Annotated in this window: 56 protein-coding genes (2 of these 56 only partly in view); 36 read left to right on the plus strand and 20 right to left on the minus strand. The window is 39.8% G+C overall.

Annotation, left to right across the window (positions count from 1 at the left end):
- On the plus strand, positions 1–797 hold the 3' portion of the coding sequence (locus BFS30_RS09460) for a SprT-like domain-containing protein (protein WP_069379061.1). 655 nt of this gene lie to the left of the window's left edge; the window shows 797 of its 1,452 coding nt (coding positions 656–1,452); its start codon lies beyond the left edge, outside the window; it ends in the stop codon at positions 795–797.
- A gap of 4 nt (positions 798–801) precedes the next feature.
- Positions 802–1,323, plus strand: a complete 522-nt coding sequence (locus BFS30_RS09465; protein ID WP_069379062.1) for a hypothetical protein — start codon at positions 802–804, stop codon at positions 1,321–1,323.
- Positions 1,324–1,540: 217 nt separating this feature from the next.
- On the opposite strand, the gene BFS30_RS09470 is transcribed toward BFS30_RS09465, so the two are convergent.
- The 3 genes from BFS30_RS09470 to BFS30_RS09485 form a co-directional block, all read right to left on the minus strand.
- Entirely contained in the window at positions 1,541–2,338 is a 798-nt protein-coding gene (locus tag BFS30_RS09470; protein ID WP_069379063.1) for a hypothetical protein, read from the minus strand.
- A gap of 634 nt (positions 2,339–2,972) precedes the next feature.
- Positions 2,973–3,443 carry a hypothetical protein gene (locus BFS30_RS09480; protein ID WP_069379065.1) on the minus strand — a complete coding sequence of 157 codons (471 nt, stop codon included), beginning with the start codon at positions 3,441–3,443 and terminating at the stop codon, positions 2,973–2,975.
- Between the two features lie 10 nt (positions 3,444–3,453).
- Positions 3,454–5,007, minus strand: a complete 1,554-nt coding sequence (locus BFS30_RS09485; RefSeq protein WP_069379066.1) for a hypothetical protein — start codon at positions 5,005–5,007, stop codon at positions 3,454–3,456.
- Between the two features lie 158 nt (positions 5,008–5,165).
- On the opposite strand from BFS30_RS09485, the gene BFS30_RS09490 reads away from it, so the two are divergent.
- Complete coding sequence (locus tag BFS30_RS09490; RefSeq protein ID WP_069379067.1) at positions 5,166–5,447, plus strand: hypothetical protein; 282 nt, start codon at positions 5,166–5,168, stop codon at positions 5,445–5,447.
- Between the two features lie 783 nt (positions 5,448–6,230).
- Here the strand turns inward: BFS30_RS09490 and BFS30_RS09495 are convergent.
- On the minus strand, positions 6,231–7,628 hold the full coding sequence (locus BFS30_RS09495; protein WP_069379068.1) for a hypothetical protein: 1,398 nt from the start codon (positions 7,626–7,628) through the stop codon (positions 6,231–6,233).
- A 210-nt stretch (positions 7,629–7,838) separates the two neighbouring features.
- Here BFS30_RS09495 and BFS30_RS09500 point away from each other — a divergent pair, with 210 nt between their 5' ends.
- From BFS30_RS09500 to BFS30_RS09515, 4 genes are all read left to right on the plus strand, one after another.
- Entirely contained in the window at positions 7,839–9,023 is a 1,185-nt protein-coding gene (locus BFS30_RS09500; RefSeq protein ID WP_069379069.1) for a YaaC family protein, read from the plus strand.
- Between the two features lie 517 nt (positions 9,024–9,540).
- Positions 9,541–10,641, plus strand: coding sequence for an ABC-three component system protein (locus BFS30_RS09505; protein WP_083252003.1), 1,101 nt, complete (start codon positions 9,541–9,543; stop codon positions 10,639–10,641).
- Positions 10,638–11,123 (plus strand): ABC-three component system middle component 2, encoded by a 486-nt coding sequence (locus BFS30_RS09510; RefSeq protein WP_069379070.1) that lies wholly within the window; start codon positions 10,638–10,640, stop codon positions 11,121–11,123. The genes BFS30_RS09505 and BFS30_RS09510 overlap by 4 nt, the downstream gene beginning before the upstream one ends.
- A complete protein-coding gene (locus tag BFS30_RS09515; protein ID WP_069379071.1) occupies positions 11,116–12,957 on the plus strand; it encodes a hypothetical protein in 1,842 nt (613 codons plus the stop codon). The genes BFS30_RS09510 and BFS30_RS09515 overlap by 8 nt, the downstream gene beginning before the upstream one ends.
- A gap of 44 nt (positions 12,958–13,001) precedes the next feature.
- Here the strand turns inward: BFS30_RS09515 and BFS30_RS09520 are convergent, their stop codons facing one another.
- Both BFS30_RS09520 and BFS30_RS09525 read right to left on the minus strand, forming a co-directional pair.
- Positions 13,002–13,385, minus strand: coding sequence for a hypothetical protein (locus BFS30_RS09520; protein ID WP_069379072.1), 384 nt, complete (start codon positions 13,383–13,385; stop codon positions 13,002–13,004).
- Positions 13,382–13,717, minus strand: a complete 336-nt coding sequence (locus BFS30_RS09525; RefSeq protein WP_069379073.1) for a hypothetical protein — start codon at positions 13,715–13,717, stop codon at positions 13,382–13,384. Before BFS30_RS09525 ends, BFS30_RS09520 begins: the two co-directional genes overlap by 4 nt.
- 44 nt (positions 13,718–13,761) lie before the next feature.
- On the opposite strand from BFS30_RS09525, the gene BFS30_RS09530 reads away from it, so the two are divergent.
- From BFS30_RS09530 to BFS30_RS28025, 3 genes are all read left to right on the plus strand, one after another.
- A complete protein-coding gene (locus BFS30_RS09530; RefSeq protein ID WP_069379074.1) occupies positions 13,762–14,190 on the plus strand; it encodes a hypothetical protein in 429 nt (142 codons plus the stop codon).
- Positions 14,191–14,278: 88 nt separating this feature from the next.
- Positions 14,279–17,146, plus strand: coding sequence for a hypothetical protein (locus BFS30_RS09535; RefSeq protein WP_069379075.1), 2,868 nt, complete (start codon positions 14,279–14,281; stop codon positions 17,144–17,146).
- Positions 17,147–17,338: 192 nt separating this feature from the next.
- Positions 17,339–17,674, plus strand: coding sequence for a hypothetical protein (locus BFS30_RS28025; protein ID WP_208603048.1), 336 nt, complete (start codon positions 17,339–17,341; stop codon positions 17,672–17,674).
- Between the two features lie 624 nt (positions 17,675–18,298).
- On the opposite strand, the gene BFS30_RS09545 is transcribed toward BFS30_RS28025, so the two are convergent.
- On the minus strand, positions 18,299–19,303 hold the full coding sequence (locus BFS30_RS09545; protein ID WP_069379077.1) for a helix-turn-helix domain-containing protein: 1,005 nt from the start codon (positions 19,301–19,303) through the stop codon (positions 18,299–18,301).
- Positions 19,304–19,384: 81 nt separating this feature from the next.
- Here BFS30_RS09545 and BFS30_RS09550 point away from each other — a divergent pair, with 81 nt between their 5' ends.
- Positions 19,385–20,128 (plus strand): AbiV family abortive infection protein, encoded by a 744-nt coding sequence (locus BFS30_RS09550; RefSeq protein WP_069379078.1) that lies wholly within the window; start codon positions 19,385–19,387, stop codon positions 20,126–20,128.
- A gap of 258 nt (positions 20,129–20,386) precedes the next feature.
- Here BFS30_RS09550 and BFS30_RS09555 read toward each other — a convergent pair whose 3' ends face one another.
- The 3 genes from BFS30_RS09555 to BFS30_RS09565 are packed head-to-tail and all read right to left on the minus strand — an operon-like array spanning position 20,387 to position 22,038.
- Positions 20,387–21,115, minus strand: a complete 729-nt coding sequence (locus BFS30_RS09555; RefSeq protein ID WP_069379079.1) for a hypothetical protein — start codon at positions 21,113–21,115, stop codon at positions 20,387–20,389.
- A 56-nt stretch (positions 21,116–21,171) separates the two neighbouring features.
- On the minus strand, positions 21,172–21,558 hold the full coding sequence (locus tag BFS30_RS09560; protein WP_069379080.1) for a hypothetical protein: 387 nt from the start codon (positions 21,556–21,558) through the stop codon (positions 21,172–21,174).
- Positions 21,559–21,561: 3 nt separating this feature from the next.
- A complete protein-coding gene (locus tag BFS30_RS09565; protein WP_069379081.1) occupies positions 21,562–22,038 on the minus strand; it encodes a hypothetical protein in 477 nt (158 codons plus the stop codon).
- A gap of 1,115 nt (positions 22,039–23,153) precedes the next feature.
- On the opposite strand from BFS30_RS09565, the gene BFS30_RS09570 reads away from it, so the two are divergent.
- Entirely contained in the window at positions 23,154–24,143 is a 990-nt protein-coding gene (locus BFS30_RS09570) for a DUF5677 domain-containing protein (protein ID WP_069379082.1), read from the plus strand.
- A 39-nt stretch (positions 24,144–24,182) separates the two neighbouring features.
- On the opposite strand, the gene BFS30_RS27725 is transcribed toward BFS30_RS09570, so the two are convergent.
- A complete protein-coding gene (locus BFS30_RS27725; RefSeq protein ID WP_157262896.1) occupies positions 24,183–24,332 on the minus strand; it encodes a hypothetical protein in 150 nt (49 codons plus the stop codon).
- 43 nt (positions 24,333–24,375) lie between these two features.
- On the opposite strand from BFS30_RS27725, the gene BFS30_RS09575 reads away from it, so the two are divergent.
- From BFS30_RS09575 to BFS30_RS09630, 12 genes are all read left to right on the plus strand, one after another.
- Positions 24,376–24,840, plus strand: a complete 465-nt coding sequence (locus BFS30_RS09575) for a helix-turn-helix domain-containing protein (RefSeq protein WP_069379083.1) — start codon at positions 24,376–24,378, stop codon at positions 24,838–24,840.
- A gap of 252 nt (positions 24,841–25,092) precedes the next feature.
- On the plus strand, positions 25,093–26,577 hold the full coding sequence (locus tag BFS30_RS09580) for a hypothetical protein (RefSeq protein ID WP_069379084.1): 1,485 nt from the start codon (positions 25,093–25,095) through the stop codon (positions 26,575–26,577).
- Positions 26,578–26,723: 146 nt separating this feature from the next.
- Positions 26,724–27,365, plus strand: a complete 642-nt coding sequence (locus BFS30_RS09585) for a DUF6266 family protein (protein WP_069379085.1) — start codon at positions 26,724–26,726, stop codon at positions 27,363–27,365.
- Positions 27,366–27,385: 20 nt separating this feature from the next.
- A complete protein-coding gene (locus BFS30_RS09590; protein WP_069379086.1) occupies positions 27,386–27,643 on the plus strand; it encodes a hypothetical protein in 258 nt (85 codons plus the stop codon).
- Between the two features lie 21 nt (positions 27,644–27,664).
- Positions 27,665–28,552, plus strand: coding sequence for a hypothetical protein (locus tag BFS30_RS09595; protein WP_069379087.1), 888 nt, complete (start codon positions 27,665–27,667; stop codon positions 28,550–28,552).
- Positions 28,553–28,686: 134 nt separating this feature from the next.
- On the plus strand, positions 28,687–30,234 hold the full coding sequence (locus BFS30_RS09600; protein ID WP_069379088.1) for a polymorphic toxin-type HINT domain-containing protein: 1,548 nt from the start codon (positions 28,687–28,689) through the stop codon (positions 30,232–30,234).
- A 1-nt stretch (position 30,235) separates the two neighbouring features.
- The gene (locus tag BFS30_RS09605) at positions 30,236–30,925 is read left to right on the plus strand and encodes a hypothetical protein (RefSeq protein ID WP_069379089.1); all 690 of its coding nucleotides are present in this window, start codon (positions 30,236–30,238) and stop codon (positions 30,923–30,925) included.
- A 219-nt stretch (positions 30,926–31,144) separates the two neighbouring features.
- Positions 31,145–31,792 carry a DUF6266 family protein gene (locus BFS30_RS09610; RefSeq protein WP_069379090.1) on the plus strand — a complete coding sequence of 216 codons (648 nt, stop codon included), beginning with the start codon at positions 31,145–31,147 and terminating at the stop codon, positions 31,790–31,792.
- Positions 31,793–31,838: 46 nt separating this feature from the next.
- On the plus strand, positions 31,839–32,831 hold the full coding sequence (locus tag BFS30_RS09615) for a PDDEXK nuclease domain-containing protein (protein ID WP_069379091.1): 993 nt from the start codon (positions 31,839–31,841) through the stop codon (positions 32,829–32,831).
- A gap of 15 nt (positions 32,832–32,846) precedes the next feature.
- Entirely contained in the window at positions 32,847–33,593 is a 747-nt protein-coding gene (locus BFS30_RS09620) for a metallophosphoesterase (protein ID WP_069379092.1), read from the plus strand.
- Positions 33,594–33,725: 132 nt separating this feature from the next.
- Positions 33,726–34,610: an Rpn family recombination-promoting nuclease/putative transposase gene (locus BFS30_RS09625; protein WP_069379093.1), complete on the plus strand. Its 885-nt coding sequence runs from the start codon at positions 33,726–33,728 to the stop codon at positions 34,608–34,610.
- 19 nt (positions 34,611–34,629) lie between these two features.
- Positions 34,630–35,454 carry a hypothetical protein gene (locus tag BFS30_RS09630; protein ID WP_069379094.1) on the plus strand — a complete coding sequence of 275 codons (825 nt, stop codon included), beginning with the start codon at positions 34,630–34,632 and terminating at the stop codon, positions 35,452–35,454.
- A gap of 39 nt (positions 35,455–35,493) precedes the next feature.
- On the opposite strand, the gene BFS30_RS09635 is transcribed toward BFS30_RS09630, so the two are convergent.
- Complete coding sequence (locus tag BFS30_RS09635; protein ID WP_069379095.1) at positions 35,494–36,846, minus strand: hypothetical protein; 1,353 nt, start codon at positions 36,844–36,846, stop codon at positions 35,494–35,496.
- A gap of 155 nt (positions 36,847–37,001) precedes the next feature.
- Between BFS30_RS09635 and BFS30_RS09640 the strand changes: the two genes are divergently transcribed.
- Positions 37,002–37,304 carry a hypothetical protein gene (locus BFS30_RS09640; RefSeq protein WP_069379096.1) on the plus strand — a complete coding sequence of 101 codons (303 nt, stop codon included), beginning with the start codon at positions 37,002–37,004 and terminating at the stop codon, positions 37,302–37,304.
- Between the two features lie 39 nt (positions 37,305–37,343).
- On the opposite strand, the gene BFS30_RS09645 is transcribed toward BFS30_RS09640, so the two are convergent.
- Positions 37,344–38,084 (minus strand): DNA-formamidopyrimidine glycosylase family protein, encoded by a 741-nt coding sequence (locus tag BFS30_RS09645; protein WP_069382368.1) that lies wholly within the window; start codon positions 38,082–38,084, stop codon positions 37,344–37,346.
- 205 nt (positions 38,085–38,289) lie between these two features.
- Between BFS30_RS09645 and BFS30_RS09650 the strand changes: the two genes are divergently transcribed.
- Positions 38,290–38,850, plus strand: a complete 561-nt coding sequence (locus tag BFS30_RS09650) for a ferritin-like domain-containing protein (RefSeq protein WP_069379097.1) — start codon at positions 38,290–38,292, stop codon at positions 38,848–38,850.
- A gap of 87 nt (positions 38,851–38,937) precedes the next feature.
- Positions 38,938–41,079: a catalase HPII gene (gene katE, locus BFS30_RS09655; protein ID WP_069379098.1), complete on the plus strand. Its 2,142-nt coding sequence runs from the start codon at positions 38,938–38,940 to the stop codon at positions 41,077–41,079.
- Positions 41,080–41,182: 103 nt separating this feature from the next.
- Here katE and BFS30_RS09660 read toward each other — a convergent pair whose 3' ends face one another.
- Both BFS30_RS09660 and BFS30_RS09665 read right to left on the minus strand, forming a co-directional pair.
- A complete protein-coding gene (locus BFS30_RS09660) occupies positions 41,183–41,641 on the minus strand; it encodes a ferritin-like domain-containing protein (RefSeq protein ID WP_069379099.1) in 459 nt (152 codons plus the stop codon).
- A 95-nt stretch (positions 41,642–41,736) separates the two neighbouring features.
- Positions 41,737–42,216, minus strand: a complete 480-nt coding sequence (locus tag BFS30_RS09665) for an ankyrin repeat domain-containing protein (RefSeq protein WP_069379100.1) — start codon at positions 42,214–42,216, stop codon at positions 41,737–41,739.
- Between the two features lie 167 nt (positions 42,217–42,383).
- On the opposite strand from BFS30_RS09665, the gene BFS30_RS09670 reads away from it, so the two are divergent.
- From BFS30_RS09670 to BFS30_RS09680, 3 genes are read left to right on the plus strand one after another with little or no spacing between them, the layout of a single operon-like run.
- Complete coding sequence (locus tag BFS30_RS09670; RefSeq protein WP_069379101.1) at positions 42,384–42,836, plus strand: carboxymuconolactone decarboxylase family protein; 453 nt, start codon at positions 42,384–42,386, stop codon at positions 42,834–42,836.
- A gap of 47 nt (positions 42,837–42,883) precedes the next feature.
- Entirely contained in the window at positions 42,884–43,234 is a 351-nt protein-coding gene (locus BFS30_RS09675; RefSeq protein WP_069379102.1) for a YciI family protein, read from the plus strand.
- A 10-nt stretch (positions 43,235–43,244) separates the two neighbouring features.
- A complete protein-coding gene (locus BFS30_RS09680) occupies positions 43,245–44,477 on the plus strand; it encodes an RNA polymerase sigma factor (RefSeq protein WP_069379103.1) in 1,233 nt (410 codons plus the stop codon).
- A gap of 50 nt (positions 44,478–44,527) precedes the next feature.
- Here BFS30_RS09680 and BFS30_RS09685 read toward each other — a convergent pair whose 3' ends face one another.
- Positions 44,528–45,283 (minus strand): SDR family oxidoreductase, encoded by a 756-nt coding sequence (locus tag BFS30_RS09685; RefSeq protein WP_069379104.1) that lies wholly within the window; start codon positions 45,281–45,283, stop codon positions 44,528–44,530.
- Positions 45,284–45,458: 175 nt separating this feature from the next.
- Between BFS30_RS09685 and BFS30_RS09690 the strand changes: the two genes are divergently transcribed.
- Positions 45,459–46,037, plus strand: a complete 579-nt coding sequence (locus tag BFS30_RS09690) for a TetR/AcrR family transcriptional regulator (protein WP_069379105.1) — start codon at positions 45,459–45,461, stop codon at positions 46,035–46,037.
- 73 nt (positions 46,038–46,110) lie between these two features.
- Positions 46,111–46,950 (plus strand): SDR family NAD(P)-dependent oxidoreductase, encoded by an 840-nt coding sequence (locus tag BFS30_RS09695; protein ID WP_069379106.1) that lies wholly within the window; start codon positions 46,111–46,113, stop codon positions 46,948–46,950.
- A 75-nt stretch (positions 46,951–47,025) separates the two neighbouring features.
- Here BFS30_RS09695 and BFS30_RS09700 read toward each other — a convergent pair whose 3' ends face one another.
- Both BFS30_RS09700 and BFS30_RS09705 read right to left on the minus strand, forming a co-directional pair.
- Positions 47,026–47,469, minus strand: coding sequence for a GNAT family N-acetyltransferase (locus tag BFS30_RS09700; protein WP_069379107.1), 444 nt, complete (start codon positions 47,467–47,469; stop codon positions 47,026–47,028).
- Positions 47,470–47,551: 82 nt separating this feature from the next.
- The gene (locus BFS30_RS09705) at positions 47,552–49,015 is read right to left on the minus strand and encodes a PLP-dependent aminotransferase family protein (RefSeq protein ID WP_069379108.1); all 1,464 of its coding nucleotides are present in this window, start codon (positions 49,013–49,015) and stop codon (positions 47,552–47,554) included.
- 76 nt (positions 49,016–49,091) lie between these two features.
- Here BFS30_RS09705 and BFS30_RS09710 point away from each other — a divergent pair, with 76 nt between their 5' ends.
- Positions 49,092–49,733, plus strand: coding sequence for an FMN-dependent NADH-azoreductase (locus BFS30_RS09710; RefSeq protein ID WP_069379109.1), 642 nt, complete (start codon positions 49,092–49,094; stop codon positions 49,731–49,733).
- A 64-nt stretch (positions 49,734–49,797) separates the two neighbouring features.
- Here BFS30_RS09710 and BFS30_RS09715 read toward each other — a convergent pair whose 3' ends face one another.
- Positions 49,798–50,232 carry a carboxymuconolactone decarboxylase family protein gene (locus BFS30_RS09715; RefSeq protein ID WP_069379110.1) on the minus strand — a complete coding sequence of 145 codons (435 nt, stop codon included), beginning with the start codon at positions 50,230–50,232 and terminating at the stop codon, positions 49,798–49,800.
- Positions 50,233–50,431: 199 nt separating this feature from the next.
- Between BFS30_RS09715 and BFS30_RS09720 the strand changes: the two genes are divergently transcribed.
- The 3 genes from BFS30_RS09720 (at position 50,432) to BFS30_RS09730 (ending at position 57,397) form a co-directional block, all read left to right on the plus strand.
- Positions 50,432–52,852: a mechanosensitive ion channel family protein gene (locus BFS30_RS09720; protein ID WP_237028732.1), complete on the plus strand. Its 2,421-nt coding sequence runs from the start codon at positions 50,432–50,434 to the stop codon at positions 52,850–52,852.
- Between the two features lie 123 nt (positions 52,853–52,975).
- Positions 52,976–56,065 (plus strand): DUF6493 family protein, encoded by a 3,090-nt coding sequence (locus BFS30_RS09725; RefSeq protein ID WP_069379112.1) that lies wholly within the window; start codon positions 52,976–52,978, stop codon positions 56,063–56,065.
- A 6-nt stretch (positions 56,066–56,071) separates the two neighbouring features.
- Positions 56,072–57,397 (plus strand): SWIM zinc finger family protein, encoded by a 1,326-nt coding sequence (locus BFS30_RS09730; RefSeq protein ID WP_069379113.1) that lies wholly within the window; start codon positions 56,072–56,074, stop codon positions 57,395–57,397.
- A 72-nt stretch (positions 57,398–57,469) separates the two neighbouring features.
- Here BFS30_RS09730 and BFS30_RS09735 read toward each other — a convergent pair whose 3' ends face one another.
- On the minus strand, positions 57,470–57,671 hold the final stretch of the coding sequence (locus BFS30_RS09735; protein WP_069379114.1) for an MBL fold metallo-hydrolase. Its footprint extends 764 nt past the window's final position; only the last 202 of its 966 coding nucleotides appear in the window; the start codon falls outside the window, past its right edge; its stop codon occupies positions 57,470–57,472.

The following is a 57,671-nucleotide window of genomic DNA, read 5'->3' on the forward strand; positions in this document are numbered from 1 at the left end:
AAATGAGGAACTGTACCTTTGTTTCAGATTGGGCAGGATCCTGTAGTGGCTCAATAATAGTTCTATTCAGTCCAACGTGTAATTGGCCGCAAAGTATTTGTGGTACTAGTTTTTCCCTTACAGATTCTAGTGAGATCACTGTCTGTGAAGATATATGGTTTCCAGATCCACCAACTGATCCAGGTTCAGGAGGAGGTGGTACCGGCGGTACTTCAACTGGCTATGAAGTGATAATTAATGTTACAGACCCTTGTATTCTAGAGGGAGTTCGTACTTCTATTAATGCTAGAAATACAATTAGGGAGATGCTTAATGCAACATTTACTGGTTCCGATTTTGAAAGCCGAGATGTTTCTTTTTATGATGTAACTACACTTCCAAATAACATAATGGGAACAACCCATCCTGAGAATACCATGGTGTTTACCATTAATTTGAATAAAAATGTGTTGCCTGATCGATCTAAAGAATATATTGTGTCGACTGTATATCATGAGATATTACATGCATATTTGATGACAAAGTATCCAATTGGAACAGATGGGAAATTCATAATGAGTGATGATCATGCCCAGATGGCCGATGAGTATATTGCATTATTAACAGGCGCTTTAAAGGTTGCATTTCCCCAAATTGGTCTAAAGGATGCATGGGCATTATCATGGGGAGGATTGGAAGCAACACCTTACTATAATAAAAAGCTAAGTGCAGCCGAAAGAACGGAGATAGAAAAAATTAATAGTCAGCATAGGAAAACAGCTCCTGTGGCTGAAAGGAAAGGAACTTATTGTAATTAAGATTATGAAACTATATTTTATAACATTTGCATTGCTAACATTCAGTTGTGTCTTGTCTAAAGCGCAAGAAATACCTGAAATTCGCGTCGAACCGAATGCCCAACCTCTAGACATCCGTATTCCTATAGCTAAAGCTATCGCACATAACTTTAATAGCGATCTTTTGCATAAAACACCAAAAGACTTGCCTTATTTTATCTCTATAGCGTTAGCTTTTGATGAAGAAGGAAAGATAGATACCGTCTTTTTCTCTAAGAACATTTCTAAACGCACATTAGAGACAATTAAGCCAAATACAGATTTAATTAGAAAAATTAAAGAAATTGGCATTGTCTATAAGAACTATAAGTCTAAAATTGTTCTTTTCCCAATTCTGTTTAATAGAATGGATGATAAGGGAATAAATTATGATAGTGGATTTTTAAATGATTATGTGAATTTATGGCCAGACTTCGGTCAGGAAGAAAAAAGGCCATTGGTACTTTTAAAGCCTTACATAAATGCCTATCATGAATCGCATAAATAGCTTATCAAACAGATCTCTGTCGAATTGCAATAAATCCATTTCTAATTATTAACTGTTTCTTATTGTTTATAATCCAGCTTTATTTTTGAGCAGGTCTTTATCAACGCTATATTTGTGTATTAAACGATCAATCGTGTTTTCAGCAAAGAGAAATGTGCTCTCATCATTTGTTGATTCATCGTAATTTCTTAATATGCTGACTTTATTTTTTATTTGCTCATAACTCAATACTTGGGTTTTGAATATCTTCAACAAGATGAAAATCTTGAAATAAACAATCAGCATCCTCCAAATCGGACAACAGAACAAATTCCATAAAAAATATTTCAAAGGTATCGACTATGGTAATTGCATCTTTATCGTCGTACCAAAGTACTGCTCTGGCAAAAATTGAATGTTCATAATCCTTAAAATTAATGAGATCTTTTTTTAAAAACTCCCATTCTTCTTCGTTGAGAGTATCTAGAATTTCATAAATTAAGCCATTACCAAAGTGGTGCCAATAATCACCATCTATGTCTTTATTCTGCCCGATTATTTTTTTAATTTGATGAATTTTTTCGTCTACGGATATTAAATATGATGTGGGTTTGATACCTAAAATCGGATCTTCATGTGTACGTCTTTTATAAGTGAAATAATAGCCGAGTACTAACCCGAAAATAATCATAATAATGGCAATGCCTCCGTCTATTATTTCATGCTGCACACCATAAATTTTTATGCCAGGAATTGTGATCAGCAAGCCCATCAGCATAGCTATTATCCATATGCTGCAAATTACTTTAACTGTTTTTACCTTATACTTTGGAGCAATGATTTGAGCCAGAATAACAGAAAGAAATGAAGTGATTAATGGGCTTAACGCATGTTGGTACTTTTCCACAGATGATTCACTCACAATGTAAGACAGAGTAGTCTCAACAATTAATGAAACTAGTAATCCAGTTCCAATGCAAATAGGCAACAAAACTATCCAACGCAGCCAGTAAAAGAATAAGCCTCTCGTGATCATTTATAAGGTGATATTAACTATTGGTAGTTTTTGTGTAAGTATGAATGCCAAGATAGCAATTTATCTCAACCTCACTTTGATTAGATGTAAGTCAATTTTGGTCTTGAAAAAGATTCTCCTTTGTTTACCTTTATTACGTGATTAATACTTGCAGCTTTCCATTTAAAGTATGGATGACCAGCGTCTTTATTGGCCCTTTTCTTCTGATCTTTAACTCTACCGTTTCTGAGGTAATTGGTTATATCTTCTCTCTTGATTTTGCGCTATTTTATCCTATGGCAGTGTTAGTTGGATGGGTCTTTTCTGTTCCATGTTTTCTTTTTCTCTGGCTATGTTATGCACTCCTGTTAAAAACGAACCAACCTATATGGTTTATTAAGGGAGTACTGATATCGGTAAGTTTCCTTTGTTGTATTACTGTGTTTATTTTTATGTCTTTACCGGATCTGAGGAATTTTTGGAGTAGAGGCAACATCATACTTATTAGTGCATATGCATTACCTCTGATTGTCGGAATATTATGTTATAAGATAAAGGAGATCCAAGGTCGGAAAATCTAATGTGTCCAGGGTTGATTCAGATTAGCTATTTTTGTTGTCTTTTAATTATTTGATAGGTCACTTTCTAAGACAGCCTAATTTGACGGCTTTATAGTTTCTATAGTAATAGTTTTACCTCTTGGCTTCCGTGACTGTAGTAAATATGTTTTCATGACTTTGAACTTATCTTCACTAGGTTCAATGAAGTAAAAATCAGTTTTATCTATTTTATCTTTTCCATATTCAAAGGCAATGTCTATGAGCTGAACAAGTGTAATTTTTTTTAGACGTTGAAAGTCAATTGTTGAAATATGCCTTGTGTCTCCATCTTTATGTGGTCGAGAAAAAAACACAGGATTCATTTCCCAGGGGTAACAGCGACATTGAAGGACATAAACCTTCTTTCCAGCTTCCTCACTAATTTCAAACATCCTGTCGTTAATTGGAACAGATGTTGTATCTAAAAGGTAGTATACAGTATCCTTCTGCTTTTTTTCTTTCTGTGCGGTTGCATTTTTAGCATTAAATAATACAAAAAAAAGCAAACAAATTACGGTCAATTTCATAGTATTTAGTTTAATTACAACCTGTTTGTGGCATTTTTAAGATTGAAGTCAGGTGTTCTTTGTGATATTGCTCCAATTCCTTAGTAGTAATGCCATACTTCGCTTTAATATCTTCATAAGATGCGGTAATATAGTTAATATAAGTTTGAGGAGTTCCAGGTTCTACGGTCTTTAATCCATACATCATGGCCATAGCCGCATCTCTGATGGTATATGGTCTGGATTGAGTTTTTGTCCAGTCATATAAAATAAGGACAGCTTGATCGAAATAAGAGTCGAGCATCACACTATGATGTGAATAATTGCTTGGTAGCTGATTAATAAGATAGTATCCGACAAGGGATGTCATCCAATTACCGTAATCATTAGGTGATTGTATTGATTCAGCAATATTGTGGTTAATGTAAGCATGTATCGTTTCATGAATTGTTGTTGCGGCTATTAAAAGTGGCGAACTATTTTGTAACATTTTTTCATTGAAAGTGACAGTAGATGAATAACCTAATCCGGATTGCAAGTCTGGACCAGTTTCACCTAGCATATATACTCCACCAGCACTCGTTGTGCCCCAAGCGAGGGTATTAGATGTCTTATAGGTAATTGTTGGCCTGTTGCCGTTTAGAAAAGGTTGCACAAATGTTGACATAGATGCGGAGTTAACAATAGGTTGGAGAATTAATTTATCAGTGCATGGAAATTTCTTTTTTACGGAATCTGTTGTTATTTCCAAAACAGTAGTACTTCCTGAGCCGGTACCACCTCCCGTAGGGTTTGGTGGCGTATATTCTCCATCTGCTCCACCACCACCACCATACTCACAGTTATTGATATATTCCCGGCCAACCACATATTGTTGGCAGTTCATGTACCCGTCAACACCAGCACAAGAGGTACCATAAATAATCCGGTATTCAGGGGTGCAATAAGCTGCAGGTCGGTAGGCAAGTTTACCATCATTCTTCTGATTTAAACGGTTCTCATCCGATCTGATACGCATCATCGATTTGTATTCTGTTTCGTTGCTCACAGAAATTCTCTGCAATACAGCTCCGTTACGATAAGTCCATCCATTAGCCATTTTGCCTGTGGGGTTAAAGTAAATGATGTTCCCGGTAAAGTCTGAGGTTTCTTTATATCCTAAGGATTTCACATTATTTTGTGTTCCTGAATTGTTAATGGACATATAGCATCCGTTTACCAGCAAGCTCGTTTGTTTATCTTCAAAAATCAGAAAGCGTATATCAGTTCTTGAGTATATTTCTTCAGCCTTATTCTGATTAGTATCTGCATAACCAATAAAAACTTTTTCCGGATTGTTCATACTTACTTCGTATACGATCTGGCCTTTCACTTCTTTAATTTGAACTTTGTCCCAATTGGGAGTTAAGGTATTAAAGGGGTTCTGTTTACTTTCGGACACATTCGTATTGTACCAATCACGAAGTTTTTGCCGAATCTCACTATTTAGTGTATCCGAACCCGGTTCTTTTTTGCAGGAATAAAAGTAGGTCGTTAACGTAATAATTGTGAAAAGAAGGTATATCTTAGTTTTGAGTGGACTCATAGAGCGTAAATTTTTATGTAAACAATACTGAATAAAAGTATTTAATAATTATATATGATCCTAATTATTAATTCGATTGATTTATTAAATGTTGTATTTTCATTTTTGTAAATAAATCAGTCATGACATATTCCCTGGTTTGACTGATCCTTTTAATATTGATTTTACTGACACCATTTTCAATTGCAAACAAAAAAAGATTTGATCATGGAAAATTGGTTGTTGAACTTGGTACAAGGCGTCAGTGGATCAATGCTATTATTGCATCTGAATTCAAACCCGATGTAATTGCTTCATTGGTTAATTTACTCTCACGATCTCTTCCTAAAATGTATAAGAGTATTTATGCTGGCGAAGCATCTCCTGTATATAAATCTTTAGCGGGGGTTGAAATACGTAATGCACTGCCAACTACTTTTCTGGCTATTAGATTTAAGTGAAAACATTGTGTTTCTATATCTAGAGTTATGTAGGGTCGAGGCGCATCTTGTCGACCCTTTATGACCATTGTGAAGCTATCGTACACTTCGAGAAGTTAGTTGCCAATCGCGTTAAAGGACATTATAGGAGCAAGAAAGATCGGATGTAAGGCATGCATAACTGCTAGTCTGCAAACCAAGTATTTTTGGATATAATCAAGTGACCATCAAAGAGCAGTACAAGAATTATAAAGCATGCAAATGGATGAAAGAGCATAAGTGTATGGGAAGAGGTTTAGATTAAATTTTAGTTATGGATGGAAAAGTTTGTTAGGGTTTAATAATATAGAATTTGCTAATAAACCTTAATTTATTTTCAGTTTATGTATTTTACTTAAAAATATTATTGTTATATTCATCTTACTTTGTGAATATCTGTTTTACTGAGGATTCTGCGTAGAATAGTGGCAGATGTTTATATATCTATTGCCGGTCATGCTTGTAAGCTTTTAGATGATGATAAGGTAGGTTGAGGAGGGATGTGAACCAACTGATTGGGATAGTTTCTACAGAAAATATCAAGCCTATCCCTGTAATCAGGATAAGTGGTGACTGTTAATGTTTCTATATCCATTTGTTGAAATTACGATTTTAATTTGTATTCGGACTCATGTTTGCTAATAGTATTAGTGTTTGTTTGAGATATTGATATTTAATTGCACTCTTTGTTAGGAAGGATATGCTTTTGAAAAATCTTATCTGATTTGCTCACTTGGAGATATACTTAACTCTAATTTGAAGAATTTATATCTGCTGATTGCCATCATGTTCATCACCAAACTTCATGGTAGGCCCCTGGGCAGTCGACATTGCTTGCGCGAGCGAGGATGGCAACACATTGTCAAAAACAATTTTACTGATTATGCCACCAGAGACAATTCCTTCTTTTCCATGCCCCAGTTCGATTCCAATCGCCCTGCCATTAATAACAACGATTTCTAATTTTTTTCCATTGGAGTTCACTTTCCCCGTTTCACGTTTAGACAGCCAGCGTGTTTTTACTCCATTGTCGTTGAAAACTTGAATGAGTTTATCCATATCTATTCCGATAATGATTTTGGCCTGCCCCGTCATTAGCTTTATGACGAAATCTTTAGGAAGAGGTTTGGCGAACAACGTTTCAGAAAGGCTTTCTGTTATTGCCATTAAATCGACAACAATATAATTCTCGGCGGCCCGCTCTAAAATACCCGGTATAGTACCTGCTGCCATAAGCAAACCCACTTCACCGTGGTACATTCCAATGTGCAAACACCTATCCAATACTGTATAGCTCCAGTTTTTGGTTTTCAGTTCCTCCAACATCGGTATAAAAATGCCATCGTAAAATTCCATATCGACAACAGGCGTTCTTACGGTCATCCTGCCGCCGGTTTTAGGGTCAATTCCCTCGTCTGTGTTGACAATTTCTACCGCCTGTAATGCCCTGAGGTCCTGCTTTAACATACGCTTAATTTGATCCATTTCGTGGTCAGTAAAGTCCGGTTGAAAACCTTCGCAAACTGGAGGACCGTTTTCCAGGCTCGTATCTATAAATTTCCTGAGCTTAGCATTTACTTCCCCTTCCTTCAACTCAGAAATATAATATCCCTTCTCCCGATCAATAACAAATATGTCACCGATCTGTATGTAACTTGTCAGATCAGAAATCAATGCAAATGTTCCTGGTTTTTTATTGAGCTCGTTGACTACTTTTATTACATGCTCAATATTTGAATTTTCCAAATGTTTACTGCCCTTTTCGCCAATATTTAAGCGCCTAGCTACATCCACTTGCTGTCCTAACATTTGTACGACCATCCCGTCAGCAATGTGGGAAAGGTTATGGAGTCTGCGAATGATGACCTTCTCCTTGTTTTGTAATTCCTTAGTTTTAGTCTTATCCACGCCAGAACGTGATTGTTTTATATGCTCCTTATTCTGCCTATATAGAAGCTGGTAAGACATCACTTCTTCTACCAACCTGTTCTGAGCCAATTTAAAACCATCATGGCATTTTTCCATGAAAAAATCCATTTCGTCCTTTGACCATTCCTTTCCGGGTCGGCTCTTCTGGGCGTCGGGTAAAGATTCTATCCCGTAATAAAAAGCCAGATCAGCAATCTCTGTAAGTTTTATTCCAAATTCTTCCGTAGTTTCCATCCAGTGTAAATTCGGTATTTAAATGTGGTTTTTCAAAGTTTGTAAATTCTACTTTTTCGCTCACCCAATTCTTTACTAATATAGATCAAATTTCATTTCGTATTTACTATCGTTCGCGCGATCTAACAGTCATATACCAAAAAGAAAAGTCTGTTTCAACTGCTTATTCCAATGGATATCGTAATTTTAAATTTAAGATAACAATTCACAATGGCAAAAGACAATGAACGCTTCCGGGCAGAGAACCCCGATGAGATTGTATTTCTCCGGCTCAACAGACTCAAGAGCACGCGGCTTTGCGAGAACTTGTTGTGGGATAAGCTTAATGATACGCCCAATCCTTCAATTACCGATGAAGTGATTGAAAAAAAAGCTATTGGTTTGGCTTCGGTCATTGAAAGTGCCCTAGGTTATTGGCAATCACCATCTCAATCGCTTAATTCAAAGATTCTGTCCAGATATTATTTCATGCTCCAACTCACCATCGCGGAACAGGTGGCGTGTGTCAGAAATACGGATGGACTGCGGGAGATACAAAAACATACAGAGAATGGTCATGGCTTAAAAACGTTTTGGATTCCTGACGGTAAATTACCTGATGATCTACTGATCTATGCGACTCAGGCGGGACATTTCAACTCCTATGGGAAATTCCTTGGTTGGGATATGAAAAAGTGCAGCCAAGATAAAGGGATCAGAAAACCAGCAGATATTACTCCTGAAGTCAGAGCAAAAATGCTGAGCCTTTCCGAGCTATTCAGGACAATACCCGAATTAAGAACTGTAATCGAAGAATACTTGAATAAACCCCCTTTATCGATTCACGTTGGACACTCCCAGTCAAATATGATCACCGACTCAAAATTTAACGAAGAATTTATTAAAACCAACCATCGGCTGCCTAGTTTAGAGGATTCGCGCAAAGGTGTAAAGACAACAGATGTTGGAATTTACTCTGAATCGCCGAACATAGACATTCCTTATCTTGAAACACTAGGGATGCCGCTGACTAATTTCAGGACTTACCGGGAGCTAGGGTCGAACAGCGATACGATAATAGGTTCTATATCGCATCCCGGAGAAACGATATGGTGGGACCTTTTCCCAACGTACTCCTCACGTTATGTTCCTGTCAGCTATGTTAAATCAATCTGGGGGGAAGGATATCATTCTGTGGCCGTCAATTACATGCTGCTTTACGCTCTGAGCATTGTAGTTCGTTACATGCCTGACATTTGGTACCGCATCACAAACGGTGAGGACAACCACATCGGATCACTTATTGACTACTACATTTCAGTAATGGACCACGTGCTTCCTCTTCAAATGCTGGAACACATCCAGGGAACAAAGCTAAGCATCCACAGTCAAGGAAGTTGGATGGGAGAAATCTAAATTTCCTCAATTCGACCTCTTTGTGTAGTTCGCTTCCTTAAAATTCCCTAACTCTGGAGGTTAATTTACAGATATACCTTTGAAGCAATGAAAGAATAGGAGTTTTTTAACTCGGTAATGACTCTTTAAAAATAACACAATGGGTATCCTGTGGTCACCATTGTAGCCAGTGATGCTGCTTCTGAACTTGCAACGAGCACGAAATCGGACCTAAGCGCTGGTGGATCAAATATTGCCATGATCAAAGATATCGATTTCGTCTGTCATTGCACTTCTGTTAAAAGTTCAGTAGGTTGCCTGGGGTAGACTTGAAATGCTAGTATAAAACTGAATGCCTGCAGCACTGCTTGTCACTAAATTAGCTATACCCATACATGAAAGCGTTAATGATTTTTATTGCGATGTTTGCTGGGCATTGATAAGTCAATAAACATCCCGTCCGGAAAAATTAACGGAAATTTTAGCTAATAGGAAAATTTTGGGTATAATTATAAACTAAACTAACGCGATCAAAACAGTGGAGGATGTAATTGAAATCAAAAAGCCAGTCGGAATCGGAAAGCGATCAAACTATGACATCTTAACTGATCAGCCGGTTGTTGCCATCGACAAACTAAAAACCGTAGGTGAGGATGAGTTCGAAGACATCGTCCGGGAATGGGTTTGGGGCTACCTGATCAAAAATAACCTTTCCGGATATATCGACTGTAAAAAATGTGCAGGCGCAGGTGACCTGGGAAGGGACATCATTGCTGTACTTTCGAAGGATGGTCCGAAATGGGATAACTACCAGTGCAAGCATTACGGGAGTAAAATCATGCCTTCCCAAATTTGGGGAGAAATAGGCAAGTTTCTTTATCATGCATTTAAAAAGCGCTTCACTATGCCGGAAACCTATTATTTCGTTTCTGGATTAGGTCCTGGGCCTGACCTCATCAATTACGTGGAGAATCCAGAGAAATTCAAAAGCGAATTGATCGCAAACTGGGACAAATACTGTTCAACAAAGATGATCAAGGGACAGGCCATTCCATTGGATGCTGGACTCAAATCATATGTTGAGGCCATCGATTTTAAGCTCTTTGAGTTTATTGACCCGCAACAATTGATCGAAGAGCATGCAAAGACCCGATACCACTACTCCCGTTTCGGAGGCACTATGCCTGACAGGGTGTTTTCTGCAGGGGTACCGCCAGAAGTCAAGGACAATGAAATCACTTATGTCAATGAACTTCTGGAGGCTTACACCGATCATAAACAATCCAGCATCACATTAGACAACATTAAGACGGACGGCACCTACGGCGCGCATTTTGACAGGCAGCGTCAGAGCTTTTACCTGGCAGATTCGTTAAATGAATTCTCTAAGGATGCTTTCCCGGAATATACCGACCATTTTGACAGCATTAAAACTGAGATACATTCTGGTGTAGTTGATGTATGTGAAAGCCCCCATCCCGACGGATATACCCGGGTAAAAATGGTTACCCAGGAAGCCAAGAAATTACAGTTGACCAGTAACCCGCTGATCAAATTTATGAAGCTGGATGACCGTGAAGGTATTTGCCATCATCTGATCAGCGATAGAAAGTTAAGCTGGAAAGGGACCAAACCATGAGTAAAATATATAGCTCCGATGTTGAAATCAGCCTGAGGCTGATGGCAATATTACAATATTACCCCGATTCTTCTGTCAGCATCGAAAGGCTGGTCGCCTACGACTACCTGACCCTGCATGGCAATGATGTATTTCCGGAACTGGAAAGTCTTCATCCGAAATCGCCGAACAGTTCCAACGAATTCCTGATCAAAAGGGAATTGTTCAAAAGGGGACTTCATCTGTTGATCAGTAAAGAGCTGATCGGCGTAAACATCAGTAAAACAGGGATTAGTTACCAGGGCGGCCCGCTTACCGCTAAATTTTGCAAAAAGCTCAACTCTGCCTATTCTGAAAAATTATACCAGGCAGTACGGTCTGTGATCAACACGTGCGCAGTTTATTCCGATCAGGAGCTGGAGGACAGGATCAAAAGCAAGCTGTTGACACAGGACACTATCTTTAAAAATGAGTCGGTATTTTTAAATTACAGCAATGGATAATCAGGGCTTTTATATTAAACAAATCAGCTACAAAGGTCCAATGGGATCGGACGCTACCTTGAATTTTGAGAAGGGGCTGAATATAGTCGCAGGTGCTTCGGATACCGGGAAGTCGTTCATTTTGGAAACTATTGATTACATGATGGGAGCCGGGAAACGCCTCGAAGGGCTCGATGAACTCGAAAAATTCGACACCCTGTACATGGAGATCAGGACTTTTGAATCCGATGTTGCCTATACGATAAAACGGGATTTGGAAGGGGGCCTATTTTACATCAAAATGGGCTCGATAACGCAAAATGGTGACGAAGTAAAATATGCCCCCAAATCGTCAAACACGAATGATCAAAACATTTCCTCGTTCCTGCTTGGCTTAATCGGTCTTAATTCCATCCAGCTGACCAGTTCGGATGCTACCAAGAAAACCCGAAAGCTCAGTTTTCGCGATGTGGCACATATTACGCTGATTAACGAGGTGAAAATGTTTACCAAAGATTCCCCGCTGCTCAGCGGAAATCCTACGACAAAAACAGCTGAGAGGTCATTCTTTGAATACCTGATCTCCCAGACAGACAGCTCGCAAGTCATCAAGGTGGAGAAAGAGGAAATCCGCAAGACCAGGTTAAATGCACAGTTAGAATATGTTAAAGCAAGGCTAAAAGGAGATAGAGAACGCTTGGTGGCAGTCGAAAGTAGTCTGGAACATTCTCAATCCTTAAACGTTGAAGATCTCGCTTCTATCAACGAGAAATATACCGCCTATTTTAGAGAACTGGAAGGAAATAAATTGGCCAAAAAAAAAGCAATTGATGAAAAGACAGAAATTGAGTCTGAACTATTGTACAATAAACAGTTGCTGGACAGGTTCAGTCTGCTGCTGAACCATTACGATGCAGATATGGAACGACTTGAATTCATTGACGAAGGCAATAACCTGTTTAGCCTGCTCAAGTATGTAGCCTGCCCGGTATGCGGAACCGACATCGAAGAGCAGCATTATAAATGTATCCAGAATAGCGAACTGCAGTCCGAGACGTTAAATGAAGCGATTGAAAGCGAATATCAGAAGATCCGTGAAAAGACATTGGATTTGAAACAGACGGTTCAGGAAATTGAAGGAAGGAACCGGGTTTATCAGAAAGATCTGGATACAACAAATGACCTCATTACTGACCTGGACCAGCGGATCGATCAGGAAATCATGCCAGTGATCTCAGGACTGAAAAGCAAGATCGAGTCGATTGTTGGACAGGAATTGCTGATCAAGGAAAAGGCGCGTTTGGAAGCGGATATAGATGCTCTGACAATCGATCAGAAAGAACTGGAAGAAGAAAAAAAGAAAAAAAGGATAAAAGAAGCGACTGAACCCTTGAACCAAACCAGACTAGGAAAATTAGAAACAGAGGTGAAAGACCTGCTTCAAGCCTGGAAGTTTGACGATGTCAAAAATGTCATTTACGATCCGGCTAAATCAGATATCAAGATCGATGGAAAGAACAGAGGCAGCTATGGTAAAGGTTACAGGGCTGTCGGCCATACTGCTTTTATCATCGGCCTGATGCAATTTCTAAGAAAAAATGACAGTAAATTCTCTAAACTACTTGTACTGGATTCTCCTCTTACCGCCTACAAAAAGCAGGACCAGCCTCCATCTGATGAGCAGCAAATTACAAAGGAACTTGAAAGCGAATTTTTCAGAAGTCTGGTTGATATCTCAAAATCCTGTCAGATCATTATCCTGGAAAACAAGGAACCACCTGCTGATGTGATCGCGAAATCGACTTACTTACATTTCTCGAAGAACAAAGAAATTGGAAGGGCTGGTCTTTTATAATTTTTGAAAGAAAATTTAGGTACATTTCATAATGTGCCTAGACTTCAAACTACAATTGGTTCATGGCTTTTAGCCATTTTAACCCGTATTCGCTCATTAGCAATTTCGATCAATAGGTTGTCCAATTCACGGTTGTTCATTTCGATGCCTTCGGAATTTAGATTTCCTTTTAACTGAAGGCATTTGAAAGCAAAGACAGCATACTCCTGGTCATATGGGACTATTTTGACCATTTTTTTAAATTCTGGTGAAGCTATACTATTAAATTGCCTCATGGCGTCCTTGGCTCTGGAGTCATAGATAAAGAAAAGTTCAGGATGATGGAAATGCAGGTATTTGGAGGCGAAAGACCGTTTCTTCAGATACCGATCTCCACTTTCCAGGCTGCCGATGATTTCCACCAGGTAACTGTGTATAGCCAGGGTCATCTCAAATATACCGGGCTCATCAAGCGTTTGCCATTGAGTACTTCCAATTTCCGGTCGAGTTCAGAATCCTGGAACAGCGGCACAATGGCATTGAAATAAAAGTCATCACCGGAATGCTGGTTTTTAACTTTGATCCGTTCCAGAGCAGCGGCATAGATCCTGCCGATCATCAACGCTTTGGCAACGATCTCCTGAGGATCGGTATGTTTAGGGTGATCTTTACATAGTTTGTACAAGATGTCGTTGCTGAGCTGCCAATGGTTTTTTGTTTTGCACTTCATGAGTGCAGCCTCGAGTTGTTCGTCGGTCAGTTTGCTGAGTTTTTGCGTCATGGTGTGGAAAATATAAGTATTTTAATCGGGAGAAAATAAAGGTCATGGCTGAATTTGATTTGAAGAAATTTTATACAAGCAAGCGGGAATATTTAAATCCAAGAACTGGTAAGCTGCGAAAAGGATTTGTCAGGATCAGTTTTCAGGAGTTTTCGGACTGGGTTGCTGCAGCTGGTTCACCGGAACGCTGTCATTATTGCGGAACTTCTTCCGGGCAATGTGCAAAGTTGTTTGAACTGCAGGATGGGGGAAACAGGTACCAGGCGACGCGCGGAGGTAGGCGTGGACGTCGGTTGGAACTGGACCGCAGGGATGCTTCAAAAGCATATGACGAGCTGGACAACCTGGTCTGGTGCTGTTACTGGTGCAACAATGCCAAATCCAATTTCTTTACCGAAGATGAGTTCATGCCGGTGGCAAAAGCGATCGGTCAGGCTTTGAGCCTGATCTGTGAACAAGGGAACCCTAAGTGATTTGTTTTCATTCTTTCCCCTTGTCTTAGCTGACTCTTGGCATTTGAAGGAATTAAAACTTAAATTGGAGGCCTAAACCGGATAGAATATGGCCATTTTTTCAGCAGCATTTTTAAAGCAATATTTGAAGGATTTTGATGCTGGAAAAGTCGTAGACTTTTATGGGAGAAAAGAAGCATTGCGCCGCTGGATTGATTCCATAGAATCTGGCCGTATTGATGAAGAAAAGGAGATCGCCATCAAAAGCAGTTTTGTCAATGACTTCTTCGGGAAGGTTTTGGGCTATTCGTATGGGAATTCAAATAACTGGCTGCTGCAGCAGGAACAGAAGTCTTTCACCGATGGCAGCCGCTGTGACGCGGCGTTCGGGTATTTTGGAATGGAGGCTGGCAAGATCGGAGCCGATGTGAAAATGGTCGCAGAGTTTAAAGGGAGTACTGCCGATCTGGATGCGGTTCAAAAGGAACGTATCGTGAAAATATCTGCTGTTGACCAGGCTTTTTTGTATGCTGCCAAAACTCCGGGAAACTGTCATTGGGTCGTGGTCTGTAACGTCAGGGAGATCAGGTTTTACCATTACAGTTCGCAGGCTGTATTTCAGTCTTACCAATTGGCTGACCTGTTATCAGATGACCGGCTTTTGGAGATGATCTTTCTTTTTCAGGCCGAAAGTATTCTGACCCGGGATGGCTCGGCCAGAACAGACAAACTGTATGAGCTTTCCAAAAAGCAGGAGACTGCGGTTCAGATCAATCCTACTGTCCATATTGTGGATGAACTTTATACGGTCATGAAAAAATTCGATGGACTGGCTTGCGTCGACCCCGTATACCTTGCGAACCTATACCCGTTTAATGTGCTCGGTCAACGGGTCTGGCATTATGAGCGCGGTGTTCTGCATACCACTAATCCGGCGATATTTCAGCTGCTATCCGGTTTGGTGGTTCTGGAAGAGCAAGTAGTGCTTTCTAAAGCGCTCCAGCAGCAGCTTTCAGATGCACAGGTCATCGATCCTTTAAGAAAAGTTGAGTTTGTATTTAAAAGGCTGAACCAGGCTATTATCTATTACCTGACCGCAGTTGAAGACCTTGATCAGGTGCGAAAGAAAATGAAGGGCACGATCGGCTTCAGCCTGAACCATAGCACGGGCTATTCCAAAGATTACGGTATCATCAGGTCAATAAATGTGTCAAAAGAAGTTACCTGCGACTGTGTAAGCTGCCTGTACCGGGAGCTGGATTTTAAAGCGATAATTAGCAAGCTTAATCATACCCCTGCGGAACAAAAAGACCTGGAATATGCTTTCGGGAAGTACTTGTTGGGTGTTTCCAGTAACAACGAAATGTATTTCGAGCTGGAAGCTTTGGAAACAAAATACAAAGGGCTCGACGCTCATATTGCGCAATACCTGATTGTTAAGATGAATCTGAAAAATACCGCGGGCAAATATTTCACCGACGCCCGTCAGGGACCTGCCATTAAAAGCCGTTTGGATAACCTGGATTTGGATGCGGTTGTTGCTTATGAAGTTGACCTGTTTGCTGGTGCGGACCTGCGCAGGTACCTGGTGCAAATGAAGGACGGGGTGCTGATCGAACGGATCAGGCATGAAGTAACTTACAGTATGGAGCGGACAAAGGAGATTATGGAAATCAACCTGAGAGGAGATGTAATCCATGCTTTTGACCAGGTGAAATCTTTGGATACCTATCGATGGATGTTATACAGGTTTACCCAGGCGGATTATATAATGACTGAGCATTTGTCAATTGTCCGTTCGATCTACAGTGAAATTTTCCAGGGGTATATTTATAGTTTTCTCACTCCTGGAGTTGGCATGGAAAGTTTTGATGAGCATATGCTCATTGACGCTGTTCTGCATGTCCCTTACACCACACTTGCTAAAATGCTGGAGAACATTCCGGAATTGAGGGTTGACGTTGACACGCGGAAGGTAATGCTGGGCAAAGTTTCTAAAATGCTGCGAAGTCATGTGAAAAAAGGCTTTGGCAAGGTATGGGAAGATCCGGATATGAAGGCATTGATGCTGGACTTCACAGCAGCGATGGCGCACTATGATGTGTTTGCTGCAGCTTTTCTCGTTGTAGGTAAGATGGGTTGTTCCGATGCAGACATCCGAGCAATTACCAGGGATGTGCTTGATTTTTTAATTGCCGATCCTGATTATTACGATCAGCATATGGAAGGACTTGCGGCACTGATCGAAAAGCACTGCAATGCATTCACAGCGGCCGGATTTCTGGAGATATTGGAAGAAATTATCCCTAAGCTTAGCACCCATAACCATAAATACGATACGGTATATAACGGAATCTGCATCTCCTGGTGCAAACATTTTCCGGATGAAAAGATCAGCAATGAAAAACTGATCCGTCAGGCTGTGGTCAACCATATGGGGGGGAGTAATCCCGATTACCTTAGGCTGGCGAATTTGTGGTTTATCACTTCTCCGGATTTGCAGGGTTTGATCATTGCTGAGTTCGACCGGTTCCTGAGTGTAAATTTTAATGGATCTTTGTATGAGCGGTTACTGCACGACCAGTTGCTTCGGGTTGATCACAAAGACTTTTTTGCGGATTACGTCAAAAATCAGGTTGCGCACAATACGCCGGGCGGAAATTTTCATTCTGATGGGAAGGTGTTAATGAACCCATCGATCTATAACTTGGCGATAGTTGTCCACCGTTTTGATGTGCCTTTAGATCATCCTGCTTTTTTAGCTCTAAAGGGACTGAGCCCTTTTCAGAAATGGATGATTGATCCCTTGAATTTTGATTATGGTAATTTTGATGTTGCTTGGCTTAACCAGGCCACTAGTCCTGTGTTTCTAAAGAGGCTCAAAGGCAAGCAGGAAGTCATATCTGCAGTTGAGAAACTGCTCCAGAAGGATTATGATCCCAAGCTAGCCGAACGTTATTTCAAATACCTCGTATAGGTCAGTGCTAAAAAGCGCTGACCATTTAGTGTCATAACATCCGGTATCACTTTGGATTTGTAGAGTTGAGCGGCGATATGTCGAACTTTTATGAGCATTGTGAAGCTGTGGTCAATTTTGAAAAGGCGATTAATCGTAAAGTTGATGGACAGTATAGAAAGAAGAAACAATAGAAATTAAATACTAAGCGCAATGCGGAGAATAGTAGATTTTATATCCGCATATTTTGCGGAGAATAGCCTTGACAATATGGAGAATAAGAACACAGGCCAGACAATAGGAAAAGTACTGCGCAAGGCAAAGTTTTGGGAAAGCCCCCAACTGCTATCCATCAATGAGCGGCAACGCCTCATGCTGAATAAATTACTTGAAGGATTTGAAGGCAAGCTGACCTCCTCCAAATGGGCGAAAATTGCCAAATGCTTACAGGACACGGCTACCCGCGATATACAAAACCTAGTGAAACGGGGTTTAATGCTGAAAGAAAAAGGCGGAGGACGCAGCACTAGCTATGTTTTGAACATCTGACAGGCTAACTCAATTATATGCTTAACAACGAAAAAATTATTTGCACTCCACAATATTTCGTGTTGACCATTAATTTACCGATTATCAGGGTTTTGATGTTTTGTGTAAAAGATAGGCCTTGAAATCGCGAATTCGAGGCCTATTAGTGCTTTAGTAGGGTGGAGCGGAAAAGTGTCGGACCTGTATGAGGACTGTGAGGCTATAATGGATGCTAAGAAATTCTTTGAAATGAAAGAACAAGAAAAGTTCGAATTCTTTGGTAGGTGAAGAACAATTTATTAACGGACAAGTTCGATAGTAATATTCGATCGTGGGGCTGAACGTGTCTTGTGAGAAGAATCAACGTTTATATCAAAACTTTCCTTTAACTGTTGCAGAATTTACGACTAATAATGTCATTATTAAAACTGCAACACTTGTTGCAGAAATCGTCGAAGTTTTGATCTAAAGGAAATGGATTTTTTCGCTCTTGATAGTGTAATTGAATAAGCCATTTTGATTGATCCCTGTCCACTAATTTTGATATTCATGTAACAGTCTGATTACCAAAGCAAAGAGGGGTCGTGTACTAATAGGTAAACGTAGTCTGATTTGTCCATCTTGCGTTTTACGAATTCAATAAAGTTATAGAATTTCGTTGTTCCTAAAAAACAATAGTGCTTCATCCGGAGATTGTTTCTCTTCAAAAAGCACATTTTCCTCTTCTATTACAAGAGTAGTAGTTGGATTATTGGAGTCGACATTAATGAGATCAAGTGAATAGATGGATTTTTTACTGGGTGAAAGCATAGCTCCAAAGGTTATCATGATTTTAAGTTCATCAGTATTCGGAATGATAATGTGATAGGTTACCGCGTGCGGTATGCCATAATGAAGTGGATTGGAGATTGGCCGATGAATGAGTTGAGCTCCTTGCAGAATTACGCTTACCTGATCTCCAAACGCATTTGCCTCCCAACCTAAGAATTTAGCTCCGCCAACTAATGTAATGGTGTAGTTGTAGTTGGAATCGTTTTGAAGCTTTGAAAAATTAAAGATTACAAAGGCAAGTTTGCATAAAGTCTGACCACCATGTTCAAAGAAAGCATTTAAACGCAATGTCGCTCTTAGATCAGGATAGGAGATCTGCCTCATTAAAGCCTGAACGATATAATGGGGTGCGGGTCTTGTTTGCCCATCCATCCTGATGTAATATATGTGATCCACTTGATGAGGCTTATATTGACTTTCCTGGACCTCGAAGACATAAACAAAGGAATTTCCTGACGGCAATATTTTTACTGCAATACCAATTGGCATAGGCGAAATCGAGGTGCAACATTTATTTATAAACCAATCCACCGATTTTTGTACAGATACAGGTGTAAGCACACCATTAAAAAAATCCACGTTCCCCACCGTTTGTTTGACAGGGGCACCCAATATAAGCAAACCACCAGATCCGTTCAAAAATCCGCAAATGGTTTTCATGATTTTTACCAGTATAGCATCAAAATTTGCCTGAGGTGGAAATGACTTAAATTCAAGCGTGTCAGTTTCAAGTCTTTGTTCCTGAAAATAGTTCTCTAATAAGCCGGAATTCAGTTCTTCTAGAGTAACACCAAATAAGTTTTGAGCGAAGTTCGTCATATTCGAAGTTAAATAATAAATTTCCGATTTTGGTGCCTGAACATACACATATCATTGTGATTATTTATACTTATAAATTACATGGAATTTGCAACCCCACTTCCTTTAGAAAACCAGTACAATAGTGTCGTAACGTGTGCAGAGGCTGCTGAAGGTATACACGTGTCGCTCTTAAATGCTAAAGAACTTTTAGCTGATGGCCAGATTCTGTTTGACAATGCGCGTTATCCAAGGGCGATTGCGCTAGCTGTTTTAGCTATTGAGGAGTACGGAAAAGTCGAGAAGATCAAAGAACTGCTACTCAGCAAACAAAAAGTGTCCTCTGCATGGCGGGAAGTCAGAAGTCATAAATCAAAGAACTACCCGTGGCTTTTTCCATTGTTAAAACAGCTTGGGCTTAATGACAAGGATGCGCTACTAGCTTTGACTGCCAAGGAAAATAATAGCCTTAAATTTCTTGACCAACTAAAGCAAATTTGTTTTTATACCGAGGCAATAAAAAAAGAAGATAAAAAAGGTTGCTATTGGTGGCTGCCCTCTGAAATCACAGATGCAGATCTGGCTAGGTTTTATTTGTCAAATGCTGACATCATTGTAAATGACGATGGTATTATGTGGACTGAAGGTGCTTTGTCTGTGTATATCCAGCACAATTATTTACAGGATGGTAAATGCTTTACGAAAGATCAAGTATTATATTATCAAGCGTTGCGCGACGGAAAACACATCACTGAAGACCGCTTTACACGGATAATCGAAAATGTGAAAAGAATGCAGCCGCCAACGAACAATGTCAGTGAGGGTTCAGATAATAAAACATTATAGTAACTATAGTAAGTCGAGCGGCAATATGTTTAACTTTTATGAGCATTGTGAGACGATGATAAATTTTGAGAAAACGATAAATAATAAAGCTGAATGTCATTATAGAAATAAGAAATATTATAAAAATGGAGTTAGGTAATTCTAGAGAATGTGTCGTTTAAGATAAGGACTACAAGAATGAATTTAGTGATAATTACTCCGTCCATAGAAGCTATCCATAAGAAAGGAACTTGCCACCCGATTCGGTTTTATGCTTTTTTACGGGTAGTCAAAATTTGGATCTCTGGGATCTTCGTTTTCCAAAATATAATGGTTCACCGTCCAGAAATCTGCCCGTGGAATTCGAGTCGCTCTGTGCTTATGGTCAATCAAATCATAGGGAAGGATAAGCCATTCACTATTTTTTTGTGCCAAAATATTCGCCCTGTCAAATCTATCATCGCCTTTTCGATCTGATAGAAACGCCAAAGTACTGATCAGAATCAAACGGTGAGCCTTAGTTATGCCGCCACAAACCGGACAATCCCGAGCTCTCAGAGCATAAGTTTTAAAACAATCATCAACCTGGTAGCCCTCCTTCAAATCTTTATTGCATGCGAAATTGTATTCCCAGACTCCTTTGGATATTTCTTTTAAATCATTCACTGGAATATTCAACTTGAAAACATACCTGGTTTCCCAGTAAGGCACATCAAATGGAACAAGTTTTTCAGAAGTTAAACCGGCCGCCCACTTTTTGGCCGTTTCCTCAGCGTCAGAAAACGATACATAATCTGTTATCTTAAAGTATTCCTTCTCAAAGGCCTTAAGGTGATCAATATGCTGCTTTATGGTTTCTAAAAAGCTAATGCGTTCAATATTGTTCGGATAACCACTTGCGCCAAAGGCACTGGAGGTGATTCCTTCAGAGTAATATCGAAAAGGCTTTGATTTCTCGTTCTCAAAATAGTCGCCCCTATAGAGCGAGAGCATCTTATCTTTCTGCATTCTCGGTTTTAGTTTTACTATCGAGCATAAAAAGCTGAGAAATGATCTAAAACTTATCAACTTCCTTTCAGAACTGGTAAATGCAAAATGGCAGTCTTGAGATTAATGCTATTAAGCTCAGATAGGTTATCGCCAAGGCGCTTCCAGATAAATTCAAAAAGACCTGTTCTATCAACCGGGTTGATATATAACATAAGTATGGGAATTTGCATATTCACACTTTTCTCGCGTATGGATTTATATTTCCTGAAGATCTCAGATGCAGTATACTGAGCAGCTTTAATATTGACACCAAAAACAACTGAGCGATCGGATCTTAACATACAGATGAAATCAAAATCACCATCTTCACCTTCATAGATGGTTAACATTTGTGTTTCGTAAAGATAGGTTTTGGCGATATTCTCGGCCATAAAACCTCTATAGCTTGCGTTCGTTTCCATGTTTTAAAAGTTTGTTAGATATGCAGCTTTATGTGCCAGAGGGTTAACCGTATCCCAGAAATTTACAACCTCATCTCTGAGTAAAATCAAGTTCGCGCCATTCACAGGATGAGTAATGTCCATACTACTAATCGCCGAGGTTTGCGGCCCCCTAATAGTCTTAATATAGCCATTGGATAGTGGAGGAGTTATCTGATCTAGTTCCACTCCAATTAGATAGGTCGGTGCATAATAGCTCGATAAGCGTTGCAAGTGATGCAGTTTTGCCTGCACCTTCAATCTTCCTCCAGCTGTAAATCCCTGTATAGTGGATTTTACTTGGAAAAAGCAAAATACCGAGCCATGGGTACCCTCAGTTTCAGCATAAATATCAATGGTAGGCCATTTGCCTCCGATCATTACCGTTTCAAATAGTTGTCCCTGGGCAGTATTTTGTCCCAGGAGAACATTGGCAAGGCTTTCGCCGAAATCACCTTTCATGAGCGTATTTTTGATTTATGATGTTTTTAATTGTTATATTATCTTACTTCAATCATGAAGGTAGTGAATTTAGGTCAAAAGAGGGAGAAATCAGCAATCACCCTTTCGGTATTTGCGTTAGCGAATCTTTTTTGATTGTTGTAATACCTTAACAGGGAATAACGAATTTTCCCTTCATCCCGTAGCTTTTGTAAAGTCGTTTTACTAGTGACACTGACACCTCATTTCGCTGCAAACTGATCACCACATTTCGGAACAAAGTGGCCGTTTTTAGGTCTAAATCCTATTTTTCATCATCAATATTCCATAAGTCATTTTCAAAAATTAGGGTAAATAAAGGACTTTAGAGAGATTGTCTGCTCGTAGATGAATGAGAGAACATCTAATGAAAAGAACTCTTATATCCTCTTATTTGAGGCCGATACGTTAATCTGGCCTTAAATGTGATTGCAGGTGCTTATTTCCTCAAGAAAATGTAATTGTAGATGCAAAGAGCTCGGCTTTGGCTTCAATGAATGATTTGTCCAGGAGTGTTAGTTATATTGGTTCAGGGGAAAGGAACTCTTGTGACTTATTTGGCAATTCATTCTTCGGCCACTTTGTCCCGAAATGAAGCGACCAGTTTTGGGTTCTTCCCCAATTTTGGTGGTTTTTAAAAATGAAGTGTGTAATGTAAAATCAATGGATTAAGTGTTCATTAAGGCTTGCTGGTGATTAAAGCCATAGGAGCCACTAATATATGTACGAGAATCATGATCAATGTTAGTTCTAGCAAAAAAATAAAGGAACTGCCGACGTAATAAGCTTATATCAGTTTAAAATACAGCTGTTTACAAAAAGTAATTACTTGTCTGTTGTATTTTTTACCACCAAAATTGGGGAAGAACCAGTTTTGATGAAATACACAATATATCCACTGCCGGTCATGCTGGATAACAGGACTATCAAAATCGAAGAACCACAGGAACATGCTTTCCAAAAAACTGATTTACAACTGTAACCATGAATGTTTGAAATCATTCACGAAAAAATGAAGAAAAAAATGCAACTGCGCAAATAGATTGCACAGTTTGAATCTATATTCGTTTAATCAATCAACAAACAAGCTTATCGATATGGAAACCAAAAGAGAAACAATTTTTTCACGCGCACTTTCAGCGGGAGATAAAGTTCAATTAAAAGAACTCTCCTCTGCCCTAGACTGTACAGTGGATTTAGGGGTAGCACTGCTTGAAGCTGATTTTGCAACGGGTGGGAATGAATTGGATTTGCCACCAATACTATTTCTCAAAAATCTAATAAGCAATATCGATGGCATTTCGGTTTTAGTTGAAAACTCCATCATGGAACCTTGTAATGTGCTGCTAAGGACTTTGCTGGAAAATTTCTTTTCACTGGAATATCTGCTTGAAGATAAGGCCGGTTCAGGACAGCGTTCAAGGGATTTTATGGTTTGGGATTTTGTGGAGCGGCGCAAGTGGGTTAAAAAAGGAGATGTAAATAGTCCAGAACATGGACGGTTGGCCAAAAAATTTAAACAGGACAAACGACTTTACGATAGCCCCGTGATGTCCTTTCCTATGGCGGATAAGATCTGCGAGCGTATAGATAAGGGTTTGAACGGAGAAACCTACCGGGAGACTTGGTTGGAGTATGAAAGGACGAGGAAAATAAAAAGGAAAACCCCTGCATGGTATAGCTTATCAAATGGTCCTGGCTCACTTGAAGAACTTGCAGCCAAAGTCGGTTATCCTGCCCTTTATGAAATATTGTACCGAGGTTTTTCGTCTTCCAGCCACGGGAACAATATTGTCCCGGGCAAAATTTCTTTTCCGGACGGTCCGCAGGTCAACCTTGAACCCTTACGTGACAAAACGCTTGCGGCCTCAACAGTGAACCATTGCCTGCAGATCAGCAATTTGGCATTCCGAACCTACCTGAAGAAACGTGTACCTTTTATGGAGAAGAATTATGAAGAATGGGTGGCTTATGCGTATCCCTACAGCACGCAGCTGAACAATGAAGTGAGGGAGATGGTAAAAAAAGATGATCAATGGCTTTTGGATAAAATGGAGTTAAATAAGCGTCCTCCGATAATTATGTAGTGAGCTTGACTTTTGGACAGCATTAATAATCGACTAGTTTTAAAGATCATGGGTCCACTTAATATTCTTGTTATCAGAACTCTTTTCCTCCAACCATTCTCCTTCCAATGCAGGAAGATAGTAATCTTCTTCCAAAAAGATGCGCGTAAACTTTTCCTGTATTTTCGCATGGTTAAAGTCGAGGCGCATCTTGTCGACCCTTTACGACCATTGAGAAGCTATTGTAAACGATATGAAGATTATGACAGATGCAACGGCTAAAATCCATCAGGGAAAGAATGTAAAACGCTTTCGTGGAATGTTAGGAATAAGACAGGAGGGCCTCGCGGATCAACTAGGGCCTGAATGGAATCAGAAGAGGATTTCTTTAATAGAATCTAGAGAAAGAATAGAACCGGATTTGTTAAAGTCGATTGCAGAAGCACTTAAAATCCCTGTACAAGTGCTCGAAAATTTTGATGAACAAGCTGCAATAAGCTATTTTAATACATTTACTGATAGTGTTTTTAATAATGGCATATTTAACGCTACAAACTGCAATATTAATCCTCTTGAAACATTAGTCGAAGCAATGCAAGAACTTAAAACTGTTTATGGAGAAATTCGAGAACTTTATACAGAAAATAAAGAGCTCTATGCCAGTTTGCTCCTTCTTGAGCGAGAAAAGAATGCAGCTCTACAATCCAAATTAACCTGATTTGACAAGAACCTTCAAAAAAAGGAATTTTAAAATACGAGCGTGCTAAAATAATGAATGACTTTTAGTACGCTCATTTTCATTTGATTAACTACTCGTTTTTCTCCGTAATTGCTATTTTATTATTGGTGTTTACAGACAAGAAATTTCATTTTTCTCAGACATTGCATTTTTCTATGATTCGTTATTAAATCAATTTATTATTGTAATAATCAATATCTATTGTTTTTAATTCTAAATTTTTAATGTGTTATGAGAAATAATGTGTCGCTTAAATGGAATATTCGTTGGAGGTTTACGAATTCTAAGAATAAAAGAGTTTATTACGAGCAGGTAGCATCATTTATCCGTAAGGAATTTGAAAGAGGGAATTATCCGGAAGGTTATCGTATGCCTTCTATCCGAAAATTGGCCAGGTATCTCGGCATAAGTATCTATCAGGTAGAAACAGCCTATGCTAATTTGATTTCCTCTAATGAGGTTCTTTATACAGATGGGAATATGGGTACATTCATGTTCGAGAATAAAACCATAAAAGAAAGCAGTCTTGTCAATGAGAAGGGGATACTCGCTAAGCTTCCATTTCATACACAGAATTTATTTATCCCAAACACAGCGCAAAAGCTCAATATCATTACACTGGGCAGTACTTATCCATACGGACCATTGGAGACGCTTAAGAAGCTTAAAGACGGTTATCTGCTTAAAGATAGTAAGGGGTTAAAAGCTCCTGGACAATATTTGTTTCCAGAGGTGTTTCGCACATTAAAACAACGAAATTTATTGAGCAGCGATCAGCAGCTATGTATCGTGCCTTCAGGAAAAGCACTTTATACTGTATTGGAAAGTCTGATCCGGCCTGGAGCTATTGTGGTATCGGTATCTCCGGAAGATGTACTGGCGATAGAAACCTTTTTTCACTTGCATATCCATTCCCTTTTTACAGGGGCAGATGAAGAAGGGATGTTATTAGAGTCATTAGATGCCATTTGTAGGAAACATCCTGTTCAGGCAGTATTTCTTAGGCCAGTATTGGATTTTATGGGATTTTCCTGTCTCAGCTCTGAGCGGATCAACCGGTTGATTAGATTAGCTGAGCGTTATAAATTCTGGATATTGATGATGGACGAAGATCATGAGTTTTCAAGCTTCTGCCTACTTAGAATCAATGACCTGATGAATAGTGGTTATATGATCTATATTTCAAATCTGAGCAAGCTTTGCCGTGTTTTTCATGAGATTGGCCTTGTGGCAGGTCCTGTAGATTTTATCGCTGCTTTAAAGAAAAATTCAAAGAAACACTTTATAGGATGGGACCGCTATATGGAGCGGAGTATTGTGTCTTTGTATAGCAGCCCGGCTATTAAATCTGATATCAACAAAATTAATATCAAGTGCAATTCGGGCAGCTATGCATTGAATACTATTTTTCATAATTACTTTATACAGGATTCTCAGTTAGTGATTCCTAAAGCCGGTACGTTTGCTTTGGTCTTTTTCAGGCCGGCAATTGCCTCGCTCATGGTAGAGCCACTAAGAAAAACAGAGCTTTATTGCCAGGAAGAAAATTCTTTATACCGGGTAGGGAAACCTCTTGATGTGTTGAGAATCAGCTTATGCATTACAAATTGGAAAATATTGGAATCTGTCTTTCAAAATATAAAAGACAGCATCACCCAACAGGTGTCCTTGTTCGATCACGGTTCGGTCAGGACGGTTAACTGGAACGTACCATGAACGTATCTGAAACGTAGCAGGAACGTCTTTTTGTACAAAAAGACGTTCCTGCTACGTGCCCGGGGTGTTTTTAGCACATTTCGGTTAACGACTCCTATCAATGGAATATTAAATCACATCATAGTTTAACCTTAAATTTTACAGCAATGGCAATTATTAAAAAGAAGAATTCCAACATGTTTACCGGCCTGATTGGTCCAATGATTATGGCTACCTGGAAAGGTATTTTATACGCCCGGGCCAGGCCGCGGAAAAGTGCGGTTAAGAAAGAAGGAACACCAGGTCAGGTTGCTGCCAGAGGTAAATTCCGTTATTTACACCAGTTTTTAAGCCCGTTTCATCCTTTTATCACGGTTGGGTTTTCAGGAAAAGCGGTGAATAAAACCGAAATCAATGTGGCTTTCACGGCAAATTATCATTCTGCGGTAATAGGCGTTTACCCGGACCTGAGTATGGATTATCCGAGAATCAGGATTAGTGAGGGGAAGCTGGAAGGTTTGATCGCGCCGGAGTTAAGCTGTTCTCCTTCAGGTTTGGTGGAGATCAATTGGAAAACCGAGGCTACACGAGGAGGAGGGTATAATGATCATTTGATGTTGGTTTTATACAGTGAGTTGTATAAAAAGACAGATGGGTTTATCGGACATGCACAGCGTAGTGATCATTACTGCAGTTTTCCTATTCGTGAGGAAATGCAAAAAGGACGTGTACATGTGTATGTGAGCTTCGCTTCGCAGAATCGGCGATTAGCTTCCAACAGTCAGTACCTGGGGGTTTTAGAATTTTAACCTTATCAAACAAGCTAAATATGAATAATCAGATCACTACACTCCGGATCCTGGTATCAGATACCCTGAATCCCCGTAATTATTCGAGACTTAACGTCGATGACATTCATAAAACCTGTGCAGAAATCCCTTCGATTGAAGAAGGGATTTTTAAAGCCATCCGTGAAGAAATATATGGTACATCAAAAGCAAGTATAGTAGAGAGACATATCCGCCAAATTCAATCAGACTGCATTGCCTTGATGGATTTGCTTCATGGATATGCTGATCAGGAATAGGAATTGAAGCGTCTTCATCAAATGGTATTTAAATGCCTGCAGAAGGTGCTAAATGAAATTGAACAGCACCATTTTATATTTTTTAACCCGCAGGCAATTTTGCCTTCGGCATATCATCAGCAAGCTACAGAAGGCTTGAAGGGAGAGTTTGTTCTGTTGAAGACGATATTGAAAAAGAATCGGCTTGATCCAGTCTGGTATGAACATATAGAGCGTGCCATTTCTGGTTTTCTCCAGGCAAAGCATTGTAGTTTTGAGCAGCTATCCTACATGAACAGACTGCTCTCTGCTTTAACATTGATTCAACCAGGTGCAGCAGAGTTTTCTGAAAACCTGATTAAACAATTGATCACTCATCGTTTTAACGACCAGGGATTTACCAGATTTTACATCGGCCTGCTGGAGGAAGAAATCAGGTGCTTATACAGTATGGAAGAACAATATGAACGCTTGTCTTATTATCAAAAACAATTTAAAAGGCAGGAAGAACATTCTTCCTGCTGCTTTAATGCGTCGAGAAATAGCCTGAAAGCTTTATTGTTGGAATATCTTGGTGGAGAACTGGAATTTCTGGAGCGGAAGCAACTGGCAGGCAGGGAAAGAAATAACGGCATTGGTAGTCAACAGCTTTCTGAAAGCAATTACAGGATAAAGTTTTCTCTTTCTGCTGATGGTCTTGCTTATCTCATCAGGTTGATGATAGAGGCAGATGTGATTGTAGCGAAGCCAAGAACTTTACTAATGGAGTTTGTAGCAAAGTATTTTCAAACCTGTGGAATTGGAACGGCACATCTTTCGGCAAGGAGCATGGAAACAAAATATAAACAGGTTACCCAGAATACCGCAAAGGGAGTAAGTGCTGCGCTTAAGCGAATGTTGCGTCTGCTGGATCAGCAGTTTATAGGGTGAGATTTCTAAATGAAATGTTCTGTTAATATTATTTTGATAAAATGAGGTTTGATTGATTATTTTATTTAACTTGTTAGATATTATATAATTAAAGTTGATTTTTATAATCTACAAGGTGAAATAATAAACTGATTATGCCTCACGAATTAGAATATATAGTAGACCAGGCCGTGTGTCACTGTGATAAAGGAGCTGCGCCAGCTTATTTTACCGGACTTGCCAATCAAAATGTAAAAATTAACGGTTGTAAAGCTTGTACTAAGGCTGATAAACTTCCTATGGCTAATATCCCTTCATTCGGGGTATGTAGCGTTACGCAATCTGCCTGTATGCCTGCTCCGATTGATTGGACGGATACTTACAAAGTGAAAGTAAAAGGGGAGGAAACTTTACTTTTCAAATCAAAACTTCCCTGCGGTGTAGGCGGAAAGATTGAGTTTATGACCAGTGGGCAGGTTCCTGTAAGTCCGGAAGATCTTAAAAAAATGACGGAGGAAAACAGTGAAAAAGAAGAAGAGGATGGCTTAAGCTGGTGGGACGCAGCAGAAATGATTCCCTTTGTTGGTGGGGTTATTGGAATGGTTCGTTCGGGAACAAAAGACCCTACAGATTGGCTTGGGTTAGGATTGAGTGCGGCCTCGCTGGTGCTGGATGTTGCCGGATTGTTCTCTTTTGGCGCTGGAAATGCAGCTTCTGCGGCAGTAAAAGGAGGTAAGCTTGCCAGGGTGGCCGTAAAAGCGGCAAAAGCGATGAAATCGGTAAAGGTTGGTGCAAAAGCATTGGCGGTTGGACTAGCTAAGCATGTTGACGATATTGTGAAAGCCGGAAAGGTATGTGTGTTTGCTTGTTTCCCCGCCGGTACTTTGATAAATACTTGGTCAGGAAATAAAAATATTGAAGATATCCGTGTGGGTGATCAGGTTTGGTCTTATGATGAAGAGACGGCTGAGGTAAATCTGAAAACAGTGACGGCAACGTTTGAGAATGAAGTGGATGCAACGGTGGAAATCAGACTGGAAGGCGAAAACATAGAAACCACAGCTGAACATCCTTTCTATACCCGAAATGGCTGGAAGGAAGCGGCAGATCTAAGCATCGATGACGAACTTAAACTCAAATCAGGCGATTGGAAAGAAATAAAAGAGGTGCGCTTCTCTTATCAGAAGACAAAAGTTTATAATTTTGAGGTAGAGGGCTGGCATACTTATTTTGTTGGCTTACTGGCGCTGCTGGTTCATAATGCGGTTGTTTGTTTAAAGGCTCTTGCTGCTGCTGGTGTTAAGTATGCAAAAAATATCCTCAACGGACAGTTGTTTGATAAGGCTATGCGGGAAGCTTATGAGTATGTGCAGATTAAATTAGTGAATGGTAAGATTTTAGACGTGCTGATTCCCGGAAAGGAAATTATCTCCCATAAGTTTACCCAACTTAGCGAAATCGCAGAAAAGACTGCATTTGGTTATATAGATGAGATAGGAAAAAAATATGCGGATATCATGACCGACAGTCGTAAACTTGCTGATCAGATATCTACCCGAGATTTGGATAAGGTATTGGAGATACCGCCTCAGGTAAAGGAAATACCACAGGAAATATTGACACATGCTGAGAATGCACGAGTGGAAATACGAGAGATATCTGGTAAAGCACTGGAAGAATTTAATAAAATGAAATTTTGGTAAAATGGAGAAGTATATATATCAGGACTGGTACAAGGGTAAAAGAAAGCTTCAAACGGAAGAACAGACTTTAATTTATTACTCAAAACATGTGTACTATCCGGATCACATGAAAGAGAAGGGAAAAGAAGCAAAGAAATTTCTAAAAACCTGTACCAGTGCAGAAGAATGGGCCAGGTACGCTTATGCAAACGATCTTCCGTTTTCTGTTTGTAAGATGGATGCACATCATGTAGAAGCCTATATAAGAAAGGAGTTTCTTGAAGAGGGACTTTCGGTAGCCTTCCTGGATGAATATGGAAGGAAGTTTATGGGGTATAGTTTTAATAGACAGCCTAATGGTAAATATTTCTGCATTGGAATCATATTTTGGGAGTTTGAGGAAGGAAAAAGCGGAGATAACGATGATACAAAAACCTGGATCTATACCTTTGAACCTAACGGAAACGTAGAGGTTATTGAAAGGGAAAAAGGGGCTAAGGAGGAATGTGTATGGAAGAGCAAACGACCATTAAATGTAGAAAGTAATTGGGAAGATGCTCCGGCTTTTGGAAATTGGGATGGACTGTTTGAAATGAAACGCTGGAAAGAAGGTGAATTGGACGAGCTCTTTAAAGGTGACGAAACTTCTGCAGCAGACCAAACTGATCAACCTGTAAATAAATGGCTCCCGCCAGGATGGAATAAAGAGTAAGAATAAATTATAATTTTTAGAAAATAAAAGAGGCATAAACTGGTCAACAGATCGGTTTATGCCTCTTTTTTGGCTTAGGTACGGTACCCCCGGGACTGTATAAAGAATCTGTTAATGTTTCCCTTTGTATCGTCATCCTCATACAAGTTCTGTACAAAGAACGATCAGGTGAAGGTGTCGAATTAACAGATTTTTTAACCCCATTTAAAAACTAAGCTTATGGGACTAATTACATGGGGAATCCTGGGTGGATTCCGAAAAAAGACAGGTGCCGTTGTTGGTGCCTTTTACAGGGGGCAGGATGTGATCCGCGCCATTCCAAGAAGTTCTACAAAAAGTAGGACCCAAGCGCAACAGATGCAGCGCTCAAAATTTGGTCTTGTTACCAAATATCTAAGTAGGTTCAGCTCCATTATTGACACGGGGTATCCAAATGCTGGTAAGCGTACTAAAATGAATGAGGCTGTTGCCTATCATCTTAGAGCGGCGGTAACTGGTACGTTTCCCGATTATGAAATGGATCATTCCAAACTATTTTTCAGTCATGGAGCACGTGAATTCGCATTCGATGCGAAAGCAGTTGCATTGCCAAATCTGGAAGTGGAGTTTAACTGGAAACATGAAGGAAATGATCGTAAAAACATGAGTGCCAATGATACGGTAACGGTTGTTGTTTACGATCCGGAAACAGAGATCTGTATCACTGCAGAGAGCTTTGTAAAACGTTCTGCAAAGAAAGCAGTATTACAACTGCCCTCCATGTTGCTAGGAAATGAAGTTTATTGTTATCTGAGTGTGAACTCTGAAAGTAAACCTACAGTATCTTCAGAAACTCAATTTTTGGGTAAGGTTATCGTAGTAATGTAAGGAAAATGGCCTGGGAAACCAGGCCATTTCTATTTAAAAAAATAGGATGGCTACAGCTAAAAGTCAGGATAAATATCAGGAGTTTCTATCAGGTCTTAAGACTGAAATTCAAACTGAACAGATGAAGTTTGTTCTTTCTGCAAATTCACAGATGTTAAGACTATTCTGGTGGATTGGTCATGCCATTTTAAGGTATCGAAAAACTGAAGGTTGGGGCACAAAGATTATTCAGAGGCTTTCTGTTGACCTAAAGAAAGCTTTTCCTGATTTCAAAGGGAACTCAGAACGTAACCTAAAATATATGCGGGCTTTTGCCTTAGCATATCCTGTAGGTTTGGATGTTAAAAGCGGGAAAATTTCCTGGTACCATCATGTCACTTTACTCGACAAGGTAAAGGGAGAAAAATTGCGGAGGTTTTATATGGAGAAGGTAATAGAAAATGGTTGGAGCCGGGATACACTGGTCCATCAGATTTCTTCAGACCTGCATTTGAGGCAGGGTAAAATGCAACATAATTTTGCCAAAACGATGCCTGCTGGTAAAAGCGAACTGGTGGAGGTATTTTTCAAAGATCCTTATATTTTCGATTTCTTTGAACTACCTCAGGAAGCAATTGAAAGGGAGCTTGAAGCTGCCTTGGTGAATCATATTTATAGATTTCTACTGGAAATGGGCGATGGATTTGCCTTCCTGGGAAGGCAGGTTCAATTAGAGAAAGGTGGACAGAATTATTATCTGGATTTACTTTTTTATCATACTAAATTGCATTGTCACGTCATTATGGAACTCAAAACGGGAGAATTTAAACCGGAGTATGTTGGTAAAATGAATTTCTACCTTTCTGCTTTTGATGAAGATTATCGATCAGTTGAAGATGGGCCGGCAATCGGAATTATACTATGTAAAAGCAAGAATAAGGTTACAGCAGAATACGCGCTTAGGGATGTTAATAATCCGATTGGAATTGCAGTATATAATTTGACTGACGCTATGCCTGGGAATTTGGAAATACCTTATATTACAACGGATGCGAATTAATGGCAATTTGAACAAATGAGGATACAGATTATAAGCGACCTACATCAGGAGTTTGGGATTTCAGACTTAAACTTTGAAAATGCGGATTTAGTTATTTTAGCAGGAGATACGAATCTTGGAACAAAGGGGATTGAATGGGTTAAAAAATATATTCCGAACAAGCCTGTAATCTATATTCTTGGAAATCATGAATATTACAAGGGGACTTATCCAAATACACTTCATAAAATCATTAAGGCCTCAATTGACTCGAATGTAACAGTTCTTGAAAATAACAGAATTGAATTTGATGGAATAAGATTTCATGGGGCAACCTTATGGACTGACTTTTCTTTATTTGGGAATCCGGTTGAATATGGAATGATCTGCCAGGGGAAAATGAATGACTATAAGAAAATCCGTAGAGATCCGTCTTATTCGAAACTGAGAACGATTGATACTTATAAGATCCACCAGATTTCGAAATCCTGGCTGGAGGAAAGCCTTGAGGAATCTAGCGGTTATAAGAATGTGGTCATTACCCATCACGCACCAAGTATAAATTCAGTGCCTGAGTTGTATAAAAATGACCCAGTATCTGCTGCTTATGCTTCTAATCTTGAAGAATTGATTTCAAGATATAAACCCATATATTGGATACACGGGCATATTCATACACCTGTAAGGTATAAAGTCGATCAGACAGAAATTGTATGCAATCCACATGGATACCTTAACGAAAAGTATAATGGTTATGAAAAGGAACTAATAATTGAAGTATAGTATAATGACGATTATAAGTATCAAAAAAGAAATAAAATATACTTAAAGCTTTTTAATCTTGTTTATTTAATTTATTGAGATAAATATTTAACTTTAATTTGTTTTATTTATTAAATAGCTATAAGTTAGCCTATGACAGTTACTGCTATAGGTTCCGGTACCATATCCCGATTCATCAATCCACTTACAGATTTTGGTTTTAAACATCTTTTGGGGAGCGAACCCAATAAAGACATCATGATTGAATTTCTAAATGCTATTTTTTCTGGACAAAAGAAGATTGTGGATTTGGTTTTTAGCCCTACGGAATATGCAGGAAGCACCGAGATGTATAGGAAAGTGTATTTCGATCTGATGTGCACAGGGAGAGATGGCGATCAATTTATTATTGAAATGCAGTGCAGGAAACAGGAATTTTTTAGCGATCGATGTGTCTACTATTTATCCAGATTAGTTAGCGAGCAGCTTCCTAAAGGAGAGTCCGATTGGAATACCCGGCTTAAGGAGGTTTATTTAATCGCGATATTGGAATTCAAATTCAATAACAATGATGACGATAGATATTTGCATGATATCGCATTAATGAATAAAGATACCGGCAAACTTTTTTATGATAGGTTAGGGTTTAAATTCCTGGAATTATCTAACTTCGACAAAGAGGTACATGAATTAGTGTCAGATTTAGACAAGTGGTTTTATATTCTTAAAAACATGAGTCGGCTGGAAAAGATACCGTTATACCTCAATCAAGGAATCTTTAAAAAGTTATTTAAAATCGCAGAGGTGAGTAAATTAACAGAAGAGCAACGGAAACTTTATGAATCCAACTTAAAAGCAAAGTGGGATTATGAGAATAGTATCGCTTTTGCTAGTAAGGAGGCGAGAACTGAGGGTGAAGAGAAAGGACGGCAAGCAGGAATATTAATTGCTGCACAAAAATTCAAACAGACAGGGATACCTCCGGTTCAGATTTCGGAAACTCTTGGACTTTCGGTTGAAGAAATAGAAAAACTATAACTATTCTGATCTCTATAATATGTATAAATATCCAATTCTGTATTTACTGATATTCATTTGCAGTTTTGCCAAATCGCAAAATATTTATACTGCTTTACAATTGAATCAGGAAAGAGAATATAAAACTCGTAAACCTAAAAAGATATTGGAACACAATACTTTCTACAATGATTCGGGTAAGGATATTTTTAAAAGTGTTAAAATATTTGATGATTCAGGTATGCTCTTAACGGAAGACAGATTTGACAAAGACGGGGCAATGTCTGCTAAACTGACTTATAAAAATGATACTGTAAATAGAGTTGTTTTATCAAGGATCTTTGAAAGATGGACTAGAATTGGTCGCTTTTTGGAAACTGCAACCTATAAATATTCCCCAACAAATGCCTTAATCAGTATTTCTGATAGCGCCGAAAACGGGAGTCTAATTAGCTTTTCTGAAATAACCGTTAATGACCAGGGGCATCCGATAGCATTAAAACTATTTGATGGAAAGGGCAATCAATTTGGTGTAGAACGGGCAACTTATATATACGATAAGAACATGGTGATTACTACTGTTTTCAATCCGAACAATGAGTTGTTATCCACGAATACCACAAAAATAAGCTTTAAAAATGCCAGTAAATTTCCATTAGCTGAAGAGCTATACAACGATAAGGGAGATTTGATATCCGGGATGAGAAAAACTTATACAGGCCTGGAGAATTCCCATGAAAGTGAATATACCTACGATTTGTATGGGAATTGTACAGAATCGCGGAATTACTTAATCAAGTCAAAAGGAAAGGGGAAAACTAAACGTATCATTCAAAGCGTTTTTAAAAAGGAGTATTCTTACTAATCATTGTATCTCTACGTATTTCTGTTGTCATATCAATATCTAATTCTCTAGTAGCAAGCTTAATACATTGGTTTGCTGCCAAAATACAAGCAATAAACTCAATAATAAGCAATACCAGAGGATATCCGTTGGCTGCTTTGGCTTAAGCCAGAACAGCAGAATGGCGAAAATAGGAGTGCCAATCAGGTAACTCAAAAACAGAATAAAGACCTGTATGAAAGCAGGAGAATAATTATCAGGGATTATTGTCGAAATAACCAATTGTATAAACCAGGTTAGAATTGGTAGTCCCAGACAAATTAAAACCTTGTGCCAGGTTTTCATGTCTGTTACATCATTCGGATTGTTTTTGTAGTTTTTCCTCAATCGTATCACGATTGCAATGCAAAGTCCAAGCAGCAGTGCAAGCTGAGCTCCTTTAAATATGCTGGTCTCTTTTCTGGTATTTACGCTTTTTGAAGAAGTTAGCTTAGACGAGGTAAATTCTTCGATCCGGGTGGTTTCTCCTTTATCAAAGGTCTTTTTGATGATGGCGTTCCGGGATGGATCAACAAATGTCCAGACAGAATCCTCTATGCCATTTTTAAATTGACCATCGATCAGAACCTGATCCTGATTTTTTCTTAAAAATTTCCCATGCAGACGGCTTCCTTTAAACATCAGATAATCCTGATAACGGGCTGTTTTTATGGTCAAATGGTTGACCTGTTCAGGAGAGATCAAAGGATATTGAACATTCAATTCTGCCAGAACTCTTTGCTCCAGATCTTTCAAAACCTGGTTCTTATTAAAATCATCATACTTTACAGGTTCTCGGCCTATCCCGATTTGATCCACCTGAACAGCAAGTAAGGTATCAACCTTATAAAACTTGATGCCCGGATCTACAAAGTTAGTATCTGGTAAATGCTTTGGCGACGGAAACAATACATATTGTGGTTGCTCAAAATATAATGACGGCCGTGGCATAGAGGTGGCACAAAACGAGAAGAAGGCAACCAGCCCTACGAGCTGTGGATTGAAATAGCTTCTTTTTGGAGGGCGAGATTGCAAATGCCAGCTCACTGGTAAAACGATCAATGCAAACAGATCGTTAGGGTCTATTGTTCGGTCAATTGGAAATACATATAGGCTAAACAGTTGAATGAACGGATCTGAATAACTGCTTTTCCAATAGATGAAAAATAAGGCAGTCAAAATGTATACCGTCTGTTTTCTCTTAGGGAATAAGACCGACCAGAATATAGGGAAAATAAATAATCCGCAGAGGTCTGAAAGTTTTCCGGTTAGCGAATTGTGAAAAGCTGATTTGAAGTAAAAATCGTTAAGCAGCAACAGAAATAAACAGATAAGGAACGGAGTCGAAGTTAGCGGTTTGAGGTTTGTTGACATGCCTGATTTTTTAGCTTCGATAATTAATACTCAAAACAAATTTTAGTAACCCTCAGGGATTTGGTTAAAACACTTTGTAAATCTGTTTGTTTATCTGTCTGTATTAAAGACTTAAACAATAACCAGATGATTAACGTAATCTAAATTATATAAAAATGAGCGAAGCATTTAACATTAAAGTAGGGTACGGCGAAAAGGAGGTGACTTTGACCATTCTTCCGGATTCGAAAGGTAATTATAAAGTGATTTATTATGGAGGCATAATGGGCGGTGTTTTCTATAAAGATGGGGATTGGGAGCTGATCAGTGTGGAAGAACTGGAAGCTGGTGATCTTCCGGTTTATATTCCAGATTTAAAAGGAGAGCGACTGGAAATTGTGCTGGACGAATTTATAGTCAATGCAATCGGAGATGAAATTGAATTGTACTATGATGGAAATCCGCAATTGAAAAACTAGACGGGCAAATTTGCCTGAAGTTACCCTTCTGTTATATGATTACGTGGATTTAACAGGTTTCTGGCAAATGCTACAAAAAAAAGTCCTTCTGTTGGTCTTTCCGAGGTACAGCTTTTCTATCGGATGACCAAGAGGGCATATCTTTTTGGTGTGTACCAGCCAGTGTTTTTTCAGGACATATGCTTTCTTCCATTCCAGAAAATCAAAACTATATTGCCTGGCTTCTTTGATCAGTGCGCTCAGTTTAACTGGCGAAATTGCATTTACCTTAGTTAAAGGGTGTACGCGTGTACGGTAAAGAACTTCGTTTTTAATGATGTTCCCGACACCTGAAAATATATTTTGATCTAGCAGGATATCACAAATCAGGGATTCTTCTTTTTGTTTGATTTTCTTCCTGGCCAGTCGGGGGTTCCACTGATCAGACATGACATCGGCAGACCAGTCGTAGGTATCATCCGGATTACCTTCAATAAATTTTAAAGAACAGGTGTAAAAATTAAGTTCCGCATTTTCAAAGATCAGGCTCAGCCGGACCGGGGTTTCTTTACGTTCATTAATGCGGTAAGTACCAAACATCATGAAATGCACCCGAAGGCTGAACCCTTCAAAGCAGATTAGGAAATGCTTTCCCCAACTCCTGAAAGCCAGCAGGGTTTTGCCGGACATTCTTGCGGCATCGATGCTGGTATTACCCAGGACTGCCAATACTTTAGTGCCCTCGAGTTGGAGTGGCTGCACTTGTTCTTTAAGTATAACTATTGATGGACCTTCTGGCATGTTTTTTATTTTTTGTGACCCCGAGCCAGGGAGGGTGTTTGTGTTGGACTTGCTTAAACAAAAAATAAGTAACCTTAAATTTTGTTTAGTAATAGATTGATAAACAGATGAATGTGATGTTTGTTTTAAAAAATAAAACCTTTTATTTTTTAAAACAAACCCTTTTTGAAAAGGTTTATATAACACATTACCTAAAAATAGAATTATGGAAACTACTGCAAAAACACAAGCAAAGAAGAAATCAAAAGCTTCTGGGTTGACTGGGAAAATGAAAGATTCAGAATTCCATGAATTTTTTGTTGATGAGTTAAAAGACATTTATTGGGCAGAGAAAAATCTGGTAAAAGCTTTGCCTAAAATGAAGAAGGCTTCTACCAGCCCGGAACTTGCAGCCGCATTTGAAAAACATACAGGAGAGACTCAGACACATATTGAAACACTGGAAAAAGTGTTTGCTTTACTGGAGGAAAAACCTGTTGCCAAGAAATGTGATGCAATGGCGGGTTTATTGGAAGAGGCCAATGGTGTAATTGAAGATACGGAAGAAGGAACGATGGTAAGAGACGCCGGATTAATCCTTGCCGCTCAGAAAGTAGAACACTATGAAATTGGTACTTATGGTACACTGCGGACATTTGCTGAATGTATGGGACATACGGAAGTAATGGATTTGCTTCAGCAAACGTTGGATAACGAGAAAGCAACAGATGTAGCTTTAACGGAAGTGGCGGTAGCTTCAATTAATGAAGCAGCTGCAGCAGAATAATTTTCGCACGATCATACTGAGCCTGGATATTTTATCCGGGCTCATTTGTTTATTACACACCTATACCTAACTGATTCCTGACTCGCTATGAAAAAACCGACAGTACCCAAAGGAAGTTCAAAAAAAGAAGACCTAATCCCTGATACAAGTGACGGAACAGGCAAACTTCTGACTACAAATCAGGGTTTAAAAATTAATGACGACCAAAACTCGCTGAAGGCGGGAGAACGTGGAGCCACCCTGCTGGAAGATTTTATCCTCAGAGAAAAAATCACACACTTTGATCATGAACGGATTCCGGAGCGAATTGTACATGCCAGAGGATCTGGAACTCACGGAGTATTTCAATTGTATAAGCCTCAGTCTGCTTATACCAAAGCAGGCTTTTTAAATGATACGAATATAGAAACACCGGTTTTTGTTAGATTTTCTACAGTGGCCGGCTCGAGGGGATCTACTGATCTTGCCAGAGATGTGAGAGGGTTTTCTGTAAAATTTTATACACAGGAAGGCATTTACGACCTGGTTGGCAATAACATGCCGATCTTCTTTATTCAGGATGCAATTAAATTCCCGGATCTTGTTCATGCGGTTAAGCCGGAACCAAATCATGAAATGCCACAGGCTGCTTCTGCACATGATACATTCTGGGATTTTATTTCATTGATGCCGGAATCTACACATATGGTGATGTGGCTGATGTCTGACCGGGCGATCCCCCGCAGTTATAGAATGATGGAGGGATTTGGAGTACATACTTTTCGCCTGATCAATGAAGAAGGAAAATCTCATTTTGTTAAATTTCATTGGAAACCATTGTTGGGTGTACATTCGGTAGCCTGGAATGAAGCCCAAAAAATTTCAGGAAATGATCCTGATTTTCACCGTCGTGATCTTTGGGAGGCCATTGAGGCAGGAGCATTTCCGGAATGGGAATTGGGGATTCAGGTGATTCCTGAAGAGGATGAGCATAAGTTCGATTTTGACTTACTTGATCCTACTAAATTAGTACCGGAAGAATTGGTGCCGGTGCAGCGGATTGGAAAAATGACGCTGAACCGAAATCCGGATAATTTCTTTGCAGAAACGGAGCAGGTGGCTTTTCATCCGGGGCACATTGTTCCTGGAATAGATTTTACAAATGATCCGTTATTACAGGGACGTCTTTTCTCTTATACCGATACTCAGCTATCCAGGTTGGGAGGACCGAATTTTCACGAGATTCCAATCAACAGGCCAATATCACCGGTTTATAATAATCAAAGGGATGGGCATATGCGGCAAACGATTGATGCGGGACGAACCAGTTATCAGCCGAACAGCATCAATGGGAATTCACCGTTGCAGGCTAAAGTTTCGGAAGGCGGTTTCAGCTCGTATCAGGAAAGAATTGATGCGAAAAAGATCAGAGAACGTAGTCGCAGCTTTTTTGATCATTTTAGTCAGGCCAGCCTTTTTTATAACAGTCAGTCGGAAATAGAAAAAAATCACCTGGTAGATGCATTCCGTTTTGAGTTGGGAAAAGTGGAGATCGAAGAAATTAGAAAGCGCATGTTGGGCATTCTGACACAGGTAGATGCCGGATTGGCTAAACGTGTAGCAGAAGGACTTGGATTAGAGGTTCCGTCTGGCCCGCAAAAACCGGTTAACCATGGGGTTCCGGCGGATGCAGATCAGCAGAAATATGAGCCTGTTAAGGGAAAAAGTACGCTGAAATCCAGTGCTGCATTGAGCATGAAGGATACACCAAAAGACACGATAAAGAGTAGAAAAATTGCAATTCTGGCTACCGATGGGGTTAACGGAACGGAACTCAATGCTTATAAGAAAGCCTTGGAGGCTGCGGGTGCAATGGCAAAAATTGTAGCTACCCATAATGGGCATATCAAGGATGATGCTGGAAAAATGCTCAAAGTAGACTTTACATTCCTGACCACAGCATCTGTTTTATTTGATGCCGTGTATGTTCCCGGAGGAAAAAAATCTGTAGCGGCGTTATTGACAGAAGCAGATGCCATTCACTTTGTGGAAGAAGCTTTCAGGCATTGTAAAGCCATTGCGGCAAACGCAGATGGAGTTCAGCTATTGGAGCATTCAAAAATCCCTCTAAAAGACAAAAATGCTGCTCAGAATGGGGTGTTATTAAACAAGACGGCCAGGGATTTTGAAGAGGCAATTAAACAACATCGCTTTTGGGAACGGGAGAAACCCGCAAAAATTCCTGCGTAAAAAAGGTTCAGGAAGGGAGGCGAAGTAAACAAAAGGAGGTATCATAATTTATGATACCTCCTTTTGTTTTTATCGGATAGATTCTTCTTTAAAGAATGCCCAACTATTTGGCAACTTGGTCTCTGATTGCTTTAATCTGGTCGTGGGCTGCTTTTTGAGCAGTTTGCTGACTGGAGATTAGCGCTACAAGATGACCAGCTAAACCTTCTGTTTCCAGGGCCATTTTATAAGCACGTTTTGCGGCATCTTCTCCAAACTCACAATTTTCGAGTACTGTTTCGCGATCATGGCCTGTAAATACAGCTTTTATATCCATCCAGGCCCGGTAAATCTTACCCGAATTGGTAGTTCCTGACTCTGGTTCTGCTCCCAAAACCTGAACTTCTTTGGTTAAGTCCGATTTATTATTCTGACTAAGAACAATCATTTCGGCAAATAAGGACCTTAGGTCATTGTCTTCTGTCTTGAGTTCTTCAGTTGCTTTTTGGTATCCAACGATCCTGTCATTGTTAATTTCAATAAGGTCATTGAGCACTTCGATGTTTACTGTGTTGTTTTCCATGTTAATAAGTGTTGATGTATTAAAATAACAGCTTACTTCAGGGAAGGTTTCATTTATTTAATTTTAGCTCGGTATGGAAGAGCAGGCCGGACTATTTACCGATCCTGTTCTAATAGTTCAATTGCGGTTTCATTTCCTTGCTGTGCGGCGAGGTCAAACACTGATAAACCTCTTGAATCAAGTAGCGTCTTATCTGCTCCGTGTTGTAGAAGAAGTCTGACCAGCTCATTCCTTCCAAACATAGCCGCAAACATCAGGGCTGTTCCACCGTTTCCATGTTGAAGGTTCAGGTCTGCACCATGGGCAATGAGCATTTCGGCAATATCAGGGTAACCTTTAAATGAAACTCCCATGAGCGCAGTGTTGCCGCCCAGATCTTTAGCATTGACATCTGCACCGGCCTCGATTAGCGTTTTTGCAGCATCATAACGATTATTATATGCCGCAATAATCAGGGGAGTATAGCCTTTCTCGTCCTGCTCGTTTACATTGGCGTTGTTTTGTAATAATCCGATGATTTGGTCAACATTACCTGCTCTGGAAGCATTGATCAGTTCGTGAGTTTGATTATCCATGTAGGGTTATATTTAAGGTTTAAATTTTGAAGTATTGAGGTGCTAGCTCAACATTTAAGAAGGGGAAAAGGTTTCCGTTTAAAAAAAATCAGAAAAAAAATAAAATAAATTGTCCAATTCTAAAAGTCCGTTTGTCTTAGGGTTATAAAATCAAAAATTATAACAAAATGGAAAAGAGAATAAACATCTTCGCAAAAGGACAAAACGCATTAAAACCACTTTTTGAAATGTCAGGTTACCTGAAACAATCGACTTTAAGTGTGGAACTCATGCACCTGATAGAATTCAGGGTATCCCAAATCAACCAATGTGCCTATTGCCTGGACATGCATTACAAGGATGCAAGGGCGAAGGGAGAAACTGAACAACGTTTGTATGGTCTGAGTGCCTGGAGAGAAGCACCTTATTATACCGAAAAAGAAAGAGCCGCGTTTGAGTGGGCCGAAGCGGTTACTGCAGCCCATGTGCCGGATGAAGTTTATCAGGTGGTAAAAGACCATTTTTCAGAACTGGAGCTGATTGACCTGACCATGGTGGTAACGACGATCAATACCTGGAACCGTCTTAATCTTTCCTTTCCAAATGTACCGGGAACTTATAAAGTTGGTATGTTTGGCTAATCATTTCGTTTTTTTATATTACTGGCATCACCCTAAAACAAAAATATATGAATGATTTTTTATTGATTTTCAGAAGAGATTTTACAAATAAGGAAGCACAGCCTTCCCCGGAAGAATTACAAAATTCGATTAGTGCCTGGCAAAATTGGTTCGGCGGGATTGCTGCCCAGAATAAATTGGCGAGACCCTTACAGCGTTGGGATATTGCCGGTAAAGTGGTAAAATCTGATAAACATGTGATTAACGGACCCTTTGTAGAAATTAAAGAGTCTATAGGTGGATTGGTGATCATCAAGGCAGAAAGTTATGAAGATGCGGCAGAGATTGCCCAGGGTTGTCCTATCCTTGAACTCGGTGGAAATGTAGAAATAAGGATGGCTACAGAACCTGAGGGATAATTTGTTTAAAATGAAGGAGCAGGAACTGATTCCGAATTTATTCAGGACGGAGTATCGAAAAATCGTTTCGGTACTCTGTCGTTTGTTTGGTATGGCACATATTGAGATCGCGGAAGATATTGTGAGTGATACTTTCCTTGCTGCGACGGAGTTATGGAGCACCAAAGGAGTGCCGGAAAACCCAACGGCATGGCTGTATACCGTTGCGAAGAACAAAACTAAAAACTATTTAAAAAGAGATTCGCTGTTCCAGCAAAAACTAAGTCCGGAGATTCAGTACCACACGGCTAATACTGAGGAATTTGAACTTGATTTATCAGTCAAGAATATTGGAGACAGTCAGCTTGCGATGATCTTTACCGTTTGCAATCCGCAGATATCTACTGAATCGCAGGTGGCGCTGGCGCTTAACTTGCTTTGCGGTTTTGGCATTCAGGAGATTGCTGATGCTTATCTGACCAATAAAGAGGTGGTGTATAAAAGGCTTAACCGGGCGAAAGAGAAGTTGAAAGAATTGAACATCAGTATTAAACAACCGAGTATGAACGAGATCAATCTGCGGATGGATAACGTTCTGACGACTCTGTACCTGCTATTTTCGGAGGGGTACTATTCGACAGCTCAGAATATCACGCTTCGAAGAGACTTTTGTACGGAGGCAATGCGACTGGTACATTTACTGACTGCCCATGAGATCACGAATCTTCCAAAAGTTAATGCTTTGCTTTCTCTGATGTGTTTCCACGCCTCGAGGTTTGATGCCCGTTCCGGTCAGAATGGGGAAACTATTTTATATCAGGATCAGGATGAAAGCCTTTGGAACGGAGCGCTTATTGATCAGGGTAAATATTATTTGGGCTTATCTGCTGCAGGTAATCAGTTTAGCAAGTATCATCTGGAGGCAGGTATTGCTTACTGGCATACCCATAAAGAGGATACACTGGAAAAATGGACACAAATTCTTCAGCTTTACAATAACCTGCTGATTGTAGAATATTCGCCCATTGTAGCTTTAAACAGGACTTTCGCGCTGGCGAAAGTTAATGGAAAACCAGCTGCGATTGCTGAGGCCGAAAAGCTGAAACTTACGGATAATCATTTTTACTATTCGTTGCTCGGTAACTTATATACGGATATCGATAATGAGTTGGCTTTACAACATTATAAACAGGCATTAGCGATGGCCATTTCGAACGCAGACAAGCTAACAATTAGCAGGCACATCCAGGAATTAGGCTTATAATGATAAAAGCGTTGTTTAACACTAAACAACGCTTTTATTTTGGTTTATTATTATCTCAGATTACCTGGCTTGCGAATCCATTCTGCATAAGTTTCCTGGCCTAGACGGGGATGATCTCCCGGAGTAAGTGACTGATCGTTGATTTCTGCACCGAAATATGGAGCGTGTACATCTGCCACCACCTTGCGGTTATCATTTTTAAGTTTGAGGTATTGTCTGACGATTTCATCCAAAGCAATCTTTTCAGGACCAGCAACTTCTGTTGTTCCATTCAATGCTGAGCCAAGGGTGATATCGGCAAGTGCGGCAACAACATCGTCTGAGGCGATGGGTTGGAACAGGGCAGGGGATACATGGATTTCATCTCCCTGAATTCCGGATTGTGCAATGCCTCCCACAAATTCAAAAAATTGTGTAGCGTGAAGGATGGAATAGGGAATTCCGGATTCTTTTATCAATTTTTCCTGCGCCAGCTTTGCCTGGAAATAGGTGTTTGCATTTGGACGATCTGTACCGACAACTGACAGGGCAACATGGTGTTTTACGCCTGCGATTAGTTCTGCAACGGCAAGGTTTCGTCCTGAAGTTTCGAAGAATTCCAATACTGCATTTTGTTCGAATGAAGGAGAGTTAGATACGTCGACTACAACCTCAGCTCCTTTTAAAGCTTCATTAAGCCCTTCGCCTGTAATGGCGTTAACTCCTGTACCCGGCGAGGCAGCCAATACTTCATGACCTGCTTCGCTTAAGGTTTTTACCAGTTTTGTTCCGATGAGGCCGGTGCCTCCGATGACTACAATTTTCATGTGCTGATTCTTAAAATTTATGTTGTTTTTGAGGATGACAATTCAAATTTCAGAATTGGACAAATTGAGTATGTTTTGTTTGTGGTGGATAAAGTGGTTAAAATGTAAAATATTAAAGAATAGCTTGTGGAAATAGACCGAATGGTTTATTTTTGCATGGTCAAATACTCAAATCATGAATAAAGCAGAACGGACCAGAAGATTTATTATTGAACAATCGGCACCTATCATTAATAAAAAAGGAATGGCGGGGACTTCTTTAAGTGATATCATGGAGGCAACAAAATTGGCGAAAGGTGGTATTTATGGAAATTTCGAAAGTAAAGATGAGATCTGTGCGGAGTCATTTTTATACCTGACAGAAACGCTGGCTCAGCAATTGGACAGGGCAGTATTACTTGGTCAGAATGCAAAAGAGAAATTTTCTAATCTATTGAATGCCTATAAAGGGGTTAAAACTGAAGGCGGCTGTCCTATTCTGAACTTTGGTGTGGAGGCTGATGATACCCATCCTGCTATGAAAGAAAATGTAAAGAAGGTAATCCGCGCCGCTCAGAAAAGATTTTTTGATATCCTCGCGGATGGGATTGAAAAGAACGAAATATCCTCAGACCTGGACCCAAAGAATTTTAGCATCAAGGTTTTTGCCATGATTGAAGGAGCGATACTGTGTGGAAGGGTGTTGGAAAGTAATGACCAAATGCGCATTATAATCAATGCTATCCAGCATGAATTTGAGACTTATTTAATATAATTTTTTTTGCTTAAATAAAGACCGATTGGTCTATTTTATATTTATTGAATCATAAAAACTAAAAACAGAAACAATGTCAAAAGTAATTTTAATAACAGGGGCCTCCAGGGGATTTGGAAAAATCTGGGCGGAAGCATTTTTAAAACGTGGTGATCGCGTAGTGGCAACAGGAAGAAACCTGGCCGCAATCCAGGATCTTGTAAATGAATATGGAGATCGGGTATTGCCGATTCAGTTGGATGTTAATGACCGCGAAGCCTGTTTTGCAGCGGTGAATGTTGCAAAGGATCATTTTGGAAGAATTGATGTGTTGATTAATAATGCCGGATATGGGTTATTTGGAACTGTTGAAGAGACCTCTGAACAGGAGGCCAGGGATCAGATGGAGACTAATTTCTTTGGCGTACTTTGGTTAACACAGGCGGTATTACCGGTGATGCGCGCTCAAAAGAGCGGTCACATTATTCAGGTGTCAAGCTATCTGGGCTTGATAACGGTTCCGGTATTGGGGATTTACAATGCTTCTAAGTTTGCTGTGGAAGGTTTAACGGAAACACTTGCTTCGGAAGTGAAAGCTTTTGGTATCAATGTTTCCCTGCTGGAGCCTAATGGTTATGCAACCAGCTGGTCTGGGGACTCTGCATTTCAAACAGAGAGCATGGAGATCTATAATCCGGTAAAAGAAGCTTTTCAACAGGCGGCATCTACGCCTGGTTTTTTTGGACAACCAGAAGCCACAGCGGAAGCAATTCTGAAATTAGTAGACGCAGCTCAGCCACCGTTAAGATTATTGCTGGGGGCATTTGCCTATCCGGCAGTAAAGGCAGCTTATGAAGAACGTTTAGCCAGCTTTGAGGATTGGAAAGAGGTTTCTGAAGCTGCTCATGGAACCAGTATTAAAACAGGAAATTAAAAGAGTCTGGTGAAGTAGCGAAAGTGGCAATGCTTTAAAAAGGAGGGTGCTTTAAGCACCCTCTTTCAGTAAGAATTATAACTGTCTTAAATAACAGCTAAGGTGAACTGCGGACAGTTGAAACCCGTTCTTTAAATACAATTTTTGCGCAGTATTGTTATCGAAGCCGGTATCTAGTACTACGGCATCGAGATGAGTTGATGTGGCGATAGCTTTCACGTGGGCGAGCAGTTGAGAGGCCAGGCCTTTGCCTCTGTAAGATTCCAGGGTGCAGAGGTCATCGATATAGATGATGTTGCCGCTATGTAATGAAGTCATGACGCGGTATCCGGCAAAGGCAACAACTTTGTCCTGATCCATAATTCCGGCGATGCTGTATTTTTCGTTCTGCATCATCTCTGAAATCATGGAAGACCAATTATTCTTATTCAAATGTGGCCTTAACAAAAAGGCAACGTCCCAACATTGCTGGATCTCAAGATCTGTCCTGATTATTTTAACCTGATAGGTATTGTCCATATTTTTAAATTTTCTATAAAATTAGGGCAATGACAGGGATGCTAAACAGACCAGTCAGAAAATAAGAACTGGCCCAGCATGGTTAACGAATGATCATTTTCAGGATCTCAAACGCTTTGATCATCTCCTTTTCTTCCAGTGATGCAAAGCCCATTCTTATTCCATTGCTGGAAAAAGATTCGTTCTTATAAAAGACCCCATCATCGATAAAAAGCCCTTTTTTTAGCGCCTCTCCAGACATTTTAATCAGATCGATCTTTTCCTCAAAGTTTGACCATACTGCAAGACCTCCTTCTGGTATTTTGAAGGTGATTTCTTCACTAAATTCAGATTTGAGCAGCTCACAAAACAAATCTCTGCGTTGTTTATAGATTTTTAATGATTTTCGGAAATACCGGTCCATTTCACCATTATCAAACATGAGGGCAAATGCCTCCTCGAGTACGGTATCTCCTTGCCGGTCTATCAGTTCTCTTAAAGAGGCTGCGGCTTCAATAAATGACGGAGGCCCGGTCATAAATCCGATCCGTAAGGCAGGGGCAAAGGTTTTGGTAACCGAGCCGATATAAATCACGTTCTGATTGTGGTCAATACTTGCCAGAGGCAGGTAAGGCTTATTGTCGTAATGAAAGTCAAAGTCATAATCGTCTTCGATAATGGCAAAACGATGTTCTTTTGCAAGTTTTAAAAGTTTTAACCTTCTCTCCATACTCATGGTTACGGTGGTTGGACAGTGATGATGGGGAATGATATACACTGCTTTTATTTTTTTATGTGCCAGGCAGTCTTCCAGATAATCAATATCCATTCCGTTGTCATCGATAGGGATGCGCAGCAGATTGGCACCGGAATGTTTGAAAGTCTGATCAGCAGAACTGTAGTTGGAAAGGCCAACGGCAATATGATCAGAAGGATGGAGCAGTAGCTGTGCCGCTAAATAGATTCCCATCTGACTGCCTTTTGTAATGAGTATGTTTTCAGGAGAAATAACGAGCCCTCTGGTATTGGAAAGGTAATTGCAAATAGAGGTACGAAGGTGTTCTGATCCCTTGGAGCTTCCATATTTTAGAAAGCTTTTTCCGTAGAATTTTCTGGAAATGCTTCGGTATTCCCTCATGAGCTGATCTATTGGTGCCAACCGCACATCGGGAAAACCATCGTCTATGGTGAGTACCGTTTTCTGAAGATTTTTGCTCGGGGCAGAATTTTTAAAATGATTGGTCCATAGGAAAGCCTCCTGAGGATCGGTAGTTTTATTGGTTTCGGGTAGTTTTTTCTTGGAAAGTATGGGTAGACTGGAAAGTACAAAGACACCTTTGCGTTCAATGGATTCAGCCCAACCCTGACTGATCAATTCTTCGTAGGCCAGTTTTACGGTGTTTCTGTTAATCCCAATCAAATCTGCAAGTGTACGGGAACTTGGCAACAGATCGGATGGTTGTAGGGTGCCATCGGTAATCAAGGAGATGAACATATTGCAGACCTGAATATAAAGTGTTACAGAGGAACTCCGATCCACCTGAATTAATGATTTGTAGGGTAACATCTGGGCTGTAGTATTTATGAAAATTGGTATGTAAATATAATCCAAGCACCCCTTATTTTTGTCTAAAATTATTAAAATGAAGAAAGTATTAGTCATTAATTCAAGCGCAAGAACACTTAGATCCCATAGCAGAAGACTTACAGAAGCATTTGTTGACCATTGGAAGCGTATGCATGTGGATCCGGTGATCCGGTTTCGTGAACTGGGAAACGCGGATGTGCCTCATATCAACGAAAATTGGATTGCTGCGGCTTTCAAGCCGGAAGGGGCCAGGTCTGAAGAAGAAATCGAAGCTTTAAAAATAAGCGATGTTTACATTTCCGAATTAAAAGAAGCGGATGTGATTGTGCTTGGTTCCCCAATGTACAACTGGTCGATTCCCAGTGCGCTTAAAGCTTATATCGATCAGGTGGTTAGGGTTAATGAAACCTGGAAGCGTAATCCGGACAATATGCAGAATCCATATATAGGTCTTCTTGAAGATAAGACATTATTTCTATTACTTTCCAGAGGGGCGCAGGGATATGAAAAAGGAGGATATAACGAACATATAAACTTTCAGACCGATTATTTAAAGACGGTGTTTAATATCATAGGGATCAGTAATATTCATGTGATTGCGATTAACGGAGAATCATTTGATGCGGAGAAATTTAAAAAGTCTATAGAGGCAGCTCATCAAAACGTAATAGAGCTGATAGAGACGGAATTGGTCTGATCTATAAAATTAAAGCCCTTTTATGAAGGGCTTTAATTTTATTAATGGTTTTGTAGTGGTAGTTTTAGACCGGCATCAGTTTGGTTGAGATGCCGATTCTGTTCCATGCATTAATGGTAATAATTGCTAAGATAACTTGTGCAAGATAGGTCTCGCCGAGTACTTTAACCGCTTGCTCGTAGGTTTCGTCTGCCACATGATTACTGATTAAAGTCACTTCTTCAGTAAGGGCCAGTATGGCTTGCTCTTCTTCAGAAAAAAATGGGGTATCGCGCCAGGCATTCAGGGCATAAATACGTTGTTCTGTTTCGCCAGCTTTACGGGCTTCTTTAGTATGCATATCAATACAGAAAGCACATCCGTTTATTTGTGAGGCCCTGATTTTAATCAACTCTTTATGTGTTCTGGTGAGCGGGGTGCTTTCAATGAATTTTTCTAATCCTAGAATGGCTTTATATCCTGCTGGCTCTGTTTTTTCAATGTTAATTCGTGTTTTCATTTCTTAGATCTTTATAAGATTTTTTGTTGGTCACAAAATTAACTTAAGGATATGGATGCTAAATATACCAGTTCTGAAATATGGGATAGCCCAGATGGGGAATTAAAAATTAAATGTTTTTTACGTATTATTGGGTATCAATTCCTAACCTATGCTCTTCAAAAAAATCAGCTGCTTTCTTTTGTTAAGCCTTTTTTGTTTGACGAATTTATATGCTCAAAAGAAAGATACGCTTAGCGGATCATCTATAAAAGACAGCTTAAAATTGAACTTTGTGGCCAGGATGCAGGCCTTTGCAAAACAGGCTTCAAAGAAAAGTACAGCTGAGTTTGAAGCAGATAAGGCAGCAATTAGTCAGATCAAAACATTTGATGAGATCAGGCGAACGATGCAAAAGGCAAAGATCTACCTCAAGGGGAATCTGGATACACCCGGCACAAAGCTGGAGCTTAAGGAGATAGAGGACGATTTTGTTGTTGCAGGAGACGGTGTTTTTACCAATAAGGGTTCTGCACAAACATTCCGTAATTTAACAGCTACCTCAAAAATATTGTCGGAACTGGTCAATATTGCCCATGCACGGAAATTGAAGCTGGATACCCGGCAACAGGAATTGAATAACTTTCGTTACCAACTGGATTCGTTACTGAGTGTACCTGCATTATTTAAATTTCCAACAGACTCGACTACGCTGATGAAGTACCTTCAGAAGATTCGGGTGGTGGCTTATGAAACAAGTCCGGTGGATTCCTCTCTTAAATTGGCGGGAAATAATATTCAATCCCTGCTCAATCAGGTTAATATGACGGTTTTTAAATTGCAAAGCAGTTTAGAAGAGATCGAGTCTTACCAGAAAGATATGGCAGGCAATACCTATAAAAGAGAATTTGATAACATCTGGGCACCTCCTGCTTATTACCGCCCATTTGGAGAGATACTTGAATTTTCAGCAACCAAAGGATTATTGACGCTTAGTTTTTACGCTAAAAATAACTCTGGTAAATTAATAATATTGGTTTTATTGATACTCACTTCTTTTGTTTACCTGCGGTCGCTTAGAAATATTTATATAGAGGCTGACTTGCTGAAATCTGATTTTGAGGGCCAACTGGTATTGCGGTACCCCTTGTTGTCTGCTACATTGCTTGTGCTTAGCTTGTTTCAGTTCTTTTTTCTATCACCGCCCTTTATTTTGAATGTGATCTTCTGGTTAGTGTCTTGTGCTTGCCTGACCATCATCTTCAATAAATATGTGAACCGATACTGGATGCGGGTATGGTTGATCATGGTTTTGTTTTTTGCAGTTACTGCGGTAGCTAATCTGGTTTTGCAAGCCTCTAGAATTGAACGCTGGTTTATGCTGATCGTTTCTATGATTGGGTTTATGGTAGGATTGATGACCTTAATAAAAGGCCGCCGGGAAAAACTACGGGAAAAATGGATCATCTGGTCCATCGCTTTTATGGTTGTACTGGAATTTGCTGCCATCATAGCAAACCTGTTTGGCCGGTATAATCTGGCGAAGACGTTGTTTATCAGTGGTTTTTTGAATGTGGTTATTGCGATTCTTTTTCTTTGGACAGTACGTTTAATTAATGAGGGGCTGTTCCTGGCTTTTAATGTCTATTCCGGACAAGATAGAAAGCTCTTTTATCTCAACTTTGAGCGGGTAGGTAAAAAAGCCCCGCCGCTATTTTATGTCTTGCTTGTTGTGGGATGGGCGGTGTTATTTGGCCGTAATTTTCCTGCATTTGAGTACCTGTCTGAACCACTTCAGAACTTTTTTAGTCAGGAGCGCACATTGGGTGGTTATACTTTTAGTATTTATAATTTGGTGCTGTTTCTTGCGATTATGCTCATTTCGGTGATTGTATCTAAGGTTGTTTCCTTTTTTGCTTCCGATGGTCATCTTGCTTCCGGAAAGGAGAATAAACAGGAACGGCAGGGAATAGGGAGCTGGTTATTGCTGGTTCGTATTTCCATTCTCTGCATTGGCTTGTTTCTGGCCATTGCGGCGGCAGGAATCCCGGTAGACCGGATTACCATTGTTTTAGGGGCATTGGGGGTAGGTATTGGCTTTGGCTTGCAAACTTTGGTGAACAACCTGGTGAGTGGGCTGATTATTGCATTTGAAAAGCCGGTGAATGTAGGAGATATCGTAGATGTTGATGGTCAGGGGGGAAAGATGAAATCTATTGGATTTAGAAGCAGCGTGATCTCTAACTGGGATGGTGCGGATGTGGTGATGCCGAATGGCGATTTGCTGAATGCTCATCTGATCAATTGGTCGCTTGGAGGAAATCGTAAACGGGTATCTATCCTGATCGGTATTTCCTATGATTCAGATCTTGAAAAGTCCCGGCAGTTATTGACTGGTATTTTAGGCAATGAACCTCGAATTAGTAAGAACCCTGCCCCGGTTGTCCAGTTTGAGCAGTTAGGGAGTAGTTCGATTGAGCTAAAGGTCTATTTCTGGACCAAACATATCGGAGAGGCTAACGTGACCAAAAGTGATCTCATTGTGGCTATAGTAGATGCCTTTAAGGAGAACGGAATTGCCATACCATTTCCTCAGCAGGATGTTTATCTTCATCATCCGGATAAAAAAGAATCGCATTAATTGTGTCGAATTTTTAATATAAAAGAAATTTTATGCAGAGATTTACAGGTGGAATATGAAGTAAATACGAGAATATAATCGTTAAGAAATAAATCCTATTTATAAAAGACGCAGGCAAAAGGAATGAAAAAACACCTTAAATATATTGACGGTACTTCAGATAAATTCTGGCAGATTGAAGTGACGGATGCTACCTATACGGTTACTTATGGAAGAAACGGCACCAGCGGGACTTCGCAGTCCAAATCATTTGAAAGCAATGAAGCATGTTTAAAAGTAGCAGAGAAATTACTTAATGAAAAAGTTAAGAAAGGGTATTCGGAGGATGGAGAGGTAGTAATCAGTAACCCCGTATCCAGATCTGCCAAAAGTTCCGGTACGGATATACAGGTTGTTTTTGATGCTTACGATGCCATTATTAAATCTAAAAACCTAAGGGCGCTGTTGCCCTTTTTAAAGGAATATGCCAAAGGAAATGTCGAAGTTCTAAAAAAGCACATCAGGAAAAGCAAGCGTTATTGGATGGACTTTGTTGACCTTAGCAAAGAACCTCAATTTAAAAAACACAATTCCCAATGGGGTACAAGAGGAGATCAGCTGCAAAATGATATCATTAGCCTAAGTGCTATCGCGTTGTTTAACAAGACGGATATCACCCCATGGGATGATGCTTTTGAATTATTGAAAAGAGCTGATGAGCCGGTGATTCTGGAAGTGTTACACTGGTCGAAACCGGAATGGCTGGAGGGATTTTTATTGGATAAGGCAAAAAGAGACAATTGGAGAAGGTTTGATTACCTGTCTTTACGTGCTTTGGAAAAGGAATCATTGATCCAACATCAGCCGGAGTTATATGCTTTAAGTCTGGCTTCTTTTAATGAGTGGACAGGGAAAATCAAAAGCAGAAAGTTTATTGACTATATTGTTAATGATCAGGTGGCTTATGAACGTGATGTACCTGAATTATTTAATTATGAAACTGAACTTCAAAACGGACATTTCAGAGATCATGATAAAGAACCATATGATGCCCATAATATCTGGGAGATCATTTTTGATACATTGCTGGACGAAGGTAAACTAAAGCGGAAAACCTTTATTGAAGAGGCGATCTTAATCCAGTCTAAGGACTGGAATAACAACCTCAAATCTTTTTTTCGCAAAAGGCTGGCTGAGCTGAATCCGCTTGCGGATGAGTTGTTACCGCTACAGGAAAGCATCTTTGCCTGTCTGCATTATCCTTATGCACCGGTTGTTAATTTTGCAATGGAACTGATTAAGAAGATCTATGAAGAAAAGAAGTTTAGCATAAATTCCTTCCTGGATTGGATGGAGCCGGTGATGATGGCGACGGATAATAAAACTGCAATTAAAACTGCATTCCCTGTTTTAGAGAAACTGAATAGACAACATCCTAAGTTCAATGAAAGAATTACCGCTTTGCTGGCAGATGTTTATGTAGTTCCGGATTTAAATATACAGGAGAGGGCGACTAAGCTACTTCTGAAAATCGCCTCCGGAAAAGATCAGCACCTGAGTGAAAAGTTATCTTCATACGTTAGCCTGATGCAGGGAAACGTGAGAGCGAGCCTAAGTTCTTTGCTAACTGAAGATACTTTGCTAATTGATCAGGAAGAAACGGAAACTTATCATTACGAGCCAAAAAAAGAGAAGGTGTTATTGCAGGAGATTGGGCTTCCCAAGGACTGGAATGATATTGTGTTTTTATTCGGGAAGTTTATTGCTTCTGATGAGGTGATAGATGGGGAAGTACTGCTAAACACTTATATTACCCAAAAACAGCTCTTTCCCGAAGATTATACAGCGCAGCTTCAGCCTTATGGTAAGCAGTTAGAAAAGAAATACTTTGAAAGCGTATATAAATCCTATATCAGTGTTTTCCTGCAGCAAAAGATTCATAATTATGATATTGAATTTAAGGTACAGGATGTCCCGTATCAAAAAGTAAAAACGTTATTGCTGGTCAAACCTTTGCTTAATGCGGTGCAGAAAAGAATGAACAGCAAAACGTTGCTGCCCATGTTGTCATTTCCTTCACATCTGCCGTATTGGGTAGCCCCTAAAGTGTTGATGGAAAGACTGGTCGCTTATCAGAAAGCAGGAGAAGAAATTGATAAACTGGATCTGAGCATCGCCATCAGCAGAATGCCAAGAGAAAATGTTGAAGAGGCAATTCCTTTGCTGGAAGAGTTGAATGGAGAACTGAAAGAACTGATGGCATTTTGTCTGGGAAAAACCAAAGAGATTACATTTAAAACGGGCTCTGTCCTGAATAAACTCCTGTCCAAAATAAATGTGGTGGCTGAAGACCATTTTAAAGCCGTATGGGCAGTTGCAGCAAGGACGTATTATCCTGAAGATACTTTTCCTGAGTTTGAAGAAACGTATCTTAAAGAGATTCCAATGGTGGTTTCGCCATTTAATCCCATTATTACATTCGAAGAGCGCTGGAATGAATTTGTGAATTACCAGACAAAGCAAAAAGAACGTACCCCTTCCTGGTATGAGTTGAATTTCCTTGTTCCGGGATATAAAAATATGCCTGATTATTTCTTATATGGTTTAGACTTGTTTGGTCGTAAAAATAGCTGGGATTACATGATGGGCCAGGAAGGTAATGTGTATTTCTGGGATAGCCTGATGCCGCAGAATTCGGATGCACTTGCTTATTTCCTTTTGCGCTCGTCCTGTCTCACTTCTGATGGTGGGGGAGATGGATTGAAAGGATTTTTAGATGTGGTTAACCGAAAGGGATTTTTGTTTTCCAAGGTCAGTACGCTGGTATTTGCCTGTACTTTCTTTCAGAATAAAAAGGAGACCCGCCTGATGGCAGGGGAAATTCTGATTAACCTGGTAGAGAGACATGCCATAGATCTTGTCCTTTTCTCGGAAAAGCTGGCTTTCCTGGCTACGAATAAATATGGACCTTTTTTAAGACTGATTGAAAGTATGAGCATGCTGAAAGATGTTTCTCCTCTACACAATTCGGCATTTTTACAGTTGCTGGAAGGGATATTTAAAGATCTGGATATTCAGGATAAGATACCGGTTAACTTCAAAAAAATGGTGGAACATTATATTGATGTACTTTATAAAACCAATCAGCAACCTTCTGCAAATGCGGTGGCTTTGTTTGAGAAATTAAAAGATAATGCTTCGTTGAAAGCTTTGATAAAGCAAATTTTAAAATAGAAGAGCATGACAGATTTACAATATCATTATAGTGGTGTTTCGACGTATACTAAGGTTAAAGGGGTAAACAGCCTTGTCCTGGCACACCAGACAGAAATCGAAGCCGTAAATAATATTCCTTGTTTTTTCTGGGGCACGCTGACAGATCCCTATGTGACGGCAAAATGCTGGAGTACAATTGCTAAAGTGGTCCGTTCCAGCTTTGGACCGGTACCTCCGAGTTTGCGTGACCCTATTGTTTCGGCTGGAACAGAACGAATCCGGTTTGAAGGTTTTTCGTCTTGCAATGGGGTGTATGTCAGACTGGATATGAAACCCGAATCCATAGACGGTGAATTTATTGCGAGTGGAACGACCAATGTAGATTTTAATGATCCTATGCTGAATGCCCTGAATAGCATTCAGAAAAATGAAAAGGTAACCCTGGCGGTAGGGCAACAGGATGTACAGGTCATTACGGCTAAAACTAAGGTGACAGAAAAGAAGGTGACGCTGCCAATGCGCTGGATAAAAGGATTGACGAGCGTACAATTGTATCTGGCAGACATGGATCTGAAGTTTGAACTGAATAAGATTCAGACCATTCAGCTTTTTCAAACCTTACCAAAAGGAAGTGTAAAAGGAGATTTCTTTATCACTAAAAGGGCAGGTAAGTTTATGTTTTCTACACTGATGACTGCAGATGGATTACGAATCGGAGGAATACACCGGCTGCGTTTGCTGGAAGGAGTGCTTGCGATAGCAGAGAAGGTATTTATTTATGAGTCAGCGGATAAACAAACCTGTGCAATGGTCTGCGAATTTGGTAAAATGCAATTGCTGATGGCCTTTTCCCCGGATGCTTACCGTGGATTTTCAGGCGAGGGAAAAGCCCTGGAGCATATGACCGAAAATGTACCGGTGGAGTGGGTGTATGGACTGAATAGTTTGTTGAAATCCAATGAGACTTTTGATCCTACTTTATTGTCCATAGCGCATGATATAGATTTTGGAACCATGGATCAGCTGACCGCAGGCTTGTCTTCTATCGGGTTATTGGGTTACGATCTGATGGGACGTAATCATTTTTACAGACAGTTGCCATTTAAAACGGAGCGGATTCTGAGTTTAAATCCAAGATTAAAGAATGCAAAAAAGCTGATTGACAATGAAGAGGTTCAGATTGTAAGGAAAGAACCGGGGTATATTGAGGCGACTGTAAAAGGAAGTGGCGTGCAGCATAAAGTAGTGATGGATCAACAGGGGGATCGTTGTACCTGTGAGTGGTTTACTGCCTATCAGGGAAAACGAGGAATTTGCAAGCATATCCTCGCTGTAAAAATAGTCGTTTGAGGGATATTAACGAAAAAACATTTAAGGGCAATAGAGGAATAGAATTGTAAGGGTTAAAGAACCCTTGACAACTTAGTCTGGTAAAACAAATACCTCAGGAACCAATTCGTAGGCATCGCCTTTTTTGCGGACATGTCCGAGGCCAGGCCATGGCAGGTGATAGGCAAAAATTCTTTGCTTCTTTACAGCGATTTGTTCTAATACGGCTCTCCTGGTTTTTATGGCAAGATCAAAATCGGTATCTCCAAAGAATCCCCATTCCGGATGTGGGATG

It is taken from the genome of Pedobacter steynii (assembly GCF_001721645.1).
In the GTDB taxonomy this organism is placed as follows: Bacteria; Bacteroidota; Bacteroidia; order Sphingobacteriales; family Sphingobacteriaceae; genus Pedobacter; species Pedobacter steynii_A.

Coding starts and splice junctions, on each gene's coding strand:
- BFS30_RS09510 (WP_069379070.1), top strand. CDS start 10,638: ATGAGTAAAATATATAGCTCCGATGTTGAAATCAGCCTGAGGCTGATG.
- BFS30_RS27725 (WP_157262896.1), bottom strand. CDS start 24,332: ATGCGCCTCGACTTTAACCATGCGAAAATACAGGAAAAGTTTACGCGC.
- BFS30_RS09630 (WP_069379094.1), top strand. CDS start 34,630: ATGTATAAATATCCAATTCTGTATTTACTGATATTCATTTGCAGTTTT.
- BFS30_RS09570 (WP_069379082.1), top strand. CDS start 23,154: ATGGAAACCAAAAGAGAAACAATTTTTTCACGCGCACTTTCAGCGGGA.
- BFS30_RS09725 (WP_069379112.1), top strand. CDS start 52,976: ATGAAAAAACACCTTAAATATATTGACGGTACTTCAGATAAATTCTGG.
- BFS30_RS09520 (WP_069379072.1), bottom strand. CDS start 13,385: ATGACCCTGGCTATACACAGTTACCTGGTGGAAATCATCGGCAGCCTG.
- BFS30_RS09500 (WP_069379069.1), top strand. CDS start 7,839: ATGGCAAAAGACAATGAACGCTTCCGGGCAGAGAACCCCGATGAGATT.
- BFS30_RS09585 (WP_069379085.1), top strand. CDS start 26,724: ATGGCAATTATTAAAAAGAAGAATTCCAACATGTTTACCGGCCTGATT.
- BFS30_RS09465 (WP_069379062.1), top strand. CDS start 802: ATGAAACTATATTTTATAACATTTGCATTGCTAACATTCAGTTGTGTC.
- BFS30_RS09480 (WP_069379065.1), bottom strand. CDS start 3,443: ATGAAATTGACCGTAATTTGTTTGCTTTTTTTTGTATTATTTAATGCT.
- BFS30_RS09695 (WP_069379106.1), top strand. CDS start 46,111: ATGTCAAAAGTAATTTTAATAACAGGGGCCTCCAGGGGATTTGGAAAA.
- BFS30_RS09605 (WP_069379089.1), top strand. CDS start 30,236: ATGGAGAAGTATATATATCAGGACTGGTACAAGGGTAAAAGAAAGCTT.
- BFS30_RS09705 (WP_069379108.1), bottom strand. CDS start 49,015: ATGTTACCCTACAAATCATTAATTCAGGTGGATCGGAGTTCCTCTGTA.
- BFS30_RS09515 (WP_069379071.1), top strand. CDS start 11,116: ATGGATAATCAGGGCTTTTATATTAAACAAATCAGCTACAAAGGTCCA.
- BFS30_RS09635 (WP_069379095.1), bottom strand. CDS start 36,846: ATGTCAACAAACCTCAAACCGCTAACTTCGACTCCGTTCCTTATCTGT.
- BFS30_RS09620 (WP_069379092.1), top strand. CDS start 32,847: ATGAGGATACAGATTATAAGCGACCTACATCAGGAGTTTGGGATTTCA.
- BFS30_RS09670 (WP_069379101.1), top strand. CDS start 42,384: ATGGAAAAGAGAATAAACATCTTCGCAAAAGGACAAAACGCATTAAAA.
- BFS30_RS09685 (WP_069379104.1), bottom strand. CDS start 45,283: ATGAAAATTGTAGTCATCGGAGGCACCGGCCTCATCGGAACAAAACTG.
- BFS30_RS09535 (WP_069379075.1), top strand. CDS start 14,279: ATGGCCATTTTTTCAGCAGCATTTTTAAAGCAATATTTGAAGGATTTT.
- BFS30_RS09610 (WP_069379090.1), top strand. CDS start 31,145: ATGGGACTAATTACATGGGGAATCCTGGGTGGATTCCGAAAAAAGACA.
- BFS30_RS09665 (WP_069379100.1), bottom strand. CDS start 42,216: ATGGATAATCAAACTCACGAACTGATCAATGCTTCCAGAGCAGGTAAT.
- BFS30_RS09615 (WP_069379091.1), top strand. CDS start 31,839: ATGGCTACAGCTAAAAGTCAGGATAAATATCAGGAGTTTCTATCAGGT.
- BFS30_RS09565 (WP_069379081.1), bottom strand. CDS start 22,038: ATGAAAGGTGATTTCGGCGAAAGCCTTGCCAATGTTCTCCTGGGACAA.
- BFS30_RS09710 (WP_069379109.1), top strand. CDS start 49,092: ATGAAGAAAGTATTAGTCATTAATTCAAGCGCAAGAACACTTAGATCC.
- BFS30_RS09715 (WP_069379110.1), bottom strand. CDS start 50,232: ATGAAAACACGAATTAACATTGAAAAAACAGAGCCAGCAGGATATAAA.
- BFS30_RS09470 (WP_069379063.1), bottom strand. CDS start 2,338: ATGATCACGAGAGGCTTATTCTTTTACTGGCTGCGTTGGATAGTTTTG.
- BFS30_RS09595 (WP_069379087.1), top strand. CDS start 27,665: ATGGTATTTAAATGCCTGCAGAAGGTGCTAAATGAAATTGAACAGCAC.
- BFS30_RS09680 (WP_069379103.1), top strand. CDS start 43,245: ATGAAGGAGCAGGAACTGATTCCGAATTTATTCAGGACGGAGTATCGA.
- BFS30_RS09690 (WP_069379105.1), top strand. CDS start 45,459: ATGAATAAAGCAGAACGGACCAGAAGATTTATTATTGAACAATCGGCA.
- BFS30_RS09555 (WP_069379079.1), bottom strand. CDS start 21,115: ATGCAGAAAGATAAGATGCTCTCGCTCTATAGGGGCGACTATTTTGAG.
- BFS30_RS09625 (WP_069379093.1), top strand. CDS start 33,726: ATGACAGTTACTGCTATAGGTTCCGGTACCATATCCCGATTCATCAAT.
- BFS30_RS09640 (WP_069379096.1), top strand. CDS start 37,002: ATGAGCGAAGCATTTAACATTAAAGTAGGGTACGGCGAAAAGGAGGTG.
- BFS30_RS09650 (WP_069379097.1), top strand. CDS start 38,290: ATGGAAACTACTGCAAAAACACAAGCAAAGAAGAAATCAAAAGCTTCT.
- BFS30_RS09600 (WP_069379088.1), top strand. CDS start 28,687: ATGCCTCACGAATTAGAATATATAGTAGACCAGGCCGTGTGTCACTGT.
- BFS30_RS09550 (WP_069379078.1), top strand. CDS start 19,385: ATGGAATTTGCAACCCCACTTCCTTTAGAAAACCAGTACAATAGTGTC.
- BFS30_RS09575 (WP_069379083.1), top strand. CDS start 24,376: ATGAAGATTATGACAGATGCAACGGCTAAAATCCATCAGGGAAAGAAT.
- BFS30_RS09700 (WP_069379107.1), bottom strand. CDS start 47,469: ATGGACAATACCTATCAGGTTAAAATAATCAGGACAGATCTTGAGATC.
- BFS30_RS09530 (WP_069379074.1), top strand. CDS start 13,762: ATGGCTGAATTTGATTTGAAGAAATTTTATACAAGCAAGCGGGAATAT.
- BFS30_RS09590 (WP_069379086.1), top strand. CDS start 27,386: ATGAATAATCAGATCACTACACTCCGGATCCTGGTATCAGATACCCTG.
- BFS30_RS09645 (WP_069382368.1), bottom strand. CDS start 38,084: ATGCCAGAAGGTCCATCAATAGTTATACTTAAAGAACAAGTGCAGCCA.
- BFS30_RS09675 (WP_069379102.1), top strand. CDS start 42,884: ATGAATGATTTTTTATTGATTTTCAGAAGAGATTTTACAAATAAGGAA.
- BFS30_RS09545 (WP_069379077.1), bottom strand. CDS start 19,303: ATGACGAACTTCGCTCAAAACTTATTTGGTGTTACTCTAGAAGAACTG.
- BFS30_RS09495 (WP_069379068.1), bottom strand. CDS start 7,628: ATGGAAACTACGGAAGAATTTGGAATAAAACTTACAGAGATTGCTGAT.
- BFS30_RS09525 (WP_069379073.1), bottom strand. CDS start 13,717: ATGACGCAAAAACTCAGCAAACTGACCGACGAACAACTCGAGGCTGCA.
- BFS30_RS09580 (WP_069379084.1), top strand. CDS start 25,093: ATGAGAAATAATGTGTCGCTTAAATGGAATATTCGTTGGAGGTTTACG.
- BFS30_RS09730 (WP_069379113.1), top strand. CDS start 56,072: ATGACAGATTTACAATATCATTATAGTGGTGTTTCGACGTATACTAAG.
- BFS30_RS28025 (WP_208603048.1), top strand. CDS start 17,339: ATGCGGAGAATAGTAGATTTTATATCCGCATATTTTGCGGAGAATAGC.
- katE (WP_069379098.1), top strand. CDS start 38,938: ATGAAAAAACCGACAGTACCCAAAGGAAGTTCAAAAAAAGAAGACCTA.
- BFS30_RS09485 (WP_069379066.1), bottom strand. CDS start 5,007: ATGAGTCCACTCAAAACTAAGATATACCTTCTTTTCACAATTATTACG.
- BFS30_RS09560 (WP_069379080.1), bottom strand. CDS start 21,558: ATGGAAACGAACGCAAGCTATAGAGGTTTTATGGCCGAGAATATCGCC.
- BFS30_RS09660 (WP_069379099.1), bottom strand. CDS start 41,641: ATGGAAAACAACACAGTAAACATCGAAGTGCTCAATGACCTTATTGAA.